50 protein-coding genes, 1 tRNA gene and 1 riboswitch (2 of these 52 cut by a window edge) are annotated in these 57,671 nt (G+C 60.9%); of the genes, 22 read left to right on the top strand and 29 right to left on the bottom strand.

The features are described 5' to 3' along the window. A protein-coding gene (locus CRO46_RS14890; RefSeq protein WP_179759079.1) for a peptidoglycan-binding protein crosses the window boundary here: on the bottom strand, positions 1 to 1,880 show its 5' portion. Its footprint begins 2,011 nt before the window's first position; 1,880 of the gene's 3,891 nt are visible here — the first part of the coding sequence; the start codon lies at positions 1,878 to 1,880; its stop codon lies off the left edge, out of view. A 331-nt stretch (positions 1,881 to 2,211) separates the two neighbouring features. On the opposite strand from CRO46_RS14890, the gene CRO46_RS14885 reads away from it, so the two are divergent. The 6 genes from CRO46_RS14885 to CRO46_RS14860 all read left to right on the top strand — a co-directional run bounded on the left by CRO46_RS14885 (position 2,212) and on the right by CRO46_RS14860 (position 10,122). Next, a complete protein-coding gene (locus CRO46_RS14885; RefSeq protein WP_097108566.1) occupies positions 2,212 to 2,613 on the top strand; it encodes a MerR family transcriptional regulator in 402 nt (133 codons plus the stop codon). 339 nt (positions 2,614 to 2,952) lie between these two features. Then, the gene (locus CRO46_RS14880; protein WP_097108565.1) at positions 2,953 to 4,749 is read left to right on the top strand and encodes an acyl-CoA dehydrogenase C-terminal domain-containing protein; all 1,797 of its coding nucleotides are present in this window, start codon (positions 2,953 to 2,955) and stop codon (positions 4,747 to 4,749) included. Positions 4,750 to 4,823: 74 nt separating this feature from the next. Further along, complete coding sequence (locus CRO46_RS14875; protein ID WP_097108564.1) at positions 4,824 to 5,996, top strand: acyl-CoA dehydrogenase family protein; 1,173 nt, start codon at positions 4,824 to 4,826, stop codon at positions 5,994 to 5,996. 2 nt (positions 5,997 to 5,998) lie between these two features. Continuing rightward, positions 5,999 to 6,652, top strand: a complete 654-nt coding sequence (locus CRO46_RS14870) for a glutathione S-transferase family protein (protein WP_097108563.1) — start codon at positions 5,999 to 6,001, stop codon at positions 6,650 to 6,652. 30 nt (positions 6,653 to 6,682) lie between these two features. Further along, positions 6,683 to 7,891, top strand: a complete 1,209-nt coding sequence (locus tag CRO46_RS14865) for an acetyl-CoA C-acetyltransferase (protein WP_097108562.1) — start codon at positions 6,683 to 6,685, stop codon at positions 7,889 to 7,891. A 17-nt stretch (positions 7,892 to 7,908) separates the two neighbouring features. Then, on the top strand, positions 7,909 to 10,122 hold the full coding sequence (locus CRO46_RS14860; RefSeq protein ID WP_097108561.1) for a 3-hydroxyacyl-CoA dehydrogenase NAD-binding domain-containing protein: 2,214 nt from the start codon (positions 7,909 to 7,911) through the stop codon (positions 10,120 to 10,122). Positions 10,123 to 10,177: 55 nt separating this feature from the next. Here CRO46_RS14860 and CRO46_RS14855 read toward each other — a convergent pair whose 3' ends face one another. After that, positions 10,178 to 10,369 carry a hypothetical protein gene (locus CRO46_RS14855; protein WP_097108560.1) on the bottom strand — a complete coding sequence of 64 codons (192 nt, stop codon included), beginning with the start codon at positions 10,367 to 10,369 and terminating at the stop codon, positions 10,178 to 10,180. 110 nt (positions 10,370 to 10,479) lie between these two features. Between CRO46_RS14855 and CRO46_RS14850 the strand changes: the two genes are divergently transcribed. From CRO46_RS14850 to CRO46_RS14835, 4 genes are all read left to right on the top strand, one after another. After that, positions 10,480 to 11,097: a 2-hydroxychromene-2-carboxylate isomerase gene (locus CRO46_RS14850; protein WP_097108559.1), complete on the top strand. Its 618-nt coding sequence runs from the start codon at positions 10,480 to 10,482 to the stop codon at positions 11,095 to 11,097. 148 nt (positions 11,098 to 11,245) lie between these two features. Then, positions 11,246 to 11,917, top strand: coding sequence for a S24 family peptidase (locus CRO46_RS14845; protein ID WP_097108558.1), 672 nt, complete (start codon positions 11,246 to 11,248; stop codon positions 11,915 to 11,917). Between the two features lie 142 nt (positions 11,918 to 12,059). Beyond that, positions 12,060 to 12,473, top strand: coding sequence for a tellurite resistance TerB family protein (locus tag CRO46_RS14840; protein ID WP_097108557.1), 414 nt, complete (start codon positions 12,060 to 12,062; stop codon positions 12,471 to 12,473). Between the two features lie 114 nt (positions 12,474 to 12,587). After that, positions 12,588 to 13,433 carry a sterol desaturase family protein gene (locus CRO46_RS14835; protein ID WP_097108556.1) on the top strand — a complete coding sequence of 282 codons (846 nt, stop codon included), beginning with the start codon at positions 12,588 to 12,590 and terminating at the stop codon, positions 13,431 to 13,433. On the opposite strand, the gene CRO46_RS14830 is transcribed toward CRO46_RS14835, so the two are convergent. Then, entirely contained in the window at positions 13,427 to 14,194 is a 768-nt protein-coding gene (locus CRO46_RS14830) for a transporter substrate-binding domain-containing protein (protein WP_244577909.1), read from the bottom strand. The genes CRO46_RS14835 and CRO46_RS14830 overlap by 7 nt on opposite strands. 211 nt (positions 14,195 to 14,405) lie before the next feature. On the opposite strand from CRO46_RS14830, the gene CRO46_RS14825 reads away from it, so the two are divergent. Further along, positions 14,406 to 16,376, top strand: coding sequence for a glycosyltransferase family 2 protein (locus tag CRO46_RS14825; RefSeq protein ID WP_179759078.1), 1,971 nt, complete (start codon positions 14,406 to 14,408; stop codon positions 16,374 to 16,376). Here CRO46_RS14825 and CRO46_RS14820 read toward each other — a convergent pair. Further along, positions 16,342 to 16,415: transfer RNA gene (locus CRO46_RS14820), tRNA-Gly, on the bottom strand. The two genes, CRO46_RS14825 and CRO46_RS14820, sit on opposite strands and share 35 nt — an antisense overlap. A 128-nt stretch (positions 16,416 to 16,543) precedes the next feature. Here CRO46_RS14820 and CRO46_RS14815 point away from each other — a divergent pair. Then, a complete protein-coding gene (locus CRO46_RS14815) occupies positions 16,544 to 17,347 on the top strand; it encodes an ion transporter (protein ID WP_097108553.1) in 804 nt (267 codons plus the stop codon). Positions 17,348 to 17,377: 30 nt separating this feature from the next. Here CRO46_RS14815 and CRO46_RS14810 read toward each other — a convergent pair whose 3' ends face one another. Beyond that, positions 17,378 to 18,466 carry a 2'-deoxycytidine 5'-triphosphate deaminase gene (locus tag CRO46_RS14810; RefSeq protein ID WP_179759077.1) on the bottom strand — a complete coding sequence of 363 codons (1,089 nt, stop codon included), beginning with the start codon at positions 18,464 to 18,466 and terminating at the stop codon, positions 17,378 to 17,380. Positions 18,467 to 18,546: 80 nt separating this feature from the next. Then, positions 18,547 to 18,625, top strand: a riboswitch (SAM riboswitch). Between the two features lie 45 nt (positions 18,626 to 18,670). Between CRO46_RS14810 and CRO46_RS14805 the strand changes: the two genes are divergently transcribed. Then, positions 18,671 to 19,855, top strand: a complete 1,185-nt coding sequence (locus tag CRO46_RS14805; RefSeq protein WP_097108552.1) for an O-succinylhomoserine sulfhydrylase — start codon at positions 18,671 to 18,673, stop codon at positions 19,853 to 19,855. 7 nt (positions 19,856 to 19,862) lie between these two features. On the opposite strand, the gene CRO46_RS14800 is transcribed toward CRO46_RS14805, so the two are convergent. Next, positions 19,863 to 20,471: a CDP-alcohol phosphatidyltransferase family protein gene (locus CRO46_RS14800; RefSeq protein WP_097108551.1), complete on the bottom strand. Its 609-nt coding sequence runs from the start codon at positions 20,469 to 20,471 to the stop codon at positions 19,863 to 19,865. 179 nt (positions 20,472 to 20,650) lie between these two features. Between CRO46_RS14800 and apaG the strand changes: the two genes are divergently transcribed. Both apaG and CRO46_RS14790 read left to right on the top strand, forming a co-directional pair. Further along, complete coding sequence (gene apaG / locus CRO46_RS14795) at positions 20,651 to 21,043, top strand: Co2+/Mg2+ efflux protein ApaG (protein WP_097108550.1); 393 nt, start codon at positions 20,651 to 20,653, stop codon at positions 21,041 to 21,043. After that, positions 21,040 to 22,497, top strand: a complete 1,458-nt coding sequence (locus tag CRO46_RS14790) for a TrkH family potassium uptake protein (protein ID WP_244577908.1) — start codon at positions 21,040 to 21,042, stop codon at positions 22,495 to 22,497. The genes apaG and CRO46_RS14790 overlap by 4 nt, the downstream gene beginning before the upstream one ends. 6 nt (positions 22,498 to 22,503) lie before the next feature. On the opposite strand, the gene CRO46_RS14785 is transcribed toward CRO46_RS14790, so the two are convergent. From CRO46_RS14785 to CRO46_RS14765, 5 genes are all read right to left on the bottom strand, one after another. Next, positions 22,504 to 25,917, bottom strand: a complete 3,414-nt coding sequence (locus CRO46_RS14785; RefSeq protein WP_097108549.1) for an efflux RND transporter permease subunit — start codon at positions 25,915 to 25,917, stop codon at positions 22,504 to 22,506. Beyond that, positions 25,914 to 27,299, bottom strand: coding sequence for an efflux RND transporter periplasmic adaptor subunit (locus CRO46_RS14780; RefSeq protein ID WP_097108548.1), 1,386 nt, complete (start codon positions 27,297 to 27,299; stop codon positions 25,914 to 25,916). The genes CRO46_RS14785 and CRO46_RS14780 overlap by 4 nt, the downstream gene beginning before the upstream one ends. A gap of 82 nt (positions 27,300 to 27,381) precedes the next feature. After that, positions 27,382 to 28,374, bottom strand: coding sequence for an Hsp33 family molecular chaperone (locus CRO46_RS14775; protein WP_097108547.1), 993 nt, complete (start codon positions 28,372 to 28,374; stop codon positions 27,382 to 27,384). Between the two features lie 114 nt (positions 28,375 to 28,488). Continuing rightward, complete coding sequence (gene argF / locus CRO46_RS14770; RefSeq protein WP_097108546.1) at positions 28,489 to 29,412, bottom strand: ornithine carbamoyltransferase; 924 nt, start codon at positions 29,410 to 29,412, stop codon at positions 28,489 to 28,491. 14 nt (positions 29,413 to 29,426) lie between these two features. Beyond that, a complete protein-coding gene (locus CRO46_RS14765) occupies positions 29,427 to 30,620 on the bottom strand; it encodes an aspartate aminotransferase family protein (RefSeq protein WP_097108545.1) in 1,194 nt (397 codons plus the stop codon). A gap of 473 nt (positions 30,621 to 31,093) precedes the next feature. On the opposite strand from CRO46_RS14765, the gene CRO46_RS14760 reads away from it, so the two are divergent. Further along, complete coding sequence (locus tag CRO46_RS14760) at positions 31,094 to 31,621, top strand: GcrA family cell cycle regulator (RefSeq protein WP_097108544.1); 528 nt, start codon at positions 31,094 to 31,096, stop codon at positions 31,619 to 31,621. 93 nt (positions 31,622 to 31,714) lie between these two features. On the opposite strand, the gene phoB is transcribed toward CRO46_RS14760, so the two are convergent. The 7 genes from phoB to CRO46_RS14725 form a co-directional block, all read right to left on the bottom strand. After that, positions 31,715 to 32,398, bottom strand: a complete 684-nt coding sequence (gene phoB / locus CRO46_RS14755) for a phosphate regulon transcriptional regulator PhoB (protein ID WP_097108701.1) — start codon at positions 32,396 to 32,398, stop codon at positions 31,715 to 31,717. A gap of 31 nt (positions 32,399 to 32,429) precedes the next feature. Further along, positions 32,430 to 33,152, bottom strand: coding sequence for a phosphate signaling complex protein PhoU (gene phoU, locus CRO46_RS14750; RefSeq protein ID WP_097108543.1), 723 nt, complete (start codon positions 33,150 to 33,152; stop codon positions 32,430 to 32,432). Between the two features lie 46 nt (positions 33,153 to 33,198). After that, entirely contained in the window at positions 33,199 to 34,014 is an 816-nt protein-coding gene (pstB, locus tag CRO46_RS14745; protein WP_097108542.1) for a phosphate ABC transporter ATP-binding protein PstB, read from the bottom strand. Between the two features lie 66 nt (positions 34,015 to 34,080). Further along, the gene (gene pstA / locus CRO46_RS14740; RefSeq protein ID WP_097108541.1) at positions 34,081 to 35,439 is read right to left on the bottom strand and encodes a phosphate ABC transporter permease PstA; all 1,359 of its coding nucleotides are present in this window, start codon (positions 35,437 to 35,439) and stop codon (positions 34,081 to 34,083) included. Beyond that, positions 35,436 to 36,896, bottom strand: coding sequence for a phosphate ABC transporter permease subunit PstC (gene pstC, locus CRO46_RS14735; RefSeq protein ID WP_097108540.1), 1,461 nt, complete (start codon positions 36,894 to 36,896; stop codon positions 35,436 to 35,438). Before pstC ends, pstA begins: the two co-directional genes overlap by 4 nt. Positions 36,897 to 36,962: 66 nt before the next feature. Continuing rightward, positions 36,963 to 37,991 carry a substrate-binding domain-containing protein gene (locus CRO46_RS14730; protein ID WP_097108539.1) on the bottom strand — a complete coding sequence of 343 codons (1,029 nt, stop codon included), beginning with the start codon at positions 37,989 to 37,991 and terminating at the stop codon, positions 36,963 to 36,965. Positions 37,992 to 38,136: 145 nt separating this feature from the next. Next, the gene (locus CRO46_RS14725; RefSeq protein ID WP_097108538.1) at positions 38,137 to 39,441 is read right to left on the bottom strand and encodes an ATP-binding protein; all 1,305 of its coding nucleotides are present in this window, start codon (positions 39,439 to 39,441) and stop codon (positions 38,137 to 38,139) included. Positions 39,442 to 39,585: 144 nt separating this feature from the next. On the opposite strand from CRO46_RS14725, the gene fumC reads away from it, so the two are divergent. From fumC to pgi, 4 genes are all read left to right on the top strand, one after another. After that, on the top strand, positions 39,586 to 40,977 hold the full coding sequence (fumC, locus tag CRO46_RS14720; RefSeq protein WP_097108537.1) for a class II fumarate hydratase: 1,392 nt from the start codon (positions 39,586 to 39,588) through the stop codon (positions 40,975 to 40,977). 56 nt (positions 40,978 to 41,033) lie between these two features. After that, positions 41,034 to 41,918, top strand: a complete 885-nt coding sequence (ppk2, locus tag CRO46_RS14715; protein WP_097108536.1) for a polyphosphate kinase 2 — start codon at positions 41,034 to 41,036, stop codon at positions 41,916 to 41,918. 197 nt (positions 41,919 to 42,115) lie between these two features. Next, positions 42,116 to 43,798: a long-chain fatty acid--CoA ligase gene (locus CRO46_RS14710; RefSeq protein WP_097108535.1), complete on the top strand. Its 1,683-nt coding sequence runs from the start codon at positions 42,116 to 42,118 to the stop codon at positions 43,796 to 43,798. A 216-nt stretch (positions 43,799 to 44,014) separates the two neighbouring features. Then, entirely contained in the window at positions 44,015 to 45,646 is a 1,632-nt protein-coding gene (gene pgi / locus CRO46_RS14705) for a glucose-6-phosphate isomerase (RefSeq protein ID WP_097108700.1), read from the top strand. Positions 45,647 to 45,655: 9 nt separating this feature from the next. On the opposite strand, the gene CRO46_RS14700 is transcribed toward pgi, so the two are convergent. From CRO46_RS14700 to pyrC, 3 genes are all read right to left on the bottom strand, one after another. Beyond that, entirely contained in the window at positions 45,656 to 46,579 is a 924-nt protein-coding gene (locus CRO46_RS14700; protein WP_097108534.1) for a carbohydrate kinase family protein, read from the bottom strand. Between the two features lie 52 nt (positions 46,580 to 46,631). Then, positions 46,632 to 47,330 carry an orotate phosphoribosyltransferase gene (locus CRO46_RS14695; protein WP_097108699.1) on the bottom strand — a complete coding sequence of 233 codons (699 nt, stop codon included), beginning with the start codon at positions 47,328 to 47,330 and terminating at the stop codon, positions 46,632 to 46,634. A 90-nt stretch (positions 47,331 to 47,420) separates the two neighbouring features. Then, on the bottom strand, positions 47,421 to 48,458 hold the full coding sequence (gene pyrC / locus CRO46_RS14690) for a dihydroorotase (protein ID WP_097108533.1): 1,038 nt from the start codon (positions 48,456 to 48,458) through the stop codon (positions 47,421 to 47,423). Between the two features lie 124 nt (positions 48,459 to 48,582). On the opposite strand from pyrC, the gene CRO46_RS14685 reads away from it, so the two are divergent. Further along, positions 48,583 to 49,371 carry an SDR family oxidoreductase gene (locus tag CRO46_RS14685; RefSeq protein WP_097108532.1) on the top strand — a complete coding sequence of 263 codons (789 nt, stop codon included), beginning with the start codon at positions 48,583 to 48,585 and terminating at the stop codon, positions 49,369 to 49,371. Positions 49,372 to 49,425: 54 nt separating this feature from the next. On the opposite strand, the gene CRO46_RS14680 is transcribed toward CRO46_RS14685, so the two are convergent. The 6 genes from CRO46_RS14680 to rfbF form a co-directional block, all read right to left on the bottom strand. Beyond that, complete coding sequence (locus CRO46_RS14680) at positions 49,426 to 50,280, bottom strand: D-amino-acid transaminase (protein WP_179759076.1); 855 nt, start codon at positions 50,278 to 50,280, stop codon at positions 49,426 to 49,428. A gap of 139 nt (positions 50,281 to 50,419) precedes the next feature. Beyond that, a complete protein-coding gene (locus tag CRO46_RS14675; protein ID WP_097108698.1) occupies positions 50,420 to 50,923 on the bottom strand; it encodes a P-loop nucleotide/nucleoside kinase family protein in 504 nt (167 codons plus the stop codon). 362 nt (positions 50,924 to 51,285) lie between these two features. Beyond that, complete coding sequence (locus CRO46_RS14670) at positions 51,286 to 52,515, bottom strand: class I SAM-dependent methyltransferase (RefSeq protein WP_097108697.1); 1,230 nt, start codon at positions 52,513 to 52,515, stop codon at positions 51,286 to 51,288. Beyond that, positions 52,515 to 53,084 carry a dTDP-4-dehydrorhamnose 3,5-epimerase family protein gene (locus CRO46_RS14665; protein ID WP_342171040.1) on the bottom strand — a complete coding sequence of 190 codons (570 nt, stop codon included), beginning with the start codon at positions 53,082 to 53,084 and terminating at the stop codon, positions 52,515 to 52,517. The genes CRO46_RS14670 and CRO46_RS14665 overlap by 1 nt, the downstream gene beginning before the upstream one ends. Next, a complete protein-coding gene (gene rfbG / locus CRO46_RS14660; RefSeq protein ID WP_097108529.1) occupies positions 53,081 to 54,181 on the bottom strand; it encodes a CDP-glucose 4,6-dehydratase in 1,101 nt (366 codons plus the stop codon). The genes CRO46_RS14665 and rfbG overlap by 4 nt, the downstream gene beginning before the upstream one ends. Continuing rightward, positions 54,166 to 54,936 carry a glucose-1-phosphate cytidylyltransferase gene (gene rfbF, locus CRO46_RS14655; RefSeq protein ID WP_097108696.1) on the bottom strand — a complete coding sequence of 257 codons (771 nt, stop codon included), beginning with the start codon at positions 54,934 to 54,936 and terminating at the stop codon, positions 54,166 to 54,168. Before rfbF ends, rfbG begins: the two co-directional genes overlap by 16 nt. A gap of 344 nt (positions 54,937 to 55,280) precedes the next feature. Here rfbF and CRO46_RS14650 point away from each other — a divergent pair, with 344 nt between their 5' ends. Further along, the gene (locus CRO46_RS14650) at positions 55,281 to 56,873 is read left to right on the top strand and encodes a helicase HerA-like C-terminal domain-containing protein (RefSeq protein ID WP_097108695.1); all 1,593 of its coding nucleotides are present in this window, start codon (positions 55,281 to 55,283) and stop codon (positions 56,871 to 56,873) included. Between the two features lie 39 nt (positions 56,874 to 56,912). On the opposite strand, the gene CRO46_RS14645 is transcribed toward CRO46_RS14650, so the two are convergent. Then, positions 56,913 to 57,530, bottom strand: coding sequence for a M23 family metallopeptidase (locus CRO46_RS14645; protein ID WP_097108528.1), 618 nt, complete (start codon positions 57,528 to 57,530; stop codon positions 56,913 to 56,915). Positions 57,531 to 57,660: 130 nt separating this feature from the next. After that, positions 57,661 to 57,671, bottom strand: partial view of a L,D-transpeptidase gene (locus CRO46_RS14640; protein ID WP_097108527.1) — the 3' end only. 760 nt of this gene lie beyond the right edge of the window; 11 of the gene's 771 nt are visible here — the last part of the coding sequence; its start codon lies beyond the right edge, outside the window; its stop codon occupies positions 57,661 to 57,663.

The raw sequence follows: 57,671 nt of genomic DNA, 5'->3' as shown, positions 1-57,671 counted from the left end.
GCAAGCGCCTGCGGCGTCGGTGCATTGCCCATCTGGCCGGAATAAGCCGACAGCGCTGCTTCGGCCGCCTGACGGGCGGCTTCGACCACGAACTCATCGCTGCTCGCGAGATGTTCCTCTATGGCGGCCAGGCGTTCGTCAAAGACTTCCGTGCCGGCACCGGCGGGGGCGGAACTGATCAGGCGGGACAAGTTGGCAATCTGGTCTTCCAGGCCACGCATGGCCTGGTCGCTGGGACCCGAGCCGCTTGTGCTCGACATATCCAGCCGCTCGGCGATATCTGCCAGGCGGGCTTCCAGATTTTCGATTCCCGGCATCGTCACCGGAGCCTGTTCGGCATAGGGCCGGTCGAGCCGTGCCGAGATCTCCGCAAGCTGCGCCTCGACATTTTCGAGTCCATTGACCGGCTGCATGGCTTGCCCAGCGGTGGTGATTTCAGCCTGCTGCAGTTTGTGGGCAATGTCAGCGAGGCGGGCATCGATGGTCTCGAGCCCCGGCAACGGATCGACGCTGCGCGAGACGGTGGCTTCGGCACGGCCGATGAGGGCTTCCAGACGTCCGATCACAGCATCGGGAACCGCTTCCGCCTGAGGTGCCGGCAGCGAAAGACCTTCGATCTGGTGGGCCAGGTGATCCAGGCGGGCGATCAGCGAGTCATCGATTCCGCGGGCATCGAGCGCTTCGATCTTGCCGGTGATGTCGTTTAGATAGTCGGCGAGTTCGGGCATGCGATCATCACGTGCGCGATTTTCGACCAAAGACTGCAGATTCTCGATTCGCGCATCGAGACGGGCGATTGCATCCTCGTCTGCCAGTTGCGCGACCCGTGCTGCGAGGTGCTCGATGCGGCTTCCGAGTTCGGTTTCAAACGCTGATGGCTCGAGTTCATCGATTTTCTGGGCAACGGAGGCGAGTCGGGCTTCAAGCCGCTCGAACGGCGCATTGTCAGGCGCGGAGGACACAGTGGCCGGCATGGCGGAGATAGCACGGGTAATCTCATCGAGCCGTGCACCCAGCATTTCGAACTGGGCGGGGAAATCGGGTCCCGCCGCTGCGGTCTGGTGGGTCATCGCCTCGATTGTGTTCGAAAGCTCGACGATCTTGTCTTCAATGGCCTGACCCTGGCCCGAGGCAGGCATGGTGGCGAGGAATTCGCGGATATCGTCAACGCGATAGGCCAGGTTGACCAGTTCCTCGCGAAGCGCGGTCATGTCCAGACCGGAGACCTGCTGCTCCATCGATTGCCAACGGCTCTCGAGCGAACGAACGCTGTCTTCACGGGCCAGCTGCTCGACGATACCGCGCATGGAATCGAGTTCCAGCCTGAGCGCACCCGCCCCGTCGTCATGGGTTCCAAGTGCATCTATGGAAGCGGAAATGCCGGCGAGATCCTGGCGCAATTCCCGCGGCAGCGACTGATCGCGGGCGTCCGCGCGCAGTTCACGCATTTCCCGGCGCAGCGCCGCCATCTCTGTAATGAGCTGCTGGCTAAGGTCGGGTTTGAGATCCTGGTGGCCGACGGGCTGGGACTGAGCGCTGGCCTTTGGTGCGGGTCGTGAGGCTGGAGCCGTGGCGGCGGTGCCGTGCGCTGCGGCAGGTGCGTGTTTCGCCGTCTTCTTGGCCGCTTCGCGCTGGGTCTGCTCCAGCGCCCGTTGGCGCGCACGAATATCCTCCAGCAGGTCGCCGCCGAGGCCCTGGGGCTGCGATCTCTTGGGCTCGGCCTGCTGTGATGTTGCAGGCTGCCGCCCGGCAGCGGCATCACCGCTGTGTCCGAGCATGCTTTCAATCCGCGCTTCAAGGCTCTCGATCGTGCGATTGAGCGAATCCAGTGAGGAACCGCCGGCACCGGCCCTGCTTGAATGAGATCGCGATCCGTTCATTTTTGTTTCCGCTTCGCGTTGTTGACCGGGGCTTCCGCCCCACCCCCGTCCGCAGCACATCCATACCGCCGTCCGGGACACGGGGGAAAACCCGGACACCGGAAGGCCAGACTTCAAACCGGCAAAAACAAGATACAACGAATCCGGGCTTACTGCTCTTCGGACCCACATTCGGCGAAACGTGGTAAACAACCCGTTAACCAAGGTTACTTTTCTTCCGCCGGGATTGCCGCAAACGGCGCGACTTGACGCATCGGATTGTTTAGTGTCACACCAAAATTGATTGATAGAGCAACAAACAAGACAGCGGCTTTGCCCAACCATGAACGACATGACAGACACCAGTGCCGATCATGACGAACCGGTTTACAAAATCGGCGATCTGGCCGAGGAGTTCGGCGTCACGCTGCGTACCTTGCGTTTCTATGAAGACAAGGGCTTGCTCAAACCAACGCGCGTCGGGGTTACGCGGCTCTTCTCCAAGCGTGATCGTGCCCGGTTGAAACTCATCCTGCTGGGCAAGCGGGTCGGCTTCTCGCTGACCGAGGTCAAGCGGATGATCGATCTCTACGACCCGCGCGGCAAGAACATCACCCAGCTCAAGGTGGCGCTATCGAAGGGCGAAGCACAGATGCGGGTGCTGGAAGAGCAACGCAAGAGCATCAACACTGCAATTGATGAGCTTGAACGGACCATAACAGTGGTCCGGGACATGCTGGCTGAATCGGACTAGGACCAGCTTACCTTCTTCATGCTTCCCCAACCCGCTCAGAAGGCGGGTTTTTTGTTGCCCACTCCCTGAAGTTATTGCTTCAAACCGCCGCAGCCCCCTTCACCCAACAGCCGAAAACCCCAATTGGGAGTATACAGAGCCGGCCTGTTTTTTGAGTTTTTCTTGACCGAAGGATCAAAAAACACTGGTTTTTGATTGATTTCGGGCTCAAGGTGAGGTCGAAAACGTCATCAGGCCAATTTTTTACGTTTACGCAAACGTCAAAGTTTAGTATGCCGCTCTACGAAGATCGCCGGGCTATCGTGCCTGCGGCGGCGCAACCACAAGGGATGAGGATCCATGCCAGTCTTCAAGGCTCCGGTCGACGATACGCTTTTCATTCTCAACGATGTGCTCGGCTACGAGCGCTACATGAATCTTCCAGGCTTTGCCGACGCAAGTCCGGACATTGTCGAAGCCGTTCTGCAGGAAGGCGCGCGGATCGCTGAAGAAGTGATGCTGCCGCTCAACCAGGTCGGCGATCAGGAAGGCTGCGTTCGTCATGACGACGCCAGCGTTACGACTCCCAAGGGCTTCAAGGAAGCCTATAAGCAATATTGCGAAGGTGGTTGGCTCGGCCTTGCCGCCTCTCCCGAATATGGCGGTCAGGGCCTGCCCTACACCCTGCACACAGCCGTTTCCGAATACATGATCTCGGCCAACCTTTCGCTGCTGATGTATCCGGGTCTGACCCAGGGTGCTGTCGCTGCGATTGCCGAACACGGCACAGACGAGCAGAAGAACAAGTTCCTGCCGAAGATGATCGAAGGCAAATGGACCGGCACCATGAACCTGACGGAACCGCATTGCGGAACCGATCTCGGTCTGCTGCGCACCAAGGCCGTGCCGCAAGGCGACGGCAGCTACAAGATTTCCGGCCAGAAGATCTTCATCTCGGCTGGCGAACACGACATGTCGGACAACATCATCCATCTGGTGCTCGCCCGCATCGAGGGCGCACCGGAAGGCGTGAAGGGCATTTCGCTGTTCATCGTGCCGAAGATCATGGTCGGTGACGACGGCTCACTCGGCGACCGCAATCCGGTCAGCTGCGGATCGCTCGAAGAGAAGATGGGCATCCATGGCAACGCAACCTGCGTGATGAACTATGACGAGGCCACCGGTTACCTGATCGGCAAGGAAAACGCCGGTCTGAAGGCAATGTTCGTGATGATGAACGAGGCCCGCCTTGGCGTCGGCCTGCAGGGCCAGGCGATGGGTGAAATTGCCTACCAGAATGCTGTTGCCTATGCGCGCGAGCGTCTCCAGGGCCGGTCGCTGTCTGGCGCCAAGTTCCCCGACAAGAAGGCCGATCCGATCATCGTACATCCCGACGTGCGCCGGACGCTGATGACAATCCGCGCCTTCAACGAGGCCGGTCGTGCCTTCATGCTGTGGACTGCACTCAAATCCGATATCGCTCACAAGTCTGATGTCGAGGCTGATGTGCAGGAAGCCGACGACCTGCTCAACCTCGTCACTCCGGTGGTCAAGGGCGTGCTCACCGACAAGGGCTTTGACCATGCAGTGATGGCGCAGCAGATGTTCGGTGGCCACGGCTACATCGAGGAATGGGGCATGAGCCAGTATGTCCGCGATGCCCGTATCGCCATGATCTATGAAGGCGCCAACGGCATTCAGGCGCTTGATCTGGTGGGCCGCAAGCTCGGCCAGAACGGTGGCCGCGCGGTGATGGCGTTCTTCAAGGAAGTCGGCGATTTCTGCGAGGAAAACCGCAACAATGAAGAGCTGACGCTCTACACCAAGGGCCTGAAGAAGGGGCTAAACGACCTGCAGGCCTCGACCATGTGGTTGATGCAGAACGCTATGGCAAAGCCCGACAATGCCGGTGCCGCCTCGACTGACTACATGCACCTGTTCGGCCTTGTCACGCTTGGCTACATGTGGGCGCTGATGGCCAAGGCTGCAGTTGAAAAGCGCGCCGCCGGCGCCAACGGCAAGGAAGAGTTCCTGGCGGCCAAGCTGCTGGTCGGCAAGTTCTACATGGAACGCATCATGCCCGAGACCGCTCTGCGCAAGACCCGCATCGAAACCGGCGCCGAGACCATGATGGAGCTGGCCGAGGAGGCATTCTAAGCGGCATTGGCTGACTGAATTGAGAATGAGGGCGGGCATGTTGATGTGCCCGCCTGAAACTTCGGGAGGAAGACATGGCGACATTGCCATCGGAAGTGCTTGGCGTACCCCGTCCGGACTGGATGGAAGACGACGTTGCCATGCTCGAGGACATGGCCAGCCGCTGGCTGGAAGCGGAAGTGGTTCCGCATTACGACCGCTACGAGAAACAGGAGATGGTCGACCGCAGCGCCTGGGAAGGCGCCGGGGCAGCCGGGCTTCTATGCGCAGCGATACCCGAGGAGTATGGTGGCTCGGGCGGGACCTACGCTCACGAGGCAGCGATCATCGAAGCGCTCGGCCGTACCGGGACCGACGGTTTCGGGATCGCGCTGCACAACGCCATCGTCGCCCCCTACATCCTGCATTTCGGCTCCGAAGAGCAGAAGCAGAAATGGCTGCCGAAAATGGCCTCCGGCGAGATGATCGGCGCGATTGCCATGACTGAGCCAGGCGCAGGATCAGACCTGCAGGGTATCAAGACGACGGCAAAAAAGGATGGCAACCACTATGTCATCAACGGTTCGAAGACGTTCATCACCAATGGCCAGCATGCCAACCTGATCATCGTCGTGACCAAGACCGACCCGACAAAGGGCGCCAAGGGCGTTTCGCTGATGGTGGTCGAAACCGATGAGGTCGAAGGTTTCCGGCGTGGCCGCAATCTCGACAAGGTCGGGCTCAAGAGTAACGACACGTCAGAGCTGTTTTTCGATGATGTGCGGATTCCGACAGCAAACATGCTTGGCACCGAGGAAGGCCAGGGCTTTGCCCAACTGATGACGGAGTTGCCGCAGGAGCGGTTGCTGATCGCCAACCAGGCGATCTCGATGATCGAGCGGGCGCTGGCGATCACCATCGACTACGTCAAGGAGCGCAAGGCCTTCGGCAAGGCGATCATGGATTTCCAGAACACCCAGTTCAAGCTGGCGGAACTGAAATCGGAAGCCACCATGGCACGGGTGTTTGTCAATCACTGTGTCGGTGAGCATCTGAAAGGCCAGCTCACCTCGACCACCGCGTCGATGGCCAAGTATCTGACAACCGACCTGCAGTGCAAGGTGGCGGATGAATGCGTGCAACTGCATGGCGGCTATGGCTACATGAACGAGTACCCGGTGGCCCGGATGTTCCGCGACGCGCGGGTGCAGCGGATCTATGGCGGGACCAACGAGATCATGAAGCTGTTGATTGCGAGGAGCCTGTGACAATGACCGACTTTACGCTTGATTGCTTCATGGAAAGCGGCAACGCCTACAAGGCGGCCTTGATGCTGGAACTCAGCAGCGCCAACTGGACGCCACGACGAGTTGCCTTCTTTACCGGACAGACACGCTCGCCCGAGTACCGCGAGATGAACGTCATGGGCGAAGTGCCGGTAATGACCCATCACAAAGTGGATGGGGAGGTGCTGCTGAGCCAGTCGGGGGCGATTCTGGACTACCTGTCGCTGGAGTTTGACCGTTTTGGCCCGGCCAATGAGTCCGAACGGCGTGAGATCCTGCGCTGGATGTTCTGGGACAATCACAAGCTGACCAGCTATGTCGCGACCTACCGTTTCATGAACCTGTTCATGAAGAAAACCGACGATCCGGTGACGCTGTTCTTCCGTGCCCGGGCCGAGGGTGCCTTCAAGGTACTCGATGCGCATCTCGCAGGGCGGGACTTCGTCGTTTCCGGCCATCCGACCATCGCTGATCTTTCGCTGTGCGGCTACCTGTACTGGCCCGAACAGATCGGCATGGACCTGACTGCCTATCCGAACATCGCGGCCTGGCTCGACCGCATCGCAGCCCTGCCGGGCTACAAGAGACCCGAAGAGCTGATGCCGAGCGGGCAGGACCCCGCCACGGCGACCGCCTGACCCAAACACCAAACCCTGGAGATCACCGCAATGGTTGATGTATTTGTCTACGATCACGTCCGCACACCGCGGGGCCGCGGCAAGAAAGACGGAAGCCTGCACGAAGTGCCGTCGGTTCGGCTGGCCTCGCGTATGCTCGAAGCGCTGCGCGACCGCAACGGACTTGCCACTGAAAAGGTCGATGACATTGTCATGGGCTGTGTTGACGCCATCGGCGAAGCCGGCGGCGACATTGCCCGCGCGGCAACCTTCGAAGCCGGCTACGCCACCGAGGCCCCCGGTATCCAGATCAACCGGTTCTGTGCCTCTGGTCTCGATGCTATCAATTTCGGCACCGCCAAGATCGCCCAGGGTGCGGACGACATCGTCATCGCCGGCGGTGTGGAATCGATGTCGCGCATCGGCATCGGCGCCCAGGGCGGCGCCTGGTTCATGGATCCTTCCGTCAATATTCCCGCCTACTTCATGCCCCAGGGGATTTCGGCCGATCTGATCGCCACCAAGTACGGCTTCACCCGCGACGATGTCGACGCCTATGCGATGGAAAGCCAGAAGCGGGCTGCAAATGCCTGGGAGAAGGGTTACTTCAAGAACTCGGTTGTTCCGGTCAAGGACATCAACGGTCTGACCATTCTCGACCGTGATGAGCACATGCGTCCGGGCACGGACATGCAGGCGCTGGCGAGCCTCAACGCCTCCTTCGGCATGATGGCCGAGATGGGCGGTTTTGGCTCCGTCGCCATCCAGGCACATCCAGAGATCGAGAGCATCAACCATGTCCATCATGCCGGTAACTCTTCGGGTATCGTCGATGGCGCCGGCCTGGTGCTGCTCGGCTCCAAGCGCGGCGGCAAGACCATGGGTCTCGAGCCGCGTGCTCGGATCAAGGCATTCGCCAATATTGGTTCCGACCCGGCGTTGATGCTGACCGGCCCGGTCGATGTGACCGAGAAACTTCTCAAGCGCGCCAAGATGAAGATCGAGGACATCGACCTGTTCGAGCTCAACGAGGCCTTCGCCTCCGTCGTGCTCCGCTTCCAGCAGGCCTTCGACATCCCGTCCGACAAGATCAACGTCAATGGCGGCGCGATTGCCATGGGTCACCCGCTGGGTGCCACCGGCGCAATGATCCTCGGCACCGTGCTGGACGAACTTGAGCGCCGCGACCTCAACACCGCTCTCGTGACACTGTGCATCGGCGCAGGCATGGGCACCGCGACGATCATCGAACGCGTCTGATTTCCGGGAGAACCACAATGAGCAATGATATTTACACAGTAGACGTCGACAATGACGGCATCGCGCTGGTCACATGGGACATGGCTGACCGGTCGATGAACGTCTTCACCCAGGCAGCTCTCGAAGAGCTTGATGCGCTGGTTGACCGCTTTGTCGCCGATGACGCAGTCAAGGGCGTGGTCTTCACTTCCGGCAAGACGACCTTTTCCGGCGGCGCCGACCTGACCATGATGAAGACGATGCTGGCGGGCATGGCGGAAGAAAAGCGCACCAACCCGGACAATGCCCAGCAGATGCTGTTCGATCAGGTCGGCCGGATGAGCTGGCTCTACCGCAAGATCGAGACCTGCCGCAAGCCGTGGGTGTCTGCGATCAACGGCGTATGCATGGGTGGCGCTTTCGAATTGTCGCTCGCCTGCCACGGCCGCGTGGTGGCGGATTCGCCCTCGGTGAAACTGGCGCTGCCCGAAGTCAAGGTCGGTATCTTCCCGGGCGCCGGCGGAACCCAGCGGGTGCCGCGCCTGACCAATGCGCAGGACGCGCTGCAGATGATGACCACCGGCCAGTCGCTGACACCGGCCCGCGCCAAGGCCATGGGTCTGGTGCATGAAGTGGTCGAGCCGAAGAAGCTGATCTCGGCCGCCAAGGCAATGATCAAGAACGGCCTGTCGCCGGTCGCCCCCTGGGACGTCAAGGGCTTCAAGCTGCCCGGCGGCAAGATCTGGTCGGCCCAGGGCGCCCAGCTTTGGCCTGCGGCGTCTGCGATCCTGCGCCGTGAAACGCAGGACAACTACCCAGCCGCCAAGGCGATCCTGCAGAGCGTGTTCGAAGGCCTGCAGGTTCCCATCGACACCGGGCTGAAGATCGAGCAGCGCTATTTCAGCCATATCCTGCAGACACCCGAAGCCCAGTCGATGATCCGCTCTCTGTTTGTCTCACTGCAGGAAATCAACAAGGGCGCCCGCCGTCCCGAAGGCATCAAGCAGACCAAGTTCCGCAAGATTGGCGTCGTCGGCGCCGGCTTCATGGGCGCAGGCATTGCCTATGTCACAGCCAAGGCCGGCATTCCGGTTGTGCTGATCGACCGGGACATGGAAGCCGCCGCCAAGGGCAAGGCCTATTCCGAGGACCTTGTCAAAAAGGGTGTCCAGAAGGGCAAGACCACCAAGGAAGAGGGCGATAAGCTGTTGTCGCTGATCAGCCTGTCGACCGATCATGCCGACCTGGCCGATGCCGATCTGGTGATCGAAGCCGTGTTCGAGGACCGCGACGTCAAGAAGGCGGTGACGGAATCGATCGAAGAGCAGATCCGCCCGACCACGGTCTATGCCTCCAATACGTCGACATTGCCGATCACCGGTCTTGCCAAGAATTCGAAGCGTCCGAAGAACTTCATCGGCATTCACTTCTTCTCGCCGGTCGACAAGATGATGCTCGTCGAAATCATTCTTGGCCGCAAGACGTCGGACAAGGCACTGGCCGTCGCGCTCGACTATGTTGCCGCGATCAAGAAGACCCCGATCGTGGTCAACGACACGCGCGGCTTCTTCGTCAACCGCTGCGTGCTGCGCTACATGAACGAAAGCTACAACATGCTGGCCGAAGGCGTGCCGCCGGCAATGATCGAGAATGCCGCCAAGATGGCCGGCATGCCGGTCGGACCGCTTTCTCTCAATGACGAGGTTGCGATCGACCTGTCGCTGAAGATTGTCCGTGCCACTATAGCCGACCTTGGCGAAAAAGCCGTCGATCCACGTCATCTCGAGCTGGTTGAACGGATGGTCGAGAAGGAAGGCCGGCTTGGACGCAAGAACGGCAAGGGCTTTTACGACTATCCGGCAAAACCTGCCAAGAAGCACCTGTGGCCTGAACTCAAGACGCTCTATCCGCAGCAGGATCCAGCCAAGATTGACGTCCAGGAACTGCAGAACCGCTTCCTCGCGGCGATCGCACTCGAAGCGGCCCGTACGGTGGAAGAAGGCATCGTCACCGACCCGCGCGAGGCCGATATCGGCACGATCCTCGGCTTCGGCTTTGCCCCCTATACCGGCGGTGCACTGAGCTATATCGACACCATGGGCGCGAAGGCCTTTGTCGACATGTGCAAGGTGCTGGCGCGCAAGTACGGCAAGCAGTTCAAGGCACCGAAGCTGCTGGTCGAAATGGCCGAGAAGGGTGAGACCTTCTATGAGCGCTTCGACCCTTACCGGGAAGACAAGGCTGCGGCGTAAGCCCCGCAGCTACACCCCAGTTTTCAAGCGGGCCTTCGGGCCCGCTTTTTTGTTGTCAGGCTTTCGTGGCAATCAGCGTGTAGCACAGCGGCAGTGGCGCCTGATTGCCAACATAGACCTCGTAGTCGACCTCGCGGTTGGAACGCGGAAATCCGGTCAGTTCCGAAACTCGCAAACCCGCCTGCGCGCAGCCGGTGACGATGGCGCAACTGGCGATACGGTCGCAAGCGGGCGTGTCGGCTTGCAAGATAGCCAGAAAATTAACCCCGAAGACCCATGATGGAGGGCCAAATTGCCGTGACAGCCTTGCCGGAACAAGCTCCGGTCGGCACTGCTGGCCAAAGGGAGGCCCATCGCATGCATGTCATCGACTACTATTTTCATTGCGCATCTCCGTTCACCTATCTTGGCCATAACCTCCTGTGCGAGGTGGCAGAGCGGCACAAGGCGACGCTGAACTACAAGCCGGTCAATCTTGGTGCCTTGTGGGCCGTGTCTGGCGCCGTGCCTCCCGGCCAGCGCCCCCCTGTACGGCAAAGGCTGCGACTGATCGAGCTGCAACGACTCGCCGCCTGGCGCGGGCTGCCGATCAAGACCACGCCGCTGCACTGGCCGGTGGATGCCGCGCTTGCCGACAAGGTCATCATTGCTCTGGTCGAGACCGGTCATGATCCTCGCTACTTCGTGGGTAAGGTGCTCGCTGGTGTCTGGGCCAATGATGACAATATTGCCGATGAAACGGTTCTGACATCCTATCTTTCGCAGGTGGGGCTTGATGCACGGCCTGCGCTGCTTGATGCCAAGACCGACGAGATCGCCGCCATTCGCGAGCGCAACTCGCAGGACGCAATCGCTGCCGACGCCGTGGGTGTACCAACCTATGTGCTCAATGGCGAACCGTTCTGGGGGCAGGACCGGATTGAACTGCTCGAGCAGGCACTGAGCACCGGGCGCAACCCCATCCGCCCGCATTGAACAGGCGGAGCCGGCAGAGCCCGGTCAGCAGTGAGGATATTTTTCCTATTCGCCTTTACGTGACCGGTGCTGATCATGTAGAAAGCGTGATACGGGCTTGATTTTGGAAATGCCCGGCTTTTGTTCTGAACCGCGGGAACCCTCGACCATGCTCTCGCATGAACGCATCTGGTCAGCGCTCGACGCGCTTGCCGAACGTCACGGCCTGACGGCCTCGGGACTGGCCCGGCGCGCCGGGTTGGATCCGACTGCCTTCAACAAGTCCAAGCGGTCTGGCGCTGATGGGCGCCAGCGCTGGCCCTCGACGGAGTCCTTGTCCAAGGTGCTTGAGGCCACCGGTTCTTCGCTCGATGATTTCATGGGTCTTGTGCGCGGTGAACGCCCGGTGGCGGAGAACGGCTTTCCGGAAGGTGCCTTTCCTCCACAGACGGGTTCCATTCCACTGCTCGGATTTGCCCAGGCAGGTTCCGGCGGTTTCTTCGACGATGGCGGCTTTCCCGCAGGCCAGGGCTGGGACGTCGTTGATTTCCCTGCGCAACCCGCCGGACGACCCGGCGTCTACGCCCTTGAGGTGCAGGGCGAAAGCATGATGCCCCTCTACCGGGATGGCGATATTCTCATCGTCGAGCCGGGAGCGCAGATCAGGCGCGGGGACCGGGTGGTCGTGCGTTCACGCGAGGGCGAGGTAATGGCCAAGGTACTTAACCGCCAGACACCGCGCTCCATCGAGCTGATATCGCTCAACACCGACCACCCCAATCGCAGCTTCGATGTCAGCGAGATCGACTGGATCGCGCGCATCATCTGGGCCAGCCAGTAGACCAGCTCCATCAGGACGCAGCGGCTGAGCAGATTCGGCTTCATGGCCCTGCACGCCGCCTTTAGATCCATCACGGCTTTGAGGCTTGTGTGCCGCGATCGCGGTACCTATCTAGTGGACACATTCAGGAGAGAAACTGCCCATGACCGAACGTGTAACTGCCCATGACGCCTTGATCTATCTCATGGTCACGATGTCCGCTGTCGACAAGGCCATGAACGATGCGGAGATGGCGCGCATTGGCCGTTTGGTCACCTTCCTTCCCGTATTCGAGGGGTTTGACACGGAGCGGCTGATCGGGGTCACTCGCGCTGCTGCAGAGCTGCTCAAGGGTTCTGAAGGGCTCGACATCGTGCTCGAGGTTGTCCGCGACGCAGTACCGCCGAAATCCTACGACACGGCCTACGCTCTCGCCGTCGAGGTCGCCTCGGCCGACTACAACATCCAGCAGGAAGAAATCCGTCTGCTGCAGATGCTGCGCGACCGGCTGGGCCTGGACAAGCTCACCTGCGCGGCAATCGAACGCAGCGCCATAGCCCGGTTCAGGCGCATCTGATTACCCGGCCATATGCCCTGCGCTGTCGTGCCGCAGTCGTCTCACCGGATCGTGTTTCGCGCCTTGCGGTAAGCTATGGCATGAGAAGGCGGTCCCACGAAACGGAGATATGGAATGTCGCTGTTCGGCCTCTCTGAGCCGGTGATCCGGCTACTGGCCTTCTCCACGATCTTCATCACGCTTGCTGCCATCGAGCTTGCGGCTCCACGGCTTGAGCGCGACGAAATGCGCGGGGCACTCAAGTCACGGCGCTGGGTCACCAATCTGGCAATGGTGGTGCTGTCTTCGGTGGCGCTCCGGATCGTGTTTCCGCTGGCCGCGGTGGGAACAGCGCTATGGGCGCAGAGCAACGGGCTCGGGCTGTTTCCGATGCTCGGTCTTCCGGCATGGGTTGCAGGTATACTGGCATTCATCGTGCTCGATTTCGCGGTCTGGCTCGAACATGTGGTGAGCCACAAATGGCCGCTGCTGTGGCGCATCCACCGCATGCACCATGCCGATACGGGTTTCGATCTGACCACGGCGCTCAGGTTCCATCCGCTCGAGATCGTTCTGTCGATGATCTGGAAAGCCGCCGTTATCATCGCCCTGGGGGCGCCGCCGGTGGCGGTGCTGGTTTTCGAGATCGTGCTCAATGGCGCCGCCATGTTCAACCACGCCAACATCAAGCTGGCAAAGTCGGTGGACGCGGTCCTGCGGCTGGTCATCGTCACACCCGACATGCACCGGATTCACCATTCAACCGACCTACGCGAAACCGATTCCAACTACGGTTTCAACCTGGCGATATGGGACCGGCTGTTTTCGACCTACACGCAGGCACCGCGCCTGGGCAATACCGGCATCGAGATCGGGCTTGCGGAATGGCGCGACAGCCGTACCGCCGGGCTCGTCTGGACGCTGGTCCTGCCCTTCCGGTTTCCGCCGAAGCCGCGACCACCGCGAAAACCCGATCAATAGAGCCCGTTGGGGAACCAACGCAGATAAAGTTCGGTGAAGCGGCCGTTTCTGCTGAGCGCGGAGAGCGCATGGTCGAAAGCCTGGCTCAGTGGCGCATTGCGCCGCCGCACAGCAATGGCCAGTCCTTCGCCGAGATGGGCCTGGGAGACATAGGGGCCGTCAAGAAAACGGCAGCAGCCCTGTGCCGACTGGCTTGAAAGCCAGAAGGACAATTGCAGGCCGTCGCCGAACACGGCATCTATGCTGCCGGCCTTGAGGGCGTCGAACATCCATTGGGGCCGTGAAAAAGTTACCGGTTTCAGCTCCAAAAACCAGTCGCGCAACATGGCTTCGTGCGCCGTGCCGCCGAGCACGCCGACCCGCCTGCCGGCCAGCGCCTTGGCATTGTCGAGTTCGCGAACCGTTTCACTCTTGACGGCGAAGCGGGCGGGTAAAGTCAGATAGGGGCGCGTGAAGCGAAAGTCGTTGCGGCTTTCGGCAGTGATCGCCAGGCCTGATATCAAGGCCTCGGCCTGGCCATTTGATAATGCGCTTTCCAGCTCTCCCCAAGGGAGCGCCTGGATCTGACAGCGAGGCAGCATGTCGAGTTCATCACAGATGGCGCGCGCCAGGTCGATGTGAAACCCGGTGAGATGACCGGTCTGATCGAGAAAACTGAAGGGCGGAAAATCCACCGTGGTGACGAACCGAATGCGGCTGTAGGCTGTCAGGTCGGGTACAGGTATGCGCTCTCGCGGATCGGTGTAGTTGGGCACAAGCATTTCGCCTGCGCCCGCCAGTGGCAGAGCGGCCGCAAAAAAAACAACCAATGCGCAAGTTATACGCGAAATACCCTTGAATACTAGGGGTACAATCCTGCGCGCTTCCACTACCATAGATTTATCATCCCGCTGCAACCGTCATGTGTTTATCAGAGTCATGGCCCCAAACAAAAGCACAGAACACCGCTTTGCCGGTTTCAGCGAACCGGAGATGACTGCAAACCGCACAACAAGTTTCCGCAATACACACGGCACACCGCTTTCGCGAGGTCCTCCACCGGCGGCACGAAGTTCGGAAGCGCGCTTTTTTCTCAAGTGCGGCATCGGAAAACCGCAGGTCAGTGCCGCAGCAGCAGCCGCAAAGGTCAATGCCACTTCGATCGAGAAGGAGCTGATCGCGGAAGGCGTGATTGATTCCGAGCTCTATTACTGCTGGCTGGCGGGTGAGCTTGGGCTTCCCTATCTCAGCGAGATCGATCCCGATCAGGTGGTGCGGCTGCGGTCAGTGGATGTGCTGCTGCACCGGGACGGACCGTTACGGTTGTCACGCGCGGGTAGACAGGTCACCGTCATCGTTCCCGAAGCAAGAAGCCTCGGAGAGGACAAAGCCCGTTTCGCCAGCACGCCCGCATTGCGCGACCAGCTTGTGGTCGCCTCGCCGGCAACCATCCGACGCGCCGTCTGGCAGACAGGCGCCTCCGACCGCGTGCGAAAGATCACCTTCGAGCTGGATCAGGATCAGCAGGATGCAAGTGCGCGCCGTGTCCTGACCGGTCCCCAGGGCTTCGTTCTGGCCTTGGCAGTCTACCTTTCGGCCACCGGGTTCATGCTCTGGCCGTTCCTGGCCTTCACCGTGCTGCATGTCATCCTGACCATGTTCTTTTCCGGTGGTATCCTGCTCCGCCTGGCCGCACTGCTGGCTGCAGGCTTCAAGCCCGCCCGAAAGCCGGTAGCAAAGCCGTGGGAGAGACGCAGCCTGCCCGTCTACACGGTGCTGATTGCCTTGCATGACGAGGCCGAAATGGTGCCGGCACTGGTTTCACGAATGTCCGCCCTGCGCTGGCCCAGGAGCCTGCTGGATGTCAAATATGTCTGCGAGGCTGATGACTCAGCGACCATCCAGGCTCTGCTGGAGCAGAAACTGGGTCCGCATTGCGAGATCTTGCGCATCCCGGATTTCGGTCCGCGCACCAAGCCGAAAGCCCTGCAATACGCGCTGCAGGGCGCGCGCGGTTCGCTGGTCGCGGTCTATGACGCGGAGGACAAGCCCGCTCCGGGACAATTGCTTGAAGCCTGGGCGGCCTTTCGTGACGGCGACTCCCGGCTCGGCTGCGTCCAGGCCCCGCTGGCGATCGCAAACATGCGGACAAGCTGGATTTCCGGGCTGTTCGCGCTCGAATACAGCGGCCTGTTCCGGGTTCTCATCCCGTTTCTGGCGCGAACCCGCATGCCAATCCCGCTGGGCGGCACTTCCAACCATTTTCGGCGAGCGGCGCTGGAATCGGTTGGCGGCTGGGATCCGCACAATGTGACGGAAGATGCAGACCTCGGGCTACGGCTGTATGCGCGCGGTTACCGGACCGGCACGCTCAAAAGCGCCACGGTCGAGTCCGCTCCGACCACACTCGGCGTATGGACCCGCCAGCGCACCCGCTGGCTCAAGGGCTGGGCCCAGACCTGGCTGGTGGCCATGCGCAGGCCCGGCCGTACTATGAGAGCACTGGGGATGCCGGGGTTCGCGATCTTTCAGCTGATGATTGCCGGCATGCTGGTGTCCGCACTTGCCCATCCGCTGATGTTCGTGTTCATCGGCTTCACCCTGGCCTGGCTGGCAGGCGCTTCGTCCGCGTCCGTTTCGACTTTGCACAGCGCACTGGTGTGGATCGACCTCGCCAATATCGGTGGCAGCTATCTCATATTTATTGCCATGGGATGGCGCGGCTTTACCAGCCACGAACAGGCCAGAATGAAAGTGCCGTGGTTCTTTCTGACACCTGCCTACTGGTTCATGATGTCATTGGCTGGCTGGCGGGCCCTGGGGCAGCTCATGTCGAACACGCATCTGTGGGAGAAGACGCCGCATGCTGCCACACCGGAATGGGCAGCACTCACAAAAACCACTGGCATAAAAAAGGATACGCCGGGCATGGAGCGGGTGAAGGGAATCGAACCCTCGTCTTAAGCTTGGGAAGCTTCTGCTCTACCATTGAGCTACACCCGCGAGAGCCGAAAAGAGCAATGGCGCTGATCCGGAGCGCTGTCAAGCCGCATTGCCTGCCAAGACCGGGTTGACTGGATGTGGGACCGACCTCATATGGATGGCGCCACGCTTCAACCAAATGACGGCCCATGAACCAGCTGAAATCCGTTCTTTCCTCACGCCGCTTTGAAAACGTCATCACCGTTCTGATCGTTATCAACGCGATCACGCTAGGGCTCGAGACCGTGCCGGAAGCGGTGCGGATGTTTGGTGGACTGCTGACGGTTCTAGACCGGCTCATTCTTGGCGTCTTTGTTGTTGAAGTGGCCGCACGGCTGCTGGCCTGGCGATTGGATTTCTTCCGTGATCCCTGGCGGATCTTCGACCTGGTCGTGGTTGGCGTGGCGCTCGTCCCGGCCACCGGCGGGCTTTCGGTACTGCGCGCTCTGCGCATCCTCAGAGTATTGAGGATCATCAGCATGGTCCCGTCACTCAAGCGCGTGGTCGGCGGTCTGGTCAGCGCCCTGCCTGGCATGGGCTCGATCATGCTGCTCCTGACGCTTGTGTTCTACGTTTTCTCGGTGATGGCGACCAAGCTTTATGGTGACAGTTTTCCCGAGTGGTTCGGCTCGATCCCGGCTTCAGCCTATTCGCTGTTTCAGGTCATGACGCTGGAGAGCTGGTCAATGGGCATTGTCCGCCCGGTGATGGAAGTCTACCCGATGGCCTGGGCGTTTTTCATTCCGTTCATTGCCAGCACCACGTTCACGGTGCTCAACCTGTTCATCGGCATCATCGTCTCGGCCATGCAGGAGGAACACGACGCAGAGGCCTCGGCTGACCGCGAGGCGATCGCGTCGGACCAGACCGCGATGCTCAAGGAGCTGAAAGCGATCCGCAAGGACCTCAACGAGCTCAAGGCGATGCAGGCAGATGCCGCGCGGCCGTCCTGATCAGGCAAGTCCGGAAGTCGCGACGCCTGCTCAGGCTCGAAAATGCTTGGACAGTTTCAGGCCCTGGGCCTGATAGTTCGAGCCCAGACCCGATCCATAAAGGGCAGCGGGGCGCTCCAGCATCTTCTCGTAAATCAGGCGCCCGACGATCTGACCGTGTTCGAGAATAAAGGGAACCTCGTGGCTGCGTACTTCGAGTACAGCCCGGCTTCCAGCACCGCCCGCTTCGCTGTGACCGAAGCCGGGATCGAAGAAACCGGCATAATGCACCCGGAACTCACCGACCAGCGGATCGAACGGGGTCATCTCCGCGGCATATAGTGGCGGCACATGCACCGACTCCCGGCTTACCAGAATATAGAACTCGTCGGGATCGAGGATCAGATCGGCGGATCCGCGATTGTACAGCGGCTCCCAAAAATCGAACACCTCTTGGGCCGCGCGCTTGTCGACGTCGACAACTGCGGTGTGATGTTTGCCGCGATAACCGATCAGCCCATCATCGCCCTGCCCCATCAGGTCGATCGACAGCGCAATGCCGCCGCCCGAGACATTCGGAGTTTCGGACGCAACCAGCATTTCGGCGGTGTGAAGCGCCGACAGCTCATCCTCGCCCAGCACGGCATGGCCCTTGCGAAAGCGGATCTGCGACAGGCGTGAACCGGTGCGCGCCACGATCGGAAACGTTCGCGGGCTGACCTCGAGCCAGAGCGGCCCGGTATAACCCGGCGCGATCTTGTCGAATTCCTGGCCGTGATCAGTCATGACGCGGGTAAAGATGTCCAGCCGCCCGGTCGAGCTTTTCGGGTTTGCCGAAGCGGAGATCTCCGACGGCAGATCGAGGCTTTCGAGCAAGGGGACGATGTAGACGCAACCGGTCTCCAGCACGGCGCCGGCCGAAAGATCGATCTCATGCATGCTCAGCCGCTTGAGCTTGTCTTCAACCGTGGCTGTTGGGCCGGGCAGGAAACTGGCGCGCACCCGGTAAGCCCTTGCGCCCAGCCTCAGGTCAAGGCTCGCAGGCTGGATCTGATCGGCATCAAGAGGCCGGCCGGAGACAAGCCTTGCCGCATCAAAGAGCGCCTGAATCGCGCTGTCGGAGAGAATACCCTCTGCCAAGATCTCAATGCTCCAAATTGCCTGATGCCTTGATGACAAGGCGAAGCGATTGACGCAAGCGGCGGAACCGCTTAAAAGCGCGGTTATCCCGTGGTGATTTGGCCGACCGGCTTGCAGCCACGTTAAACAAGTCGCTAAAATGGTCGGGTTGCAAAACCGGCTGGCGACTTCGCAAGCCGGTATTTTTGTGTGTGGACCAGGATCATGACAAGCACCCGACACCTCCGCCCCGCGACCCAGCTCGTGCATGGCGGCACCAGCCGTTCAGGATTTGGCGAGACCTCCGAAGCGATCTTTCTGACCCAGGGCTTCGTCTATGACAGCGCCGAAGCCGCGGAAGCGAGGTTCAAGGGCGAAGATCCGGGTTTCATCTATTCGCGCTATGCCAATCCGACCAACGACATGTTCGAAAAGCGCATGTGCGCGATGGAAGGTGCGGAAGATGCGCGCGCCACCGCCTCGGGCATGGCGGCGATCTCGGCAGCGCTGCTGTGCCAGCTCAAGGCGGGCGACCACGTTGTTTCCGCCCGCGCACTGTTCGGCTCCTGCCGCTGGGTCGTCGAAACGCTGTTGCCCCGCTACGGCGTTGAATCAACTCTCGTCGACGGCCGCGACCTGACCAATTTCGAGGCCGCTATCCGGCCTAATACCAAAGTGTTTTTCCTCGAAAGCCCGACCAACCCGACACTTGAGGTGGTCGATATCGCCGGGGTTGCCAAGCTCGCCAATCAGATCGGCGCCAAGCTTGTGGTCGACAACGTGTTTGCCACGCCGTTGATGCAGAAGCCGTTCGAACTTGGCGCCCATATTGTGGCCTATTCGGCGACCAAGCATATTGACGGTCAGGGCCGCTGCCTGGGCGGGGTAATCCTGTCGGACAAGGACTGGATCGACGAGAACCTGCACGACTATTTCCGGCACACCGGCCCGTCACTGTCGCCCTTCAATGCATGGACGCTGCTCAAGGGTCTGGAAACTCTGCCGCTGAGGGTGCGCCAGCAGACCGAAAACGCGACCAAGGTAGCTGACTTCCTCGCAGACCACCCGGCGATTACGCGGGTAATCTATCCCGGCCGCGCCGACCATCCGCAGGCGGAGATCTGTGCCCGGCAAATGAAGGGCGGCTCGACACTGGTCGCTCTGGAACTCAAGGGCGGCAAACCGGCAGCGTTCGCGATGCAGAACAAGCTCGAGGTGATCAAGCTCTCAAACAATCTTGGAGATACCAAAAGCCTGATCACACATCCGGCCACCACCACGCACAAGAATCTTGCCGAAGAAGCCCGTGCCGAACTCGGCATCGGGCCCGGCGTGTTGCGTCTTTCGATGGGGATCGAAGACGCCGACGATCTCATCGAGGATCTCGATCACGCGCTCTCAGGTCTCTAGGCTAGCACTAGTTCGGGAACTCAGCCCGCGCCTGCACGACCCGCGAGATCGCGGTGTAAAGGCAGATGACGGTGAACACCCAGGCTACCGGCGCAAACCAGGCCGGCCAGAGGCAGAAAATTGCGAACACGATATAGGTCTCGCTGGCTTCGGCGAGACCGGTGGTGAAATAGATCGACTTGACGCCGCGCGCCGTGGTGCTGAGCCCACGTTTTTCGGCGACCACGGCATAGGCGAGGAAACTCGCACCATTGACGTAAAACGAGAAGATCAAGGCAGCACCGGCCAAGGCATTGGCAGCGGGATCGTAGACAACGAAGGCCAGTGGCACCGCACCGTAAAACACGAAATCAAGCGTGATATCGAGATAACCGCCGAAATCGGTCGGACGGCTTGCTCGAGCCACCGAACCATCCAATCCGTCGCAAATCCGGCTGATTACAATCAACACCAGCGCCACGAGCATGTATCCCGCCGTGACCAGCCCCGCCGCTGCAAGACCCACAAGGCAGGCAAAGACCGTGACGTAATTGGCTTTCACGCCCTGTGCGGCCAACCAGGCTCCGATCCGGTCCAGAGGCGGCTGGATAAACTTGCGGGCGGTCCCGTCCATCATGGTGTCATTTTCCTTTTTGCCGCATGTGATAGCGCGGCCGGTTCCGTACGTCACCTCCGGCGCAGGCTTGAGGTCATCACATTCATGTCACGGCAAACCGCATTTCCGTGAGTTTTGGTTGCGCTGCAACGCTTGACGCGGGGACCTCTCTGTAGAATGAGTGTCGCAAGGAGTGACTGATGTATCGTGCAGTAACACGTGAAATAGAAGTGACGGTGGAACCCTACTATCTCGAGGACCAATCGGACCCCGAGGACGGGCGTTATGTTTGGGGTTACCGTATTGTCATCGTCAACAATTCCGAAGAGATCGTGCAGCTGCAAAGCCGGCATTGGAAGATCACCGACGAGAACGGCATCGTCGACGAAGTTCGCGGAGCTGGAGTGGTCGGCGAACAGCCAGTGCTTGGCCCCGGCGATACCTATGAATACTCCTCTGGCTGCCCGCTGGACACACCGTCCGGCGTCATGGTCGGCACTTACCAAATGCAATCTGCCGCGGGCGAATTGTTCGATGTCGAGATCCCGGCCTTTTCGCTGGACCTACCGGGCATGGCAAGAACACTGAATTGACCGCCTTCGCCGAATTCCGCCCGGTGATGCTGGTCACCGGCCTGCTGGTGGCGACGCTGGGCTTTGCCATGCTTCTGCCTGCGCTGGTCGATATCGCCGCTGACAATGACGACTGGATGATCTTTGCCAGCTCCGGCACGATAACGATGCTGGTGGGGCTTGCTCTGTTTGCTGCCAATCGCGGCATCCCCAAGGGTCTCTCGACACGCCAGGCAATGCTGATGACGGTGGTGTCATGGGTGACGCTGATTGCGTTCGGGGCGCTGCCGTTCCAGTGGTCAGGTGTCGTGCCAAGCTACACCGACGCATTTTTCGAATCGATGTCCGGCCTGACCACCACCGGCGCCACGGTGATCACCGGCCTTGACTACGCACCACCGGGCATCCTGTTCTGGCGCGGGTTGCTGCAATGGCTTGGCGGACTGGGGATCATCGTCATGGCGATTGCCGTGCTGCCGATGCTGCAGATCGGCGGCATGCAGCTCTTCAAGGCGGAAGCTTTCGACACGGCTGAAAAAATCCTGCCACGGGCGACGCAGATCTCGACTTCGATCACACTCGTCTTCATCGCCATGACCGGCATCTGCGCCGTCGCTTACATGGCCGTCGGCATGGCGGCGGATGATGCGCTGATCCATGCGATGACCACTGTGGCCACCGGTGGATTTTCAACCAAGGATGCCTCGATAGGACATTTCCAGAACGCCGGCGTGGAATGGATCGCGGTCGTGTTCATGGTACTGGGGTCGATTCCCTTCATCCTCTACGTACAAATGCTTCAGGGGCGGTTCCGCCCGATCATCCGGGACGAGCAGGTCAAGGCCTTTATGAGCTTTCTCGGCGTAGCCGTTGTTGCCGGCTGGATGATGGCGCATTTCAGCGGGAACCATATCGGGCTAGAGGGGCTGCGGCATTCCGCCTTCAACGTGATCTCAATCGTGACCGGCACCGGCTACGCCTCAACCGACTATGGCCTGTGGGGGCCGCATGCAGTGGGGTTCTTTTTCATCATCATGTTTGTCGGCGGTTGTGCCGGCTCCACTTCCTGCGGCATCAAGATCTTCAGGTTCCAGGTGCTGATCGAGGGCGTGCGTCAGCACGTTTCCCAGGTGATGTACCCGCATGGCGTGTTTCGCGCTCACTTCAACGGCAAACCGATCCAGGACCGCGTCATTGCCTCGGTGATGAGCTTCTTCTTCCTGTTCATGGCGTCTTTCGTGGTGCTTTCGATCCTGCTCAGGCTGACCGGACTCGATACGCTCAGTTCGCTCTCAGGCGCCGGAACAGCGCTTTCCAATGTCGGCCCCGGACTGGGCGACATCATCGGCCCGGCGGGCAATTTCCAGTCGCTTAGCGACATCCAGAAATGGCTGCTTTCGGCCGGCATGCTGCTGGGACGGCTGGAGCTGTTTACGGTGCTGGTGCTGTTCCTGCCGCGCTTCTGGCGCTCCTGACCGCAATCAGGCCCGCTGTGCCATGGGCCGCCTGCCGTAGATGAAAGAGAAGGCACGGGCGATGTCATCGCCGATGCCGACAAGGGCAGGCACAAGGAACAGGACCAGCAATGTGGTCATGGCCAGGCCGAAGACGATGGTGATCGCCATCGGTAACAGGAACTGTGCCTGCAGGCTGGTCTCATAAAGCAGAGGCAGCAACCCGCCGATGGTGGTCAGCGAGGTCAGCAATACCGCGCGCAGACGGTCACGACTGGCGCCAACCGCAGCCTGGGCGAGTGTGTCGCCTTCAGCGCGGCGCTCCTCAAGCCGGGCAACCAGGATGATGGAATCGTTGACCAGAATTCCCGCCAGGCCCAACAGGCCGATGAAGGAAAGGATGGTCAGCTGATAACCGAGCAGCCAGTGGCCGAAGATTGCACCGACAATGCCGAACGGGATGATCAGGAGCACCGCGATGGGTCGCCAGTAGCTGGCGAACACCCAGGCGAGAATGATGTAGATCACGCTGAGTGCCACGGCGACGCCGATCTGCAGGTCGCTGAAGGCGGCCTCCTGTTCTTCCGACCGGCCGCCAAATGTGTAGCTGACCCCGTGGCGTGCTGCGATCAGATCGAGATCGCCGCTGGTCGTCAGTTGCTCGACCACCGCACCCGTGGTGGTGACGGCGGGATCGAGGTCGCCGGTCACGGAGATCGTGCTCTTTCCGTCGCGGCGCTGAATGGCGGAGAAGCCCTGCCGCTCGGTCATGTCGACCACTTCCGCCAAGGGCACGAAGGTGCCACCAGGGCTTCTGAGTTCGAAATCACGCAGGGCCTGAGACCCGGGAGAGGCTGGCTCTTGTACCAGCCGCACGGTGACCTCGTCATCGGCACGCGGAAACCGGAACGGAACCGATCCGTCAAAGGCATTGCGGATCTGTCTTCCGACATCCTCGATGGAAAAGCCCAGCGCCGCGCCCTGGGGCGTCAATTGCATGACAAGTTCCGGCTTGCCCCAGGGCAGGTTGTCATCCAGCCCGGTGACGCCATTGATGCCTGACAGCAGAGCCACCACATCAGCGGCCGCCGTCTTCAATGCCGCCACACGCTCACCCTGCAGCCTGACTTCGATGTCCCGGCCCGGAGGCCCGCCGCGGAATTGCGCCACGGCAAAGCGGGTAATTCCGGCGATATCGGGCGCGGCCTTGCGCCAGGCATTGACAATATCAGGCGTGCGCACGTCGCGCTCTTCGGATGTGGTCAGCTGCACCTTGATACGTGCCGTGGTGCTGCCGCTGCGGCCCGAGGCGCCGAAAGTGGTGAAGACCGCCTTGATCGAGGAAGTTCCATTCCCCGACAGGGCCCTGTCAGCCTCCCGGAGGGCCTTTTCATGTGCTGCAATAGCATTGAGTGCAATCTCATCCGGCAGACCGGCGTTGAAGATGATGGTGCCGGAGATATTTTCGGCTTCAGGCGATGGGAAGAAAACGAACTCGACGCGCCCGGAGCGGGACAGGCCGATGGCAAGCACCATGACCATGGCAATGGCTATTGAAAGCGTGACATAGCGCCAGTTCCAGGCGAGCTGCACCAGCCTGTTGAAGCCGCCATCACGGAAGCGGTCGAAACCGTAGTCGAAGGCACGGCGGAAGCGGCTTTCGCCAGCCTCTTCAGGCCGTCCCCCTGCCCGGCCCTGGCGACGGCGCAAGGCAAGAAGAGCCCATTCCATAAAGGTCGCCATGGCCAGTGAGACCGCCACCATCAGCGCCATCCGGCCTGCCTGCGGAAGTTCAGCGAAGTTCCGTGCGGCAGCACGCAGGTCGGTGTCACTTGCTCCCAGAGCCAGATCCGCGGCCAGACGCCCCGACACACTGGTGAGAAACACCATAAGCACAAGTGCGATCAGGAACTGGCGCCACCAGGACCAGCCCGGCGGGCTGCGCCCGGACAGGGAGTTGGCAAGGTGCCCGGGCAGGACCAGGAAACATTCAAGAAGGCTCGAAACCAGCACCGCGATCACCACCACCGGCAGCACCGCCATCATCTGGCCGATGGTGTCGCCGATGATCAGGATCGGCGCAAAGGCCGCAAGCGTTGTCGACATGGCGGCAATCACCGGGGTGAACATCATGCCGACACCGTTTTCCGCCGCCGTATACGGATCGTCGCCCATCTGCAGCCGCGTGGCCGTGTGCTCGCCGACGACGATGGCATCGTCAACGATGATGCCGAGCATCATGATCAGCGAGAACAGCGAGATCATGTTGATGGTCTGACCAAAGGCATACATGAAGCCGATGGTCGCCAGCATCGCGACGGGTATGCCTGCCGCAACCCAGAAGGCAATGCGGGCATTGAGAAACAGGAACAGGATCGCGACAACAACAAGCAGGCCGCCAAGCCCGTTCTTGACCAACAGCCAAATCCGCGCCGCCAGCGCATCCGAGGCAACTTCGTAGGTTGCTATTTCGACGCCCGGCGGCAATTGCGGGGTGATCTCGTCTATATAGCTTGAGAGGATCGACGCGGTCTCGAGCGTGTCGGCCGTCGGCGCGCGGCGGACATCAAGTTCGATTGCAGGCGAGCCGCTGGCGAGACCGCGGATGTCGTCGGCATCAAATCCATCAGTGATGGTGGCAATGTCGCCAAGCAGGACCTTCTCGCCGCTGGGGAAGGATTTGACCTCGATATCGGCAAGTTCGCGCGCGCCTTGCGCTTCTGCGAGCGTTCTAAGCTGCCGGTCGACGGCACCCTCGACCGTGCCTGAGGGCAGGTCGCGGCTGTTGGCAGCGATGGCCGAAGACACATCGGAGATCTTCATGTCCAAGCGCCGCAATTCAATCTCCGGCACCTCGACGCGGATCTCGGCGCTGCGCAGGCCGGTGAAGTCGATCTTGTCGATGCCGCGATCAATCAGGTCGTCTCGAATGCGCTTGGCCCAGGCACGCTTGACCACCTCATCGGCATCGCCGAACACGGCGAGCTTGGCAACGGTATCGAAGAAAACGGATCTCGTGATGGTCGGATCTTCACTGTCTTCGGGCAGGTTGCCGACCGCCTTGACCGCCGTTTCCACGTCGGTCATCGCCTGGGTCATGTCTGTGCCATCGGCAAATTCGAGCCGGATACTGGCCGAGCCTTCCGAGGCGGTCGACGTCATGCGATCGACACCCGAGACGTAGCGGACTTCGGGCTCGACCAGAGACAGAATGTTGGTCTCGACATCCTCCGCGCTGGCGCCAGACCATGCAACCCCGATGGTGATCGCCGGTCGGTCGATGGTGGGGAAGAACTGGGTGTTGATGCGCGCAATCGAATAGGCGCCGAAGAGGATCATCAGCACCATCAGGAGATTGGCCGCGTTTGGATGGCGGATGAAGGTGCTGACCAGACCACCGCCAGCGAGCAATCCTCGGCCCGGCGCTTCGCGCACGCTCATTGAGCAACATCCGGGGTTTCTCCGTTGGCAGAGAGTGCGTCCGATGGCGCTTGTTCGTCAGAGGGCTGGCGCACGCTGACCCCTTCCGAAGCCTCGGTCAGCCGGGTGACGAGAACCTTGTCGCCGGCGTTCAGGTCCCCGTCGAGGATGGCATCCTCGCCATCCCAGGCGATCAGCCGCACGTCCCGCCGCTCAAGCTTGCCGTCCACCACCACGAAAACATGATCGGAATTGCGCACCGCGGTCTCGGGCAGGCGGAAGGTTTCGGGCCAGATCCGGTCCGGCACGGTGAGCGAAACAAACGCACCGGGGCGCAACCGCACCGGGTTATCTGCTTCGCCGATGCGGGCAAAGACCTCGACGCCGCCACGCTCAGCAGTCACGCGGGCACCGATCCGGTCGATGGTTGCGGGCCATGTGTAATTGGTGCCGCCGACCGTCCAGCTCAGATCGACCCCGCGGCCAATCAAGGGGTCGGCATCCGTCGCCATGCGCCCATACTGAGCATTGGTCAGTGTGAATTTCACATCAAGAGCAGTATCGTCATAGATCGAAGCCACTACCTCGTTGGCGTTGACCGAGCGCCCCGTTTCGACCGTTTCGTCAGAAATGATGCCGTCGAACGGGGCGACGAGCGCAGTTTCCTGCAACTTGCGCTCGGCTTCTCGGACTTTCCATTCCAGCCGTTCGGCATTGGCTTCCTGCTGGCTACGCTGGGCTTCGGCGATGAGGATATTGCTGCGGCGCTGGCTCGATGCCTGTTCGCGCTGGGAGACGACCAGGCGCCTTGCATCGACTTCCTTGTCGGTCAAAGCGCCGGTTTGCGAGAGCGACAGCGCCCGCTCGAGATCAGCCCGACCGAGCTCCAGCTGGACGTCTGCCGCTTCCAGCTGCTCGCGTTCGGACGCCAGCCGCGCATCTATCTCGGCGATTGCGGCACGGGTGGAGGCGAGATTTGCGCGCGCTTCCACCAGCGCCCCCTCATAGGCAAAGGGATCCACGCGCAGCAGCAACGAGCCCCGGGTAACACGCCGTCCGGCGTCAAGATCAGGATGGATCTCGACCACGTCGCCGCTCACGGCAACGCGCAGATCGACGTCGCGACCGGTCTCGACCTGGCCGTAAAGCCGGATATCCGGCCGGTTGTCGGCGCGCTCGGCGGTGGCCGTCTCGACAGTGTAGACCAAAGGCGTGAAGGCGCGCGGCGTGCGTTCCTTCTTCGACGCCACCAGGCGCTCCATTGCAACCCAGGCCCCGGCAAGCACGAGCGCCATCAGCGCGAACTGCACCAACGGCCGCAGAAACCGGCTGCGTACCGACGCAGCTTGGCCGCGCGGGGTCCGGGCCGGTACATCCAAGCGACTGTCTGCCTTGTCGAGCATTGCGTTTCTCCGTTGGCAAACAGGTAACGCAACGACGGTGCGTGGCAAATTAAAGTTTCGTCATGTTCCTGCGGAAAGCAGCTTAGCGCCGGATTTCGGCGGGATCAAAACGATAGGCCGTCGAGCAGAATTCGCACTGCACGGTAATCACGCCGTCTTCCACGCTGTCGGTGATCTCTTCGTCGGAAAAACCGCTGAGGACCTCGCCTAGCCGTTCACGCGAACAGCTGCACTTGTCGAACACGGGAACCGGCGGATAGGTCCGCGCGCCACGCTCGTGAAACAACCGGTAGAGCAGCCGCTCGGCACCAACCTCTGGGTCTGTCAGTTCGCCGGGTTCGACGCTGCTGACGAGCACCTTCGCCTCGGTCCAGCTGTCGTCCTCGTTGTGGATCGCGCCCTCGTGGCCTTCCGGCGCATCTCCGCCGGGAAGATCGGGGTGGCGCATCCGTTCCGGTGCCTGGGGCAGAAACTGGGCTACAATACCGCCGGCACGCCAACTGTGACGCGGTTTGCCTTCCTCGTCGCGGTCGATCAGTTCGGCCACGGCGAGACGGACCACCGTCGGGATCTGTTCTGACTGGCGGAAATAGGTTTCGGCCATGGCTTCCAGCGTATCACCCTTCATCTCGACGATGCCCTGGTAGCGTTGCATGTACTCGCCCTGGTCGATGGTGAATGCGAGAATTCCGTTGCCGAGCAGTTCGGCGGGGCTCGTGGCGCCCGACGCCTGTGCTTCGGCAAGACGTTGCTCGTCAAAGCGGGCATAGGCACGCAGGTTTCCCGGCGTGGTGAAATCAGCAACAACCAGGTCCACGGGGCCATCGCCCTTGGTCTGGACAATGAGCTTGCCCTCGAACTTGAGCGAGGTGCCAAGCAGCACCGTCAGGGCAATGGCCTCGGCGAGCAGCCGGGCGACCGGTTCGGGATAGGAGTGGCGCCCCAGGATTGCGTCGATCATCGGACCGAGCTGCACGGTGCGGCCACGCACGTCGAGCCCATCCACATCGAACGGCAAGACGCGGTCGTCTCCGGCGAAGGCGATTTCACCGTGGGTTTGGATGTCGGTTTCCATCATAAATTCCGATTGTTCGTTGCGACACAGCCCGCCATCAGACAGCAAGGTCCGGTCCGGCTGCACATCTCAAAACGAGCATATAGGCACGAAGAACGGCAAGTGCCAGAGGCGTTACAATACGCCCATGCACCAGCGCATGACAGCCTTCTGGGCATGCAGGCGATTTTCAGCCTCATCAAACACCACCGATTGCGGTCCGTCCATCACCTCATTGGTGACTTCCTCGCCACGATGCGCCGGCAGGCAATGCATGAACAGCGCATCCGGATTGGCCTTGGCCATGAGCTCCTCATTCACCTGGTAAGGCAAGAACACGTTGTGGCCACGCGCCTTGTGCTCCTGGTTCATCGAGACCCAGGTGTCGGTGATCACGCAATCCGCGCCCTTGACCGCGCGGTCCGGATCGGCGCTGATATCGATCTCGGCGCCCTGCTTGCGCGCCCACTCGACAAACCTGGCGTCTGGCTCCGAGCCCTCCGGCGTTGCGATCCGCATGCGGTAGCCGAACTGGGCCGCGCCCTCGATGAGCGAATGCAGCACGTTGTTGCCGTCGCCGGTCCAGGCCAGCGTCTTGCCCTTGATCGGGCCGCGATGTTCCTCGAAGGTCAGGATGTCAGCCATGATCTGGCAGGGGTGGGTGTCGTCGGTAAGTGCATTGATGACCGGCACCGTGGCGTGTTCGGCAAGTTCGAGCATGCGCTCATGATCAAGTGTACGGATCATGATCAGGTCGACATAGCGTGAGAGCACCTTGGCCGTGTCGGCAATGGTCTCGGCCCTTCCAAGCTGCATTTCGGTGCCTGACAGGAAAAGCGTCTCGCCGCCGAGCTGGCGCATGCCGACGTCGAACGACACGCGGGTGCGGGTCGACGGTTTTTCGAAAATCATGGCCAACATCTTGCCCGCGAGCGGGCGATCCGCTTCGGTGGCAGTCTTCGCCGTACGCGCCGCGTCCATGATGGTGCGCAAATCCGCCGCGCTGACAGCGGCGAGATCGAGAAAATGGCGGTTGCCGGCGGATGTAGTCTTGGTCATGTAATCCAGTCCGTTCAGTTGGCGGTGCCGCTTCGTGACAACAAGTCGAGCGCGGCCTCTGTTCTGGAAATTGCTTCGCGGGCTTCTTCGGCGGTGACGATCAATGGCGGCAACAGACGGACAACATTATCTCCGGCAGGGACTGCCAGCAGGTGTTCATTGCGCATTGCCTGCACCAGATCCGCATTCGACTTTGCGCATTTGATGCCGAGCATCAGGCCCGTGCCCCGCACTTCGGAGATCAGATCGGGATAGCGATCCTTGAGCGAGGCCAGACCCTGGCGCAGCACCAGGGCAACATCGTTGACGTGGGTGAGAAAGCCTTCATCGAGAATGATGTCGAGAACGGCGTTGCCCACCGCCATGGCCAGCGGGTTACCGCCATAGGTGGTGCCGTGGGTGCCAAGCGTCATGCCATCCGCCGCATTTGCCGTGGCAAGGCAGGCACCGAACGGGAAACCGCCGCCGATACCTTTGGCCACCGCCATGATGTCGGGCTCGATGCCGGCCCATTCGTGGGCAAACAGCTTGCCAGTACGCCCGACACCCGACTGGACCTCATCGAGGATCATCAGGATGCCATTCCGGTCACACAGGGTGCGCAACTCACGCAGCTGTTCGTTGGACAGCGGACGGATACCGCCCTCCCCCTGCACCGGTTCGACAAGGATGGCGGCAGTGCTGTCGGTGATGGCAGCCTTCAACGCCTGGATGTCACCAAACGGCACCTGATCAAAGCCCTCGACCTTGGGGCCGAAGCCTTCAAGATATTTGGATTGCCCGCCGGCTGCGATGGTCGCCAGGGTACGGCCGTGGAACGCGCCCTCGAAAGTGACGATGCGATAGCGGTCGGGCTGACCCTTGACATGGAAATGGCGCCGGGCAGTCTTGATGGCGCATTCCAGAGCCTCGGCACCGGAATTGGTGAAGAACACCTTGTCGGCAAAAGTCGCTTCGGTCAGGCGCTCGGCCATGCGCGACTGGCCGGGAATTTCGTGCACGTTGGAGAGATGCCACACACGGTCGGCCTGGGCTTTCAGCGCTTCGACCAGATGCGGGTGTGTGTGACCAAGTGAATTGACCGCAATGCCAGCCGCAAAATCGAGATAGCGCTCCCCCTCGGGGGTTTCCAGCCAGACACCGTGCCCGCGCTCGAATACGATCGGAACACGGTTGTATGTATCATAAAGCGGCTTGGCATCGGCCATGGCGCTTCTCTCCTCGTTAGAGACCGAACAAAATGCAATGCCCCCTCCCAGCGACCGCCATGGCCGCCAACCAGACAAGGGGTTGCCGGAAAACCAAAATGCCGCCTTTTCGGGGCGGCGAGGGCACTATTTACATTTCAACATGGCCTGTCAATGAGACACGGCGCACCGTAACACGAGCCGGCTTCGGCTTCTCCAACTGCGTTGAACTTCGACCTTTGCCCGCTAATTTAGTAATAACTGGTATGTTTTTGCACTCCCTGCGTAAGTTGGGGAAAACCGCAAAAAGGAATCAGCATGATTCGGCGGACTCTTGTCACGGAGTCTGCCGACCACTAAGTTGAGATCATGAAATAGAGGTTCGCGGCGGACACTATTCACCTCACTGAAACCGAGTTTTCAAGCTCCGGTCGTCCGGGGCGATGGTGAGGGATTCTGCCATCCCGAAATACGGGATACAGGGAGAGTATTTTATGAACTGGACTGATGAAAGAGTCGAAAGACTCAAGAAACTCTGGGCGGACGGGCTCAGCGCTAGCCAGATCGCGGCACAACTTGGCGGCGTCAGCCGCAATGCCGTGATCGGCAAGGTGCACCGGCTCAATCTGCCCGGTCGTGCCAAAAGCGGCGGACAGGCAACGGTACGCACCAAGCGCACCACCGCTGCACCGCGTGCGCCGAACTATGCAGGCCGCACGGCTTCGACACAGACAGCGCGGCCAGTCGGCCGCTCAAGCGGCGGCGCCGCGCTGAAACAGGATCTGGATGTTGTTGCATCCGAAGAGGTCGATACGCGTCCCGTGGACGACGTGGTCGTGCCGATTTCACGCCGGCTGACGCTGGTGGAACTTTCCGAGCGGACCTGCAAATGGCCGGTCGGAGACCCCCTGCAGGACGACTTCCACTTCTGCGGCAATGATTCAGGCGATGCCTCGCCATACTGCAGCTATCATGCAAAATTGGCGTTTCAGCCGTCAAGCGAGCGCAAGCGCGCCCGCTGAACCGCGGCCTGCCATGACTGCAAAAGCCCGGGTTTTGACGCCCGGGTTTTTTGTCTACATCTGCCTGCCAACGCACAAACTGGTAGCCGGTGGTCAGGCCTCGATCGAGTACCCGGCGCCGCGCACGGTGCGAATGGTGTCGCGCATGCCTGACAGATTGACCGCCTTGCGCAGCCGGCCGACATGCACGTCCACGGTGCGTTCGTCGACATAGACATCGTGACCCCAGACGCCGTCGAGCAATTGCGCGCGGGAATAGACCCGCCCGGGCGAACTCATCAGATATTCCAGCAAGCGAAACTCGGTCGGTCCGAGCTTGATGTCGCGTCCGCGCCGTTTGACCCTGTGGGTTTCGCGGTCAAGTTCGATGTCGCCGACCTTGAGCTGGCTGGAAATAACCTCCGGCCGCGCGCGGCGCAGCATCGCCCTGACACGGGCGAGCAATTCCGGCGTCGAGAAAGGCTTGACCACGTAATCGTCGGCGCCGGTCGCCAGGCCCCGCACACGTTCGCTTTCCTCGCCGCGGGCAGTGAGCATGATGATCGGCAGCCGTTCTGTCTCGGGCCGGGCGCGCAGACGGCGGCAGAGCTCGATCCCGGAGATGCCCGGCAGCATCCAGTCGAGGATCAGCAGGTCGGGAACGCGCTCCTGCAACCTGATCTCCGCCTCATCGCCACGCAGCACGGTGTCGACTTCATAGCCTTCGGCTTCCAGATTGTAGCGAAGCAGCACCGAAAGCGCTTCCTCGTCTTCCACCACCGTTATTTGCGGGTTCATCGCCATATTGCATGCACTCCGTAGGCTGCCGTCAGTCTGAACCCGGCTCGGGCGCAACCATGCTGGCGGTGTCATCGTCCTTGGGGCGATCCGCCGACAGCTGCTCACCTGTGGCGACGTAGTAAACCGTCTCGGCGATGTTGGTGGCGTGGTCGCCGATGCGCTCGATGTTCTTGGCACAGAACAGGAGATGGGTGCAGGCGGTGATGTTGCGCGGGTCTTCCATCATGTAGGTCAGCAACTCGCGGAACAGCGAGGTGTAAATCGCGTCGATCTCCTCATCGCGCTCGCGGATCGAGTTGGCCATTGCCGGTGAGCGCGTGGCAAACGCATCGAGCACTTCCTTGAGCTGGGTCAGTGCCAGTTCGGCAAGGTGTTCGAGACCGCGCACGAGCTTGCGCGGCTGGGCCATGGTGTGAACAGCAATCACCCTCTTGGCAATGTTCTTGCCCAGGTCGCCAACACGCTCCAGGTCGGAGGCGATGCGGATGGAGCCGATGATCTCGCGCAGGTCGGACGCCATCGGCTGGCGCTTGGCAATCACCAGAACCGCCTTGTCGTAGATCTCGCGTTCGCCGGCATCGAGCAGCAGGTCCTCGGAAATCACCCGCTGTGCAGATGCGGTGTCGGCATTGACAAGGGCTGCTACAGCATCGGCAACCATCCGCTCGGCGATCCCACCCATTTCGGACAGGCGACGCACGAGGAAACGGAGTTCATCATCATAGGAGCTGACGATATGGGCTTCGGGCATGGTCTGATCTTCCTATCCTGTAATCTTGATGCATAAATCGGTCGGATCAACCAAAGCGGCCGGTGATGTAGTCCTGGGTCAGCTTGGTCTCGGGATTGGTGAACATCTTGTCGGTAACACCCTCCTCGACCAGCTTGCCCAGGTGAAACATCGCCGTGCGCTGCGACACGCGTGCTGCCTGCTGCATCGAGTGCGTGACGATCACGATGGTAAAATTGCCCCGCAATTCGTCGATCAGTTCCTCAACCTTGGCCGTGGCGATCGGATCAAGCGCCGAACAGGGTTCATCCATGAGAATGACCTCGGGGCTCACCGCGATGGCGCGGGCGATGCAAAGCCTCTGCTGCTGCCCCCCGGAAAGCCCGGTTCCCGGCTCATGCAGACGATCCTTGACCTCTTCCCAGATCGCGGCCTTGCGAAGGCTCGACTCGACGATTTCGTCGAGCTCTGCCCTGGAATTGGTCAAGCCATGAATGCGCGGACCATAGGCGACGTTCTCGTAGATCGATTTGGGGAACGGGTTGGGCTTCTGGAACACCATGCCGACTCGCGCGCGCAGCTCCACGACATCGATCTTGGGATCGTAAATGTTCTCGCCTTCCAGCGTGATCTCCCCCGTCACCCTGCAGATATCGATGGTGTCGTTCATACGATTGAGGCAGCGCAGGAAGGTCGACTTGCCACAGCCCGACGGTCCGATCAGAGCGGTGACGCTGTTCCTGGCCACATCCAGATTAACATCGAAAAGCGCCTGCTTCTCGCCGTAGAAGACGCTGACATCGGTGCCGCGCATCTTGATCGCGGACTCCTTGATCGCGGTGTCGACAGCCATTTCAGTAGCCGCTTCCGTCATGATGTTCATCTCCGTCTTCCCTTCAACAGTTTCAGTATACTCAGGGCTTGGTGGTTTCAAAGGCGGCACGGGGTCCTACCAGCGGCGTTCAAAGCGGCGGCGCAGCAAAATGGCGACGGTGTTCATGATCACGAGGAAGACCAGGAGCACGATGATCGCTCCGGAAGCCCGCTCGAAGAACGCCGGGTCACCGCGCTGCGTCCAGTTGTAAACCTGAACCGGCAAAGCCGAGGCAGGGTCGAAAAAGCCTTCTGGCGGTGCGCCGGGATACTCGCGCACGAAGGCCACCATTCCGATCAGTAGCAGCGGCGCGGTTTCGCCCAGGGCCTGGGCCAGCCCGATAATCGTGCCAGTCAGAATGCCCGGTGCCGCGAGCGGCAGGACATGGTGAAAGATCGCCTGCATCTTCGAGGCGCCAATACCCAGCGCCGCATCCTTGATCGAGGGCGGGACCGCTTTCAGTGCCGCACGGGTGGCGATGATGATGGTGGGCAACGTCATCAGCGTAAGCACCAGACCGCCAACGATGGGCGCCGACTGCGGCAGGCCGACAAAATTGATGAAGATGGCCAGGCCAAGGATGCCGAACACGATCGAGGGTACGGCGGCCAGGTTGGCGATGTTGACCTCGATCAGGTCGGTCCACCGGTTTTGCGGCGCGAACTCCTCGAGATAGATCGAAGCGGCAACACCGATCGGTAACGCCAGCGCCAGCACGATCAGCATCATGTAGGCCGAGCCAAGAATGGCGACTCCAAGGCCCGCGGCTTCAGGACGGGTGTCGGATGCATCAGGGGCGGTGAAGAACGACCAGTTGAACCGGGATTCCAGCAGGCCAGCTGCTTTCAACTCATCGGCCAGCGTCAGCTGCTCGGGCGAGATATTGCGGTCGAGTGCCGCAGATTCCATCGTCACGCGCCCCTTGTAGTAGCCGTCGATGCGGCCGGAAGCCAGCAGCTCGAAGCGCACGGACTGGCCAATCAGCTCCGGATTGGCAAGAACGAAGTGGCGCAGCTGAGCCGGGGCTTCCTTGGAGATGAGCTCCACGGCGGTCTTCGCATTGACACCTTCGACCGCGATCCCGCGCGCTTCCATCGTCTCTGCCAGCGCCGTCTGGATCAGCGGCTGTATGGTGAAGGTGGTGATTTTGGCCAGATCCTCGGGGCTGCGGTTGCCCTTCTTGTCGAGCTTTGCCGGGTCGAGAAACACCTCCATCGTCACATAGGTCTGCTTGAACGAAGACAGGCCGTTGGACAGGATCGATGTCATCAAGCCAAGCAGTGCGATGATGCTGAAGATGACGGCGGCCAGGCCCATCATCCGGAAGCGGGTTTCGGATGCATGGCGTTTGCGGGTGCGGGCGCTGACCTGGTACAGCGACCTGGCCTTCGGGCGGCCGGCTGCCGCAACGGTATCGGCGGAGGTGTCGGTCATTCGTACTGCTCCCGATATTTGCGCACGATGTACAGCGCCAGAATGTTCAGGCCGAGGGTGAAAACAAACAGTGTCAGGCCGAGGGCAAAGGCCACCAGGGTTTCGGGGCTTGCAAATTCAGTGTCCCCGGTCAGCTGGCTGACGATCTTGACCGTTATGGTGGTCATGGCTTCGAACGGGTTCAGATCAAGCTGCGCGGAGGCGCCGGCGCCCATGACCACAATCATGGTTTCGCCAATGGCGCGGCTGGCAGCGAGCAGGAAGGCACCGACAATTCCCGGCAGAGCCGCCGGCAGGATCACCTGCTTGATGGTTTCCGACTTGGTCGCACCAAGTCCGTAGGAGCCATCGCGCATCGCCTGCGGTACGGAATTGATGATATCGTCCGACAGGGACGAAATGAACGGGATCAGCATGATGCCCATGACCAGACCCGCTGTCATGACCGACGACGAAGAACTGCCCAAGCCGAGCGGCTGGGCGATCCAGTCGCGCAGGAACGGGCCTACCGTGATCAGCGCGAAGAGGCCGTAGACGATGGTCGGGATACCGGCCAGAACCTCGATGGCGGGCTTGGCATAACTGCGCAGCCTGCTGCCCGCATATTCGGCGAGGTAGATCGCGATCATCAGGCCCAGCGGTACGGCCAATGCAAGGGCCACGAATGACACATAGAGCGTTCCCCAAAGTAGCGGCAGAATGCCCAGTTCAGACCCGCCGCGGAATTGCGGGTTCCAGGTGGTCGAGAGAAAGAACTCCTTGGCCGGATACATATTGAAAAAGGAGATCGATTCGAAGAGCAGGGATCCGACTATGCCAACCGTGGTCAGAATGGCCACCAGCGAGGATCCCATCAACAAGGCCTTGATGAAGGTCTCGCTGATGTTGCGGGCACGAAGGCCGGGCCGGATGCGCGCCAGAGCCCAGGCCCCGAAGCCGAGTGCAACCACGAGCACGGCAATGTTGCGAACAAAGGATGCGGTGAGATCGGTGGCGCGGTATTCTTTTGCCGTCTGGAGGACGATCGGCGAGACATCGGACCCGAGCGCAACGCCGACCTCGGCTAGGCGCGCGCGCACGTCGGTGACATCCGCCCGCATATCAGCAAGATCATTTTCGGAGACGTCGCCGCCGGCGACAATCTGGTTCAGCCCTTCGGCAATCCGCCGGACATCGAACATGACCAGGCTCCTGGCGCCGCCTTCGGGAATCGCGCTCTGCGGGATCCTGCCGCTGACGCTGCTCTCGATCAGCACGGGCTGCAGGAAAAGCCAGGCTGCCAACAGGAACAGTGCCGGAACCGCGATGAAAAGGGCAACCGACTGACCGTGATATCCGGAAAGGGAATGGAGTTTCACTCCCTCACGCTGTGCCGTTTTCAGTGCGCGCTGCCGGCCTAGAACGTAGCCGATAGCTGCCAGCCCGAGCACGATGAGTATGATGGCACTGGGAGTCATGTCACATTCGCCCTGTTTCGCGAGGAAGGGCGGCGCTTGCGCGCCACCCCTTGATCAACGAACCGATCAGTTCAGCGGAGCCATCGGTGTGCGGTTGGCAACCTTTTCCTGGGTCTTGGCGAGTTCGGGATCGGAAACCAGGCCGTAAGCAGCCAGCGGGCCGTCAGGACCTGCGATTTCATCGGAAACGAAGAACTCGATGTATTCCTGCAGACCGGGGATCACACCCAGATGTGCGTTCTTGACGTAGAAGTAGAGCGGACGCGAAATCGGGTACTCGCCGGAGGCGATGGATTCGGTCGACGGGTTGACGCCGGACATGGTGGCAACCTGCAGCTTGTCGGTGTTGTTCTCGTAGAAGGACAGACCGAAGACGCCGATCGCGTTCTTGTTGGCGTCGATGCGGGCGAGGGTTTCGGTGTAGTCGCCATCAATGTCGACCGATGCACCGTCGGTGCGAAGCGCAATACAGCCCTCCGCCTTCTCGTCGCCGGCAGCCTTGAAGGCTTCCTCGGCACCGGTGGCTTCGCAACCGGCTTCCAGTACCTTTTCATCGAAGACTTCGCGGGTGCCGTGCTTGGTACCGGGGATGAAGGCGAGGATATCCTGATCAGGCAGGTCCGGATTGACGTCGGCCCAGGTCCTGGCCGTGTTGTCGACCAATGCACCGTCCTTCATGACCTTGGCGGCCAGCGCATTGTACCAGTCGGCTGGGGTGAAGGCGAAGGTTTCGCCGTTGATGTCAGAGGCAAAGACGATGCCGTCATAACCGATGCGGACCTCCTGGATCTCGGTCACGCCGTTGGACGCGCAAAGATCGATATCGGACTGCTTGATGCGGGAGGACGAGTTGGCAATGTCGATGGTGTTCTCGCCAACGCCCTCGCAGAGCTTCTTGCGGCCAGCACCCGATCCACCGGATTCGACGACCGGTGTGGGGAAGCTGAAGTTTTCACCGAAAGCTTCGGCAACGATCGAAGCATAAGGCAGAACGGTGGAGGAACCGGCGATCTGGATCTGGTCACGGGCAATTGCGGTGCCGGCGAAGGCCGTTGAGGCCACGAGTGCGGCAGCGGCGAATTTGAGTGCGTTCATGAGAATCTCCCGTCGTGGGTAAAGGTGGCGCGGCGCTGTTAAAGAACCGCTCGTCAGCCATCTGAGGCTGGCCTTTTCTAGGCCCTTCGAGATTCCGTTTTATGACAATTACGTCACTGTTTTATGACACATCATGCTGTTGTTTTTACTTGTATAACTCCGAAGGCGACGGCAACTTGGCGGGATCATTGCGGCTGAATTTGACAGTGAAGGACGATCCTTCGCCCAAAGTCGAGCGGACAACCAGCCGGGCGCGGTGCCGGGCGAGGATGTGCTTGACGATCGCCAGGCCCAGCCCGGTGCCCTTCTTGGCCCGGCTGGTCTCGACATCGACGCGGTAGAACCGTTCGGTCAGGCGCGGGACGTGCTCCTTGGCGATGCCCGGTCCGAAATCCTGGATTGTCACATGGGGGCCGGCCTCATCGGTGCTGGCAACGATGATCTTTACGCGCTTGCCGGTCTGGCCATATTTGCATGCGTTCTCGATCAGGTTCGAAAACACCTGGATGAGTTCATCGACATCGCCCGTGACCGTGATCGGGTCTCGCGGCAGGTCCAGTTCCACGGTGACATCGAGATCATCCGCCATTGGCTTTATCGTGTCGACCACGTGGGCAACCGTGCCGCCAAGATCCACCTCGCCGTCGGGCGCGACATGGGCCCGCATTTCAAGGCGCGAGAGCGACAACAGGTCATCGATCAGACGCGCCATGCGCTGTGCCTGTTCCAGCATGATGCCAAAAAACCGGGTCTGAGCGGCCACGTCATTGCGCGCCGGGCCCTGCATGGTCTCGATGAACCCCATCAGAGAGGCGAGCGGCGTTCTGAGCTCATGGCTGGCATTGGCGACAAAATCGGTGCGCATCCGGTCCATGCGCCTGGCCTCGGTCAGGTCTCTGAATGTCAGGACGAAAAGCCGGCTCTCAGGAGAAGAACCGTTTGCGATCAGGGCTACCCGAACCTCATGCCATCTCTCCGAGGGAACCCGCTCTGTATACTCCACGCTTTCAGTGAGACCGCTGGCCAGGACACGCGCCACAAGATCGAGGATGACCGGCGACCTGATCCGCGCCGAAAGCGATGCGCGTTCGGGATAGGCGCCGACAAGTGCCCGGGCGGCGGCATTCTGGCTCACCACCTGGGTGTCCTGGTCAAAGACGACCGTGGGCATGTCGAGCGCCTCGATCACCGAAAAGTCACGCGGTGAGATTTTTGCCGCCCTGCCCTCGGCTTTGGCGCGCGGCCCTACCCTGCCGGACGGCCAGAACAGCAGGCCTGCGGTGAAAAACCCGTACCCCAGCAGGGTCTGCCAGGGTTGCAGGCCCGCGGGCATCGCGAGCAGCGCGACGACGGCTCCGACAGAGAGCGCGCCGGTATGGGGTCTGAGCCGCGCGGCCAGCCCTGCTCCGGGGGGCTCGTCATTGGGCGTATCCTGGGGTGTGTCGACCATGTATTTGCCCACTCCGGCATTGCAGCATTGAGGTTCGTGCTACTTGTTTACCTCTACAACTTGAAATCACAATGACGGCGTGGCCATTCCACAGGCAAGCCACCCGGTCCAAGACGCATTCGAACGCACAAGAAGGTGACCCTCATGTCCGAGATCCGTACAGAATCCGACAGCTTTGGCCCGATTGACGTGGCTTCCGACAAATATTGGGGGGCGCAGGCCCAGCGCTCGCTGGGAAACTTCAAGATCGGCTGGGAGAAGCAGCCGCTGTCGATCGTGCGGGCGCTCGGGATCGTCAAGCGCGCTGCGGCCGAAACCAACATGGAACTCGAACGGCTTGATCCGCAGATCGGAGCTGCCATCGTGGCCGCCGCGCAGGAAGTGATTGACGGCAAGCTTGATGCGCATTTCCCGCTGGTGGTCTGGCAGACCGGCTCGGGTACCCAGTCGAACATGAATGCCAATGAGGTGATTTCCAACCGCGCCATCGAAATGTTGGGCGGGGAGATGGGATCGAAGAAGCCGGTTCACCCCAATGACCATGTCAACATGAGCCAGTCTTCGAACGACACGTACCCTACGGCAATGCACATTGCCTGTGCCGAGCAGATCGTGCGCAGCCTGCTGCCGGCGTTGAAGCATCTGCACGCAGCGCTCGACAGCAAGGCCAAATCCTTTGCTCACATCATCAAGATCGGGCGAACCCATACCCAGGACGCCACGCCGCTGACGCTCGGCCAGGAATTCGGTGGTTACGCGGCGCAGGTGGCATCTTCGATCAATCGGATCGAATCGACCTTGCCGGGGCTGTATGAGCTGGCGCAAGGCGGCACGGCAGTCGGCACCGGGCTGAACGCGCCGGTGGGTTTTGCGGAGAAGGTGGCCGAGCGTGTCGCCGGCATCACCGAATTGCCGTTTGTCACTGCACCCAACAAGTTTGAAGCGCTGGCTGCGCACGACGCAATGGTGTTTTCGCACGGGGCCATTAATGCAGCCGCGGCAGCGCTGTTCAAGATCGCCAACGACATCCGCTTTCTAGGCTCCGGCCCGCGGTCCGGCCTCGGCGAACTGGCTCTGCCGGAAAATGAACCGGGCTCGTCGATCATGCCGGGCAAGGTCAATCCGACCCAGTGCGAGGCGATGACGCAAGTTTGCGTGCAGGTGTTCGGCAACAATGCCGCGCTGGGTTTCGCCGGTAGCCAAGGCCACTTCGAGCTCAATGTCTACAATCCGGTGATGGCCTACAATTTCCTGCAATCGGTGCAGCTGCTGGCCGATGCGTCAGTCTCGTTCACCGACAATTGCGTCTCCGGCATCGAGGCACGCGAGGACAATATCAAGGGCGCTCTCGACCGCTCGCTGATGCTTGTGACAGCGCTTGCGCCGACCATCGGCTACGACAACGCGGCAAAAATTGCCAAGGAGGCACATGTCAACGGCACGACGTTGCGCGAGGAGGCGCTGAAGACAGGCCTCGTGACAGCCGGGGATTACGACCGTATTGTCCGTCCGGAGGACATGACCCATCCCGGTTGAACCACTCCGGCCGGCGGGTATTTTCCGGTACGAGGCCAGTATCCAGAGGAAAAATGATGGACACTGATAATACCAGCCGAGCTGTAGAGCTTGAGATCAACGGCAAGCTTCGGGTCTTCGACATCGACGATCCGAAACTGCCCGACTGGGTGAAGGACAACGATTTCTCCTCGGATGGCTATCCTTACAGGAAAAAGCTGAAGCGCGACGAATATGAAGACACGCTCGAAGCGCTGCAGATAGAACTGGTCAAGGTGCAGACCTGGCTCGGGGAGACCGGCAACCGGGTCATCTCGGTGTTCGAGGGTCGCGACGCGGCTGGCAAGGGCGGGGCCATCGGCGCGACGCGAGCCTACATGAATCCGCGCTCGGCCCGCATCGTGGCGCTGCCGAAACCGACCGAGACCGAGCGCGGACAATGGTACTACCAGCGCTACGTGGACCATTTCCCGACCTCTGGCGAGTTCGTGATGTTCGACCGCTCTTGGTACAACCGGGCCGGTGTCGAGCCGGTGATGGGGTTCTGCACCCCGGAACAGCATGCCCATTTCCTCGAAGAGACACCGCATTTCGAACGCATGCCGGTGAAGGCCGGCATTTACCTGTTCAAGTTCTGGCTCAATATCGGCCGAGAAATGCAGCTCAAGCGGTTCCACGACCGCCGTCACAACAAACTCAAAGCTTGGAAGCTGTCACCAATGGACATTGCAAGTCTGACCAAGTGGGATGAGTATACCCAGGCACGCGACCTTATGCTGCAGGTGACAGATACCGAGCATGCTCCATGGACGGTGGTGCGGGCCAATGACAAGCGGCGCGCCCGGATCAACGTCATCCGGACCGTCTTGCAGAAGCTGCCCTATACCGGAAAGGACAAGGGTGCGATCGGCGACATTGACGAAGCTATCGTTGGAAGGGGCATCGAGGGAGTCCGCTCCTGACATGGGACAGGCAATCTCCGGCAGCTATCCTGACGGAGACGCAAGGAAATGCACAATTACTTACGCTTACGTCAAGGGAAGGCATTGCAACCCAACTCGAGGCGCTTTAAATCTTGTTGAAACCGGGGAGAGGGAAACGGGAAGCGACCTGACTAAGGCATGCGCCCGTATCCGGACAAGAAAGGGAGTGAGACATTATGAACACGACTGCTGCCACAGACCGAATTTGGCTGAAATCCTATCCGCCGGGAACGGATGCGGAAATAGGGCCACTGGCGTATGCCTCGGTTGCCGCGCTGCTGGAGGATTCCTTCAAGCGTTTTGCCGATCGTCCGGCCTATACCTGCATGGGCAAGACGCTGACCTATTCGGAAATTGAGCACAAGTCGGCTGCCATTGGCGCCTGGCTGCAGTCGCTGGGCCTGCAAAAAGGCGACCGGGTTGCGGTGATGATGCCCAACATCCTGCAGATGCCGGTGGCAATGGCTGCCGTGCTGCGCGCCGGCTACACCGTGGTCAACGTCAACCCGCTCTACACGCCGCGCGAACTGGAGCATCAGCTCAAGGATTCGGGCGCCAAGGCCATCATCATTCTTGAGAATTTTGCTGTCACCCTGCAGCAGGTTTTGGCGAAAACCGACGTCAAGCATGTCTGCGTGGCGTCGATGGGTGATCTCATGGGACTGAAGGGCCATCTGGTCAATTTCGTTGTCCGCAAGATCAAGAAGATGGTTCCGGCCTGGTCGCTGCCCGGCCATGTCAGCTTCAAGTCGGCACTGGCAGCCGGTCAGTCGAAGACCATGAAGCCCGGCAACAGCAAACCCGAGGACGTGGCCTTCCTGCAATATACCGGAGGCACCACCGGTGTATCGAAGGGTGCGACGCTGACAAATGCCAACGTGCTTTCGAACGTTGCGCAGAATGATTTGTGGCTTCCCGCCGCCTTCATCAAGAAACAGAGGCCCGAGGTTCTGCTCTATGTCTGCGCGCTGCCGCTCTACCACATCTTCGCGCTGACGGTGAATGCGCTGATGGGGATGTCACAGGGTGCACACAACTTGCTGATTCCCAATCCGCGCGACATTCCCGGATTCGTCAAGGAACTGGGCAAGTACGAATTCCACGTCTTCCCCGGTCTGAACACGCTGTTCAACGCGCTGCTCAACAATGACGATTTCCAGAAGCTGAATTTCAAACCGCTGCTGTTGTCGCTGGGCGGAGGCATGGCGGTGCAGCGCCCGGTGGCGGATCGCTGGAGGGACCTGACCGGCTGCGTGATCTCGGAAGGCTATGGCCTGTCGGAAACTTCACCGGTGGCGACGGCAAACCGGTTCGATGCCGATGATTTTTCCGGCACCATCGGCCTGCCGCTGCCGTCGACCTCTATCGACATTCGCGACGAGGATGGCAATTCGCTTACGCTCGGCGAGGTCGGCGAGATCTGCATCAAGGGCCCGCAGGTGATGGCCGGGTACTGGAACCGGCCCGACGAAACCAACAAGGTGATGACCGAGGACGGCTATTTCCGCTCCGGTGACATGGGCATGATGGACGAGGCTGGCTATACCAAGATCGTCGACCGCAAGAAGGACATGATCCTTGTGTCCGGCTTCAATGTCTACCCGAACGAGATCGAGGAGTTTGCGGTCTCGCATCCCGAAATTGTCGAAGCGGCAGCAGTCGCTGTTCCGGACGAACATTCCGGCGAGGCGGTAAAGTTGTTTGTCGTGCGCAAGGACCCGAACCTCACCGAGGCCGATGTCAAGGCGCACTGCGCCACTGGGCTGACCAACTACAAGCGTCCCAAGATCGTCGTGTTCAAGGACGAATTGCCGAAGACCAACGTCGGCAAGATCCTGCGTCGCGAGTTGCGCGACTGATACATGTCGCGTTCAAATGAATTTGTTTGAACGATAACGTACATGCATCAACTCAAGGCGCTACAGCGACCTTTACGCATCCGGTTGGATGCGTAGCACTGTAGACGCTGCAGAGCCAAAACGAACCCGAGAGGCCCGCGGAAAACTTGATTTCCCGCGGGCCTCTCTGCATAGGTGGGTAACTGAACTACGGAGGTTCATGCATTGTCGAAGACCATCCCCCAAGCTTTGTCAGATCTCAAATCTCACAGGGACAGCGGCGCTGTCAGCGATCTTCGGGCAGCGTTTGCAGCCAAGCCGGACCGCGCCAGCCGTTTCACCGTCGGGCTGGGTGATCTGCGGATGGATTTTTCCAAATGCGCCGTCAATTACGAGACGCTGACGCTGCTCGGGGAACTGGCAGAATCCGTTGGCGTCGAAACCCAGCGTGACCGGATGTTTGCCGGAGACGCGATCAACGCCACTGAAAGCCGGGCGGTGCTGCACACGGCCTTGCGCGCTGCACCGGACGCAGATATCCGCGTCGATGGCGAGAATGTGGTGCCGCAGGTTCATGCTGTGCTCGACGCCATGGGCGCTTTTTCGGATGGCTTGCGCGACGGCTCTATACGCGGTGCGACCGGCAAGGCCTTCACCGATGTGATCAATATCGGCATCGGCGGCTCTGATCTGGGTCCAGTGATGGCGACGCTGGCGCTGGCCCCCTACCATGACGGCCCGCGGCTGCATTTTGTCTCCAATGTCGACGGCGCACACATCGCCGATACGCTTGAGGACCTCGATCCAGAAACGACGCTCATCATTGTCGCCTCCAAAACCTTCACCACCATCGAGACCATGACCAACGCGGCAACCGCGCGGGACTTCATCGTTTCGAAGCTGGGCAAAGCCGCCGTGGCGCAACATTTTGCAGCGCTCTCCACGGCGCTCGACAAGGTGGAGGAATTCGGCCTCAAAGAGGATCGCGTTTTCGGGTTCTGGGACTGGGTCGGCGGGCGCTACTCGCTCTGGTCGGCAATCGGTCTGCCGCTTATGATTGCAATCGGGCGACAGAATTTTTCGGATTTCCTCGCCGGCGCACGGGCCATGGATGAACATTTCCAGGATGCCCCCGTAGGGGAAAACCTGCCGATGCTGCTGGGCCTGATCGGCATCTGGCATCGTCTGGTGTGCGGCTATCCGAGCCGGGCAATCATCCCCTACGATCAGCGGCTGTCTCGGTTCCCTGCCTATCTGCAGCAGCTCGACATGGAATCAAACGGCAAGTCCGTCGGGCTGGATGGCCAGCCACTGACCACCGCATCGGGGCCAACGGTCTGGGGCGAGCCAGGCACCAATGGGCAGCATGCGTTCTTCCAGCTTCTGCACCAGGGCACGGATGTGATCCCGGTCGAGTTCATGATTGCGGCAAATGGGCATGAGCCACATCTTCAGCACCAGCACCAGTTGCTGATCGCCAACTGCCTGGCGCAATCGGAAGCGCTCATGCGTGGCCGGTCCACCGAGGAGGCGCGAGCGCAACTGCTGTCCTCCGGGGCTTCAGAGGCGGAAGCCGACCGGCTGGCGCCGCATAAGACATTTCCGGGCAACCGGCCTACGATCACCTTCGTCTATGACAAACTGACACCGTTTGCGCTCGGGCGTCTGATCGCGCTTTACGAGCACCGGGTGTTTGTCGAGGCGCAGATCTTCGGCATCAACGCCTTCGACCAGTGGGGCGTGGAGCTGGGCAAGGAACTGGCGACGGGTTTGTTGCCTGTGGTCAAGGGCGAAAGCACAGGCGACGGTCATGACAGCTCAACGCTGAAGCTGGCCGAAACAATCCGCAAGATGCGCGGCGAAACCTGAAGGCACCGATCAGAAGCCGATTTCGCTGGCCCAGGGCGGATTGGCGCCGGCCCGCGACACGGTGACGGCAGCCGCCTTCGCACCAAGACCGAGCGCATTGCTGACAGCCTCCGCCGACAGGGATTTCATCGCCTGCTTGGTCAGAAGATTGTCGCGCTTGAGCGATGCCAGCATGCCGGCATTGAACGTGTCGCCGGCCCCCACCGTGTCGGCGACCGTAACCTGAACGCCACTAACCTCGACGGTGTGATCGGCAGTGAACCCGATCGCGCCATCCGGGCCGCGGGTGAAGACCACCAGGCTCGGGCCCTCAGCCAACCAGGCACGGGCCGCGGTTTCCATGTCCGGCTGCCCGAACCATTCGAGATCCTCATCGGACATCTTGACGATGTCGCTCATGGCGATCATCCGATCGATGCGGGCGCGGTGTTTTGCGGTATCGGGGATGAAACCGGGGCGGATATTGGGATCGAGCGAGATCACCCGCGCGCCATGCTCGCGCCGCATCAGGCTCTCATAGGTGGAGCCGCAGGGCTCGGGGATCAGGCTGATGGCGCCGAAATGCAGGGCATCGACATCGTCGCCTAGATCCGGCAGGTGCGCCTCGGTGATCATCCGGCCGGCGGTGTTTTCATCGAAGAAGGCGTAGCTCGCCTGACCGTTTACAAGCCGGACGAAGGCCAGAGTTGTGTTGAGATCAAGGGTCGCGCAGGGGCTGTGATCGACACCGCTGGCGGTCAGCGCTTCCCGCAGGATATCGCCGAACATGTCGCTCGAGAGACCGGTGAAGAAGCTCGTGTCCAGTCCGAGGCGGCCAAGCGCCAGCGCCGTATTGAAGACAGCGCCGCCGGCATAGGGCGCAAACGCGTCTTCGCCGTCCGTCGTTGTCCGCGGCAACATGTCGATCAGGGCCTCACCACAACATATGATCATCGTATTCCTCCCCTGACCGGCGGACCCGGCCTGTTGTTACCACGATCAGGCTTTACCGACCGGGCAGCTCCGAAACGCCGCCATGTTTGGCCGACCATTCCAGTGGCGCGTCGAGAAAGGCTTCCACCGAAGCCAGCGTCGCCGGATCGAAAGCCTGTTGTTTCGTGGCCGCTGCCAGCACATCACGCCAGGTGGCGAGATAATGCAGGGTCACGTGGCCGTTGGCAAAGCGCTGCTCGGCTTCAGTGAAGATGCCGTAATAGAACAGCGCAATGCCGTGATCGACGGTGCATCCGGCTTGCCGGATGGCATCGATGAAGGCGAACATGGATCCGCCGGCGGTGGTCAGGTCCTCGATCACCAGCACCCGCGAGCCTTCCGGCAACTCGCCCTCGATCTGGGCATTGCGGCCATGGCCTTTCGGCTTCTTGCGGACGTAGATCATCGGCAGGCCGAGACGCTCGGCCAGAAACGCGGCAAAAGGAATGCCGGCCGTTTCGCCACCGGCAACACAGTCGAACTGCTCGAACCCGGCTTCCGACAGGATCGTGGCGGCGGCAAAATCCATCACCGCCGAGCGGATGCGCGGGTAGGAAATCAGCTTGCGGCAATCGATATAGACCGGGCTCATCATCCCGGATGCCAGCTTGTAGGGCTCGGTGGCATTGAAATGCACCGCCTTGATCTCCAGCAGCTGGGTGGCGACGAGTTCCGCCATCTTCGCCTTGTCGGGAAAGGTGTTGGAAAACATCGGCATCGCCTCCAAGGTCTGGCCCGGACACCAGGTCCGGCTGAGTTTGGCAACCCAGATATCAGTTCGGACCGCCGGTTAAAAGCGTGTTCAGGCAACTTCCCAGTGGATGGGCACCAGCGGGTCGAACACGGTGACAGGCCCGTCCCCGGTTTCGATCTTATCGGGCCAGGTCACCGGGTGATCACGCTTTGCGAGTGTCACCGTCTCGCTGTTGACCGGCAGGCCGTACCAGGCCGGGCCGTGGAGGCTGGCGAAGCCGGCCAGCTTGTCGAGCGCGCCGTCTTCCTCGAACACATGGGCAAGGCAGGAAAGGGTGTTGATCGAGGTGAAGATACCGGCACAGCCGCAGCCGCATTCCTTCAGCGGGTCGACATGCGGCGCGGAATCGGTGCCGAGAAAGAACCGCGTGTCGCCCGAGGTCGCCGCCTTGCGCAAAGCCAGACGATGGCTCTCGCGCTTGGCAACGGGCAGGCAGTAATAATGAGGCTTGATACCGCCGGCGAGGATGGCGTTGCGGTTGATCATCAGATGATGGGTCGTGATGCTGCCGGCCAGATTGGCGTCCGCACCCGTCACATAAGCGATGCCGTTGGATGTGGTGATGTGCTCGAGCGTGATCTTCAATTCCGGGAGTTTCGCACGCAGCGGGTCGAGCACGGTCTCGATGAACACCGCCTCGCGGTCGAAGATGTCCACCGATGAATCGGTGACTTCACCGTGAATGCAAAGCGGCATGCCGATCTCGGCCATCTTTTCCAGAACCGGCATGACCTTCGAAAGATCGCGGACACCGGAATGGGAATTGGTGGTGGCACCGGCGGGGTAGAGCTTCACCGCCGTCACCAAACCGGACGCATGGGCGCTGGCGACATCTGCCGGGTCGGTACCTTCGGTCAGGTACAGCGTCATCAATGGGGTGAAGTCGAGCCCCTTCGGCAAGGCCGCCATGATGCGATCCCGATAGGCTCTGGCGTCGGCGCTGGTCACCACCGGCGGAACCAGATTCGGCATGATGATTGCGCGGGCAAAATGCTGCGCGCTGTAAGGCAGAACGCCTTCCAGCATGGCGCCATCGCGCAGGTGCAGGTGCCAGTCATCAGGCTTCGGAATGGTAATCTCGACCACGCTAAGGGTTCTCCCTGGATTTGGCTGCCCCGTCTGCCCGGCGGCAGGGGTTGACGTTCTGCGTCCCGGGCGGCAACTGATAGGCAAGGCTTTAGCAGGCAACAGGCAAACAGGGAAAGACTTCATGGATCTTGGATTGACAGGAAAACGGGCTCTGGTGCTGGCGTCATCACGCGGACTGGGGCTCGGCATCGCCGAAGCCATCGCCGCAGAAGGCGCCGATGTGCTGATCACCGGCCGCGACGGCGAGCGCCTTGAGGCAGCGGTCAACACCATCAACGCGCGCGGTGCGGGCAAGGCCCGGTTCGTGGTTTCCGATCTGTCCGACAAGGGCACGCCGGAATTGCTCGAGCAGACCGTGAAGAGCGAATTCGGCGGCCTGGATATCCTCGTCAACAACACCGGTGGTCCGCCTCCGGGATTGATGAGCGAAGCAGACCTGTCTGTGGTTCACCGCCAGTTCGAAATCATGGTGATGAGCGTGATGGATATCACCGCGCGTTTCCTGCCGGGCATGCGGGCCCAGGGATGGGGCCGGGTGCTGACGGTGGCCTCCTCCGGCGTGATCCAGCCGATCCCCAATCTGGGACTGTCCAACGCACTCCGAGCCACGCTCGTCGGCTGGTCGAAATCGATGGCCAACGAAACCGCCGGTGACGGCGTTACCTTCAACATGCTTCTGCCTGGCCGCATTGGAACAGACCGGCTGAAACAGCTCGATGCCGCCAATGCAGAGCGCACCGGCAAGGACGTCGCCGAGGTCTCCAAGGCCGCGCAGAAGGAAATCCCTGTCGGGCGTTACGGCGCGGTGGAAGAGTTCGCCAACACCGCTGCCTTCATCGTCAGCGCCCGGGCGAGCTACATCAACGGGTCCATGATCCGCTGCGACGGCGGCGCCATCAAATCGGTCTGAAGACGCGAGCGGAGCCGGGACCTTGCGGCCCGGCTCCAATTCACAGATTCGCGATCAAAGCGCCCGCTTGAGGCTTTCCTCGATATAGGTCTTGCGCAGACCGAGCGTCACCGGGCCGGGTTTGCCGCCCGACAGTTCCACACCATCAATCGAGATGACCGGACCGACAAAGACCGAAGCCGACGAAATGAACGCCTCGGCGGCATCCTTTGCTTCCTCGATGGTGAACTCACGCTCTTCGATGCTGGTGCCATTGGCCTCGGAATAGGCCATCAGGGCGGCGCGGGTGATTCCGGGCAGGATCGCGTGCGACAGCGGTCGGGTGACGATTGCGCCGTTTTTCGTGACTATGAAAGCGTTGTTCGAGGTGCCCTCGGTGACAACACCGTCGCGCACCATCCAGGCATCGTCGGCGCCTCGGGCCTTGGCTTCCATCTTGCCCAAGGACGGGTAGAGGAGCTGCACGGTCTTGATGTCGCAGCGGCCCCAGCGCAGATCCGGGATGGAGACGATCTTCATGCCGTTTTTCGCGACCGCGGTGTCGATCAGCGGGCGGGACTGGGTGAACAGGACCAGCGTCGGTGTCAGCTTGTCGGTATCGAACAGGAAATCGCGGTCGATGGCGCCGCGGGTCATCTGCAGATAGACCACGCCCTCCTCGACATTGTTGCGGCTTACCAACTCGCGGTGAATGGCGAGCAGATCCTCGTCGGTGACATCGATACGCATCCCAAGTTCGCCGGCGGAACGGTGCAGCCGCGCAATATGGGCCGGAAAATCGATCAGCTTGCCGCCGAGCACGGAAGCAACCTCATAAATGCCGTCGGCAAACAGGAAACCGCGATCAAATACCGAGACCTTGGCCTCATCTTCCGGCACATAGTTTCCGTTGACATAGACCGTGCGCATGACCAACCTCTCAATTGTGTAGGCTCAACACATGGCAAATTTGGCGCATTCCGCCAACCGCTATTTTTTCTGGATCCTGTCCCGGACACGGCATAGCGGCCCTGCCTGAGCGGCAATGCGCCCGACGATCACACGGTAACTATGCCTGATCGTCGGGACGGTGGGTAACGATGTTGAAGCCCTCTTGAGGCGTCGGGGCGACAAAGTGCTTGGATATCTTCTCGAATTGTTCATCCGAAACAGCAAACGGATGATCTCCGCCTTCGTTTCGGGCGCGCATTCTCGCTTTGCAAACATCATCCGGAACATCGAGGAAATGCAGCTTGTGGGCCACATCTGTCACATCGATGATGGCGCGCATCCACAGCCGGTTGGCGACCGTGTTTGCCGGGTAATCCAGCGCCACCGACACACCTGCAGTCAAAAGCGAGACGATATGGGGGCCCATGATTGCCTGCAACTTTGCCGAACACCGCACATAATCGGAGATCGATGACATCTCATCCGAGTAGAGCGCTGCCAGCCAGTCATCCTCGGCAATGACAACCGTACCCGGCATGGCGCCAAGTTTCGCAGTCAACGTCGATTTTCCGGATGCTATTTTGCCGCATACGAGATGCAGCGCTGGTGATGTTGAGAGCATGAAAACACCCTTGTCGTGCGCGAATTGCGCCTTGTTTCGTCGAAATAGCGGCTCCCCGGCCCGGCAAATCAGGCCGGGCAAATAATTCGGGCTCTCTTGCCGCCACTCAGCTTTTCAACAAACGTTTTCATGGATAATTGCTCGCACAAAATGCACCGGACTCGATGACTGGCATGTGCCTCTACCAACATTCTGGCACGGCAAACACCCGGATGCCCATAATCCGGCATGGAAGAGAAGAAGACGTGGCGTGATGCTGCTGCCGCCCGGCTTGGAAATGCGTGATCAGGCGTTTGAGTTGCGGGTCGCATCGAGTTCGATCCATCCGCTCTTGCCGGTGAGCTCGATTTCGACCTTCTCGCCTAGCTTCTGATCCGCAGTTGCGGAATCGCGGTCACGAACTGTCCACCCCAATCGCTGATATAGGCCAGTTGGCTCCTGATTTCGGTCTCGATGTTCCATGGCAGTATCACCACCCTGTCAGGTTGGTCGGAAAGAAGCCGGTCTTCACCGACGATTGGTATGCGCGAACCGGGCATGTAGCGCCCCTGCTTGGCCGGATTGCGATCGACCACAAAAGCGATCTCATCTGCCTCCGTGCCCGCGAAGTTGAGCAAGGTGTTGCCCTTGGCCGCGGCGCCATAGGCGGCCACTTTCAGCCCGGCCTTGCGCGCATCGGCAAGGAATGCCCGGAAACCGTCCCGCGCAGCCTCGGCGCTGGCCTGGAAACCGGCATAAAAGGGCTCGGCATTCATTCCTGCTTCATGCTCGATCTCGAGCATGGCCCTGACCGCCGGCATTACGTGATGGGCTGCATGGTCGCTGCGGCAGGCAAAAACCCTTAGGCTGCCACCATGATGCGGCGTTGTTTCCACATCGAAGACCATCAGGTCATTGGCCCGAAGTATACGCGCAACCGCGATCAATGAAAGATAGGAGTAGTGTTCGTGGTAGGCGGTGTCGAACTGGTTGCCTCGTACCATCTCGTAAAGATGCGGAAACTCAAAGGTCGCCACGCCTGCGGGCTTGAGAAGCTTGGCAAAGCCGCGGACAAAGTCATTGATGTCGGGGACATGGGCCAGCACATTGTTGGCGGCAATCAGATCGGCCTGGCGGCCCTCTCGTGCCAGCCTGGAGCCAAGCTCACTGCCGAAAAACTCCTCGACGATCTCGACGCCCCTGGCGCGGGCGGCGGCGGCCGTGCTGCGGGTCGGCTCGATGCCATAGCAGGGGATGCCAAGCTCGCAGACATATTGCAGCAGATAGCCGTCGTTGGCCGCGACCTCGGCCACCAGGCTTTCCGGGCCGAGACCAAACCGGTCACGCATGGCTCCGACATAGGCTTTGGCATGCTCCAGCCAGGTTTTCGAAAACGAGGAGAAATAGGCATAATCGCCGGAGAAGAACTCCTCTCGGTCGGCAAAATCCTTGGTCTGGGTCAGCCAGCATTCGGTGCAGGTGCGGATTACGAGCGGGTAGCGCTTTTCCGGGCGGGCCAGGTCTGCCGCATCGAGATAGGAATTGGAGGGCGGCGCTTCCCCCAGATCAAGAAACGGGATGAACCCCGCGCTGCCACAATGTCTGCACTGCATCATGATGTCTGCCCTGCCGGACCTATCATCGGGTGCTCCGCATCGCGCGCCGAGATGCCGGTGACCGGCAGCGGCCAATGAATGGCAAGCGCAGGGTCATCATGTCTGAGGCCCGCCTCGCAGGCGGGATTGTAGGCCGCGGAATGAATGTAGACCAGTTCCGCATCATCGGTTAGCGCCTGGAAGCCATGCGCAAAGCCCTCCGGAATGTAGATGGCAGTCCCCGCTTCTGCGGACAGCTTCACGCCGACATGCCGGTACCGGGCCGGGCTGTCCTCACGGATGTCGACGGCAACATCGTGAACTGCGCCTCGAATGCAGACGACCAGCTTGGCTTCGGCATGGGGCGGACGCTGGTAGTGCAGCCCGCGCAGCGTTCCGGCCTTGTCCGTCCGGCTGTGATTGATCTGCGCGACCGGACCGGGCCAGCCGATTTGGCTGAGCGCAGCGGAACAGAAAATCCGGGCGAAGGCACCGCGCTGGTCGACAAATGGCTTGCGCTCGACCAGCGCCGGGCCACCGGATTGCTCGGGCATCAAGGGTGTGAGGATGAAGGGCGAAGCGCTCACCGGATGCCAGCCATAGACGCGCGCCGGACAGTGTCGAGGCAGGCGGTCAAATCCGCCTCGCAGAGATCCCTTGCCGGACGACCAGCCAGAAATGCCCGGTACCAACCGGCTGTCAGGGTGACGGTCTGCTGCAGGTCCCAAAGCCCCCGGACTGCGAGGACCGTTTCGGCGAGGCTTGGGTCAAGCGCCAGCGCGTGTGCCTCGGCAGGTCCCTGCGAGGTCTCGGCGAATTCGGTTCGCACGGCACCAAACTGCTCTGCTGCAAGGGACAGGACCTTGCGAACGGATGCGCTCTCCGAACGCGGTCCGAAGTTGAACGCCGGGGCTGTATCCTGTCCCGACGCCAATCGTTCGGCCAACACCAGATAGCCACGCAGCGGCTCCAGCACGTGCTGCCAGGGCCGGGTTGCATCGGGGCGCCGCACCTGCAAGACCCGGCCGGACGACCAGGCCCGGACTGCGTCGGGGATCAGCCGGTCTTCGGCCCAATCGCCGCCGCCGATGACGTTTCCGGCGCGCGCGGTTGCAACGGCACATCCTTCATCCGCGAGGCGGCTGCGCCATCCGTCGACCACCATCTCGCAAGCCGCCTTGCTGGCGGAGTAGGGATCATGCCCGCCCAGCGGATCGGTTTCAACGAAGGGCCTGCCATCATCGCAGTTGCGGTAGACCTTGTCGGTGGTGGTGACGACGAGCGCGCTTGCAGATTTTACCTCGGCAATAGCTCGCAGAAGATTGTTGGTGCCCGAGACATTGGTTTCAAATGTTGCGTGCGGCTCACTGTAGCCGCGACGCACCAGCGACTGGGCTGCGAGATGGAGAACAACTTCCGGCTCGGTGCGCGCGACCAGCGCAGCCAGGCCCTTGGGATCGCGAATGTCGACGATCTCGCTTGCCAACCGCTCCGCTGCGTGCAGGTGCGAGAACAGCGCTTCGGGCCGGTCCGGCGACAGCGAGCAGCCGGTTACCCGTGCGCCCATGGCCTCCAGCCAGAACAGCAGCCACGCGCCCTTGAACCCGGTGTGGCCGGTGAGAAGCACCCTGCGTCCACGCCAGAAATTGCGATCAGGAAGCCCGGCGATCACCAGCTTTTCCAAGGCGCACGCCCCTGTGTCCAAAGTGCCTCAAGCATGGTCTTGTCGCGCAAGGTATCCATCGGTTGCCAGAAGCCGCGGTGAAAGAAGGCCCGCAGTTCACCTGCTTCGGCGATTCTAGAAAGAGGCTCCGCTTCGAAACTTGTGTGGTCGTTCTCAATCCAGTCAAGCACCGGGTTGGAGAGCACGAAAAAACCGCCATTGATGAAGCCGCCCTCACCTTCCGGCTTCTCGATAAAACCCTGAACCGTATCGCCATCGAGCTTGAGCGCACCGAATCGCGCCGGCGGCCGCACTGCCGTCACCGTTGCGAGCTTGCCATGGGCCTTGTGAAAATCGACTGTGGCGGAAATGTCGACATCCGAGAGGCCGTCGCCATAGGTAAAGCAGAAGTTTTCTTCGCCCGCGAGATAGGGCGCCACACGCTTGAGCCGCCCCCCGGTCATGGTGTTTTCGCCGGTGTCGACCAGTGTCACCCGCCAGTCTTCGGCGCTCTGCCGGTGGAAATGAACCGTGTTGTCGGACATGTCGAAGGTCATGTCCGACATGTGCAGCGCATAGTTGGCGAAATATTCCTTGATCACGTAACCGCGAAAACCACAGCAGATGACGAAGTCGCGCAAGCCGTGGGTGTGGTAGAGCTTCATGATGTGCCAGAGGATCGGCCGCCCGCCGATATCCACCATGGGCTTCGGCCGCAGGTGGGTTTCCTCAGAAAGCCGCGAGCCCAGGCCGCCTGCCAGGATCACGACCTTCATGATGCGGCTCCCTTCCGGGGTCTGCGACAGAGAAACCGCTCCGCCGACCATATTGGCCGGCAGATGTCTTCAGGCCTGGTTGTTGCCCCATGCTTCATGGTGCCCGATATTCCCCTGACAATCAGCCTTTTGAAGCTAGACCGAGAAGCTTTCCCGAGGCTGGCGCAAGCTCACGATGCGGCCGGACCAGCGGCTTTCGGAACCCGCCGCGCGACCCCACACTATCACAGGGGCTGACGAGAAGCATTGTTCGAGGGACTGGGCTTGCCTATAAGTGGGCACCGATGCTTGCGCGCGGCGCATGCGAAAGCCCATCGCCGGACCCGGCGCACAATGAGGACGACATGCTCGAAGAAGGCAAGCTCTACGTCGGCACAAGCCGCAACCCCGACGACAGCATCAACAAGGGCGAGTATCTCGACCTCAAATATGCCAACCGCCACGGCCTGATTACCGGCGCCACCGGCACCGGCAAGACCGTGACGCTGCAAATCCTGACCGAGAGTTTTTCCAATGCGGGAGTTCCGGTGTTCTGCGCCGATGTCAAAGGCGACCTTTCGGGCATTGCCGCCATGGGCGAGCACAAGGACTTCCTGGAAAAACGTGCTCAGACGATCGGGCTGGATCCCTACGAGTTCCAGGAGTTCCCGGTCATTTTCTGGGATCTGTTCGGTGAAAAGGGCCACCGCGTCCGCACCACGATATCGGAGATGGGACCGCTGCTGTTGGCGCGGCTGATGGACATGTCGGATGCGCAGGAAGGCGTGCTCAACATCGCCTTCAAACTGGCCGACGAGAACGGGCTACCGCTGCTCGACCTCAAGGATCTGCGCTCGCTGCTCTCCTACATGGCGGGCGAAACCGAAAAGCTCTCGGCGATGTATGGCAACATCACCAAGCAGTCGCTGTCGACGATCCAGCGCGGACTGCTGGTGCTGGAGCAGCAGGGCGCCGAGCATTTCTTCGGTGAGCCGGCGCTGAAGATTTCCGACATCATGCGCACCACCAACGACGGGCGCGGTGCGATCTCCGTGCTGGCCGCCGACAAGCTGATGATGAATCCGCGGCTCTACGGCACTTTCCTGCTTTGGCTGCTGTCGGAACTGTTTGAGGAATTGCCAGAGGTGGGCGATCCGGACAAACCGCGGCTGGTGTTCTTTTTCGACGAAGCGCATCTGCTGTTTGACGAGGCGCCGAAGATCCTGATCGACCGGGTCGAACAGGTTGTGCGGCTGATCCGCTCGAAGGGCGTCGGTGTCTACTTCGTGACCCAAAACCCGCTTGATGTACCTGACAGCGTGCTCTCGCAGCTCGGCAACCGGGTGCAACATGCGCTCAGGGCCTATACGCCGCGGGAACAGAAGGCGGTGAAGGTGGCAGCGGAAACCTTTCGTCCCAACCCGGCTTTTGATTGCTATGAAGCGATCACCCAGCTCGGTGTCGGCGAGGCGCTGGTGTCGACGCTGGGTGCCAAGGGCGTGCCCTCGATGGTCGAGCGGACGCTGATACGCCCGCCCTCTTCGCGGCTTGGCCCGTTGACCGAGGCCGAGCGGCAGAAGGTGATGGCAGTCAGCCCGGTCGCAGGCCAGTACGACACGGATATCGATCGCGACAGTGCGCACGAGATGCTGCAACGGCGCGCCGAAGAAGCGGCGAAAGCGGAGGAAGAGGAACGCCGCCTGGAAGAGGAGCAGGAAAGGGAACGGCCTGAAAGCCGCCGCTGGACCCTGCCCGGATACGGCGACGAGGACGACGAGGATGATCGCGGCCGCAGCAGGTCATCCCGAAGGCGAAAGAGCTCGAGCCGCAGACGCCCCGGCTATCAGCGCCAGACCGTGACGGAAGCCGTCATCAAGTCGGTTGCCCGTTCGGCGGGCACGTCGCTGGGCCGGGCCCTGGTCCGGGGTATTCTGGGATCGCTCAAGAAAGGGTTCTGATCTCTTTGCAGCTCCCGGGACGACTGCTGCTGAACAGGATCAGTTGCAGGGGACCGGATAGGTTGCTCCGAATTGTGCCAAGTCGTATGACGTGGCCGGATCAAAGCAACTGACCTGCCCAACGCCGTTTACCCACATCGTGTGCGGATCAACCGCTCTCAGGACTTTTGGCCGCACCTCGCGCTGGACCTCGAAATGCAGATGTGGAATGCCGCCAGCCAGTCCGCCGGTGTTGCCCAGTGTCGCGATATGCTGGCCGCGCTCGACCCGGTCGCCTGCCGATACCGCCCGGCTGTTGAGGTGTTTGTAGACGGTAATGGTTCTCAAACCAGCCGAGTTTGGTCCGTGATCGATTGTCACCCGGTTGCCGTAGGCCGGCTCGAAATAGGAAACGATGACCTGTCCGGACGCCGCTGCAATCACGGGCGAGCCGATCCGGCCGACTATATCTATGCCGGCATGCCCATAGCCGGACCGGTCACGGAAGAACTGCTGCGAGATTGACGGCGCACCCTGCGGCATCACCACCGCAATCTTGTCGGCGTGGTCCGGCCGGTAACCGGTGGCCCAACCATCCTCATGCTGAACGCAGCCTGCGATTCCCAGAAGCACCGGCAGAGCCGAGATTGCGGCTACCATGCTGAAACGCCGTCCCATTGCGCATTCTCCCGGTCTTCGGACACCGAAGCCTAGGGGTCAGCTTGCGGGCTCGATCAACCTGCCCGATAGCATGAACTGCGGGGAGGACTCAACCGAACCATGTTCTTCTAAGTCCTCGCGCTAACGGTCAGATCACCA

The sequence above is a fragment of the Parahoeflea halophila genome (genome assembly GCF_900220985.1).
Lineage (GTDB): Bacteria > Pseudomonadota > Alphaproteobacteria > Rhizobiales > Rhizobiaceae > Hoeflea > Hoeflea halophila.
The sequence above is the reverse complement of the archived record's forward strand: the minus strand, read 5'-3'. Positions and strand labels throughout refer to the sequence as shown.

Bases quoted from the DNA above. Each gene is read 5' to 3' on its own strand.
- CRO46_RS14885 (WP_097108566.1), top strand. From the start codon at position 2,212: ATGACAGACACCAGTGCCGATCATGACGAACCGGTTTACAAAATCGGC.
- CRO46_RS14880 (WP_097108565.1), top strand. From the start codon at position 2,953: ATGCCAGTCTTCAAGGCTCCGGTCGACGATACGCTTTTCATTCTCAAC.
- CRO46_RS14875 (WP_097108564.1), top strand. From the start codon at position 4,824: ATGGCGACATTGCCATCGGAAGTGCTTGGCGTACCCCGTCCGGACTGG.
- CRO46_RS14870 (WP_097108563.1), top strand. From the start codon at position 5,999: ATGACCGACTTTACGCTTGATTGCTTCATGGAAAGCGGCAACGCCTAC.
- CRO46_RS14865 (WP_097108562.1), top strand. From the start codon at position 6,683: ATGGTTGATGTATTTGTCTACGATCACGTCCGCACACCGCGGGGCCGC.
- CRO46_RS14860 (WP_097108561.1), top strand. From the start codon at position 7,909: ATGAGCAATGATATTTACACAGTAGACGTCGACAATGACGGCATCGCG.
- CRO46_RS14850 (WP_097108559.1), top strand. From the start codon at position 10,480: ATGCATGTCATCGACTACTATTTTCATTGCGCATCTCCGTTCACCTAT.
- CRO46_RS14845 (WP_097108558.1), top strand. From the start codon at position 11,246: ATGCTCTCGCATGAACGCATCTGGTCAGCGCTCGACGCGCTTGCCGAA.
- CRO46_RS14840 (WP_097108557.1), top strand. From the start codon at position 12,060: ATGACCGAACGTGTAACTGCCCATGACGCCTTGATCTATCTCATGGTC.
- CRO46_RS14835 (WP_097108556.1), top strand. From the start codon at position 12,588: ATGTCGCTGTTCGGCCTCTCTGAGCCGGTGATCCGGCTACTGGCCTTC.
- CRO46_RS14830 (WP_244577909.1), bottom strand. From the start codon at position 14,194: ATGCTTGTGCCCAACTACACCGATCCGCGAGAGCGCATACCTGTACCC.
- CRO46_RS14825 (WP_179759078.1), top strand. From the start codon at position 14,406: ATGACTGCAAACCGCACAACAAGTTTCCGCAATACACACGGCACACCG.
- CRO46_RS14815 (WP_097108553.1), top strand. From the start codon at position 16,544: ATGAACCAGCTGAAATCCGTTCTTTCCTCACGCCGCTTTGAAAACGTC.
- CRO46_RS14805 (WP_097108552.1), top strand. From the start codon at position 18,671: ATGACAAGCACCCGACACCTCCGCCCCGCGACCCAGCTCGTGCATGGC.
- CRO46_RS14800 (WP_097108551.1), bottom strand. From the start codon at position 20,471: ATGATGGACGGGACCGCCCGCAAGTTTATCCAGCCGCCTCTGGACCGG.
- apaG (WP_097108550.1), top strand. From the start codon at position 20,651: ATGTATCGTGCAGTAACACGTGAAATAGAAGTGACGGTGGAACCCTAC.
- CRO46_RS14785 (WP_097108549.1), bottom strand. From the start codon at position 25,917: ATGAGCGTGCGCGAAGCGCCGGGCCGAGGATTGCTCGCTGGCGGTGGT.
- CRO46_RS14780 (WP_097108548.1), bottom strand. From the start codon at position 27,299: ATGCTCGACAAGGCAGACAGTCGCTTGGATGTACCGGCCCGGACCCCG.
- CRO46_RS14775 (WP_097108547.1), bottom strand. From the start codon at position 28,374: ATGGAAACCGACATCCAAACCCACGGTGAAATCGCCTTCGCCGGAGAC.
- argF (WP_097108546.1), bottom strand. From the start codon at position 29,412: ATGACCAAGACTACATCCGCCGGCAACCGCCATTTTCTCGATCTCGCC.
- CRO46_RS14765 (WP_097108545.1), bottom strand. From the start codon at position 30,620: ATGGCCGATGCCAAGCCGCTTTATGATACATACAACCGTGTTCCGATC.
- CRO46_RS14760 (WP_097108544.1), top strand. From the start codon at position 31,094: ATGAACTGGACTGATGAAAGAGTCGAAAGACTCAAGAAACTCTGGGCG.
- phoB (WP_097108701.1), bottom strand. From the start codon at position 32,398: ATGAACCCGCAAATAACGGTGGTGGAAGACGAGGAAGCGCTTTCGGTG.
- phoU (WP_097108543.1), bottom strand. From the start codon at position 33,152: ATGCCCGAAGCCCATATCGTCAGCTCCTATGATGATGAACTCCGTTTC.
- pstB (WP_097108542.1), bottom strand. From the start codon at position 34,014: ATGAACATCATGACGGAAGCGGCTACTGAAATGGCTGTCGACACCGCG.
- pstA (WP_097108541.1), bottom strand. From the start codon at position 35,439: ATGACCGACACCTCCGCCGATACCGTTGCGGCAGCCGGCCGCCCGAAG.
- pstC (WP_097108540.1), bottom strand. From the start codon at position 36,896: ATGACTCCCAGTGCCATCATACTCATCGTGCTCGGGCTGGCAGCTATC.
- CRO46_RS14730 (WP_097108539.1), bottom strand. From the start codon at position 37,991: ATGAACGCACTCAAATTCGCCGCTGCCGCACTCGTGGCCTCAACGGCC.
- CRO46_RS14725 (WP_097108538.1), bottom strand. From the start codon at position 39,441: ATGGTCGACACACCCCAGGATACGCCCAATGACGAGCCCCCCGGAGCA.
- fumC (WP_097108537.1), top strand. From the start codon at position 39,586: ATGTCCGAGATCCGTACAGAATCCGACAGCTTTGGCCCGATTGACGTG.
- ppk2 (WP_097108536.1), top strand. From the start codon at position 41,034: ATGGACACTGATAATACCAGCCGAGCTGTAGAGCTTGAGATCAACGGC.
- CRO46_RS14710 (WP_097108535.1), top strand. From the start codon at position 42,116: ATGAACACGACTGCTGCCACAGACCGAATTTGGCTGAAATCCTATCCG.
- CRO46_RS14700 (WP_097108534.1), bottom strand. From the start codon at position 46,579: ATGATCATATGTTGTGGTGAGGCCCTGATCGACATGTTGCCGCGGACA.
- CRO46_RS14695 (WP_097108699.1), bottom strand. From the start codon at position 47,330: ATGTTTTCCAACACCTTTCCCGACAAGGCGAAGATGGCGGAACTCGTC.
- CRO46_RS14685 (WP_097108532.1), top strand. From the start codon at position 48,583: ATGGATCTTGGATTGACAGGAAAACGGGCTCTGGTGCTGGCGTCATCA.
- CRO46_RS14680 (WP_179759076.1), bottom strand. From the start codon at position 50,280: ATGCGCACGGTCTATGTCAACGGAAACTATGTGCCGGAAGATGAGGCC.
- CRO46_RS14675 (WP_097108698.1), bottom strand. From the start codon at position 50,923: ATGCTCTCAACATCACCAGCGCTGCATCTCGTATGCGGCAAAATAGCA.
- CRO46_RS14670 (WP_097108697.1), bottom strand. From the start codon at position 52,515: ATGCAGTGCAGACATTGTGGCAGCGCGGGGTTCATCCCGTTTCTTGAT.
- rfbF (WP_097108696.1), bottom strand. From the start codon at position 54,936: ATGAAGGTCGTGATCCTGGCAGGCGGCCTGGGCTCGCGGCTTTCTGAG.
- CRO46_RS14650 (WP_097108695.1), top strand. From the start codon at position 55,281: ATGCTCGAAGAAGGCAAGCTCTACGTCGGCACAAGCCGCAACCCCGAC.
- CRO46_RS14645 (WP_097108528.1), bottom strand. From the start codon at position 57,530: ATGGGACGGCGTTTCAGCATGGTAGCCGCAATCTCGGCTCTGCCGGTG.